The sequence below is a fragment of the Roseburia sp. AM23-20 genome, from assembly GCF_003470905.1.
Classification (GTDB): Bacteria; Bacillota; Clostridia; order Lachnospirales; family Lachnospiraceae; genus Roseburia; species Roseburia rectibacter.
Map to the genome: position 1 here is coordinate 1 of NZ_QRHS01000029.1, position 42,861 is coordinate 42,861.

The 42,861-nt window shown below is 44.8% G+C and carries 28 protein-coding genes and 3 pseudogenes; 1 reads left to right on the top strand and 30 read right to left on the bottom strand.

The window, feature by feature from the left end; translation table 11 throughout:
* Window positions 1-185 precede the first annotated feature (185 nt).
* Entirely contained in the window at window positions 186-368 is a 183-nt protein-coding gene (locus DW650_RS16815) for a hypothetical protein (protein ID WP_118210595.1), read from the top strand.
* 105 nt (window positions 369-473) lie between these two features.
* Here DW650_RS16815 and DW650_RS16820 read toward each other — a convergent pair whose 3' ends face one another.
* The 30 genes and pseudogenes from DW650_RS16820 to DW650_RS16990 form a co-directional block, all read right to left on the bottom strand.
* Window positions 474-3,830, bottom strand: coding sequence for an LPD16 domain-containing protein (locus DW650_RS16820; RefSeq protein WP_118210596.1), 3,357 nt, complete (start codon window positions 3,828-3,830; stop codon window positions 474-476).
* Window positions 3,831-3,896: 66 nt separating this feature from the next.
* Window positions 3,897-4,775 (bottom strand): DUF6674 family protein, encoded by an 879-nt coding sequence (locus DW650_RS16825; RefSeq protein WP_118210597.1) that lies wholly within the window; start codon window positions 4,773-4,775, stop codon window positions 3,897-3,899.
* 49 nt (window positions 4,776-4,824) lie between these two features.
* A pseudogene (locus DW650_RS20185) lies at window positions 4,825-12,294 on the bottom strand (DUF3849 domain-containing protein); the annotation flags it as partial.
* A gap of 877 nt (window positions 12,295-13,171) precedes the next feature.
* Complete coding sequence (locus DW650_RS16835) at window positions 13,172-14,848, bottom strand: DUF2971 domain-containing protein (protein ID WP_118210598.1); 1,677 nt, start codon at window positions 14,846-14,848, stop codon at window positions 13,172-13,174.
* 450 nt (window positions 14,849-15,298) lie between these two features.
* On the bottom strand, window positions 15,299-17,410 hold the full coding sequence (locus tag DW650_RS16845; RefSeq protein WP_118210599.1) for a type IA DNA topoisomerase: 2,112 nt from the start codon (window positions 17,408-17,410) through the stop codon (window positions 15,299-15,301).
* Window positions 17,411-19,075, bottom strand: coding sequence for a CD1107 family mobile element protein (locus DW650_RS16850; protein ID WP_118210600.1), 1,665 nt, complete (start codon window positions 19,073-19,075; stop codon window positions 17,411-17,413).
* On the bottom strand, window positions 19,053-19,316 hold the full coding sequence (locus tag DW650_RS16855; protein WP_118210610.1) for a DUF4315 family protein: 264 nt from the start codon (window positions 19,314-19,316) through the stop codon (window positions 19,053-19,055). Before DW650_RS16855 ends, DW650_RS16850 begins: the two co-directional genes overlap by 23 nt.
* A 96-nt stretch (window positions 19,317-19,412) precedes the next feature.
* Window positions 19,413-22,256: a CD1108 family mobile element protein gene (locus DW650_RS16865; protein WP_118210601.1), complete on the bottom strand. Its 2,844-nt coding sequence runs from the start codon at window positions 22,254-22,256 to the stop codon at window positions 19,413-19,415.
* Window positions 22,256-24,751, bottom strand: a complete 2,496-nt coding sequence (locus DW650_RS16870) for a VirB4-like conjugal transfer ATPase, CD1110 family (protein ID WP_118210602.1) — start codon at window positions 24,749-24,751, stop codon at window positions 22,256-22,258. The genes DW650_RS16865 and DW650_RS16870 overlap by 1 nt, the downstream gene beginning before the upstream one ends.
* Window positions 24,723-25,106 (bottom strand): PrgI family protein, encoded by a 384-nt coding sequence (locus DW650_RS16875; RefSeq protein ID WP_118210603.1) that lies wholly within the window; start codon window positions 25,104-25,106, stop codon window positions 24,723-24,725. The genes DW650_RS16870 and DW650_RS16875 overlap by 29 nt, the downstream gene beginning before the upstream one ends.
* A 47-nt stretch (window positions 25,107-25,153) precedes the next feature.
* Window positions 25,154-26,026, bottom strand: a complete 873-nt coding sequence (locus tag DW650_RS16880; RefSeq protein WP_118210604.1) for a VirB6/TrbL-like conjugal transfer protein, CD1112 family — start codon at window positions 26,024-26,026, stop codon at window positions 25,154-25,156.
* A 12-nt stretch (window positions 26,027-26,038) separates the two neighbouring features.
* Window positions 26,039-26,200, bottom strand: a complete 162-nt coding sequence (locus tag DW650_RS20790; protein ID WP_118210605.1) for a Maff2 family mobile element protein — start codon at window positions 26,198-26,200, stop codon at window positions 26,039-26,041.
* A 21-nt stretch (window positions 26,201-26,221) separates the two neighbouring features.
* Window positions 26,222-27,832, bottom strand: coding sequence for a recombinase family protein (locus tag DW650_RS16890; RefSeq protein ID WP_002605633.1), 1,611 nt, complete (start codon window positions 27,830-27,832; stop codon window positions 26,222-26,224).
* A gap of 100 nt (window positions 27,833-27,932) precedes the next feature.
* Window positions 27,933-28,115: a transposon-encoded TnpW family protein gene (locus DW650_RS16895; RefSeq protein ID WP_002605634.1), complete on the bottom strand. Its 183-nt coding sequence runs from the start codon at window positions 28,113-28,115 to the stop codon at window positions 27,933-27,935.
* Window positions 28,112-28,969, bottom strand: coding sequence for an ATP-binding protein (locus tag DW650_RS16900; protein WP_002605635.1), 858 nt, complete (start codon window positions 28,967-28,969; stop codon window positions 28,112-28,114). Before DW650_RS16900 ends, DW650_RS16895 begins: the two co-directional genes overlap by 4 nt.
* A complete protein-coding gene (locus DW650_RS16905; protein ID WP_002605636.1) occupies window positions 28,966-29,724 on the bottom strand; it encodes a phage replisome organizer N-terminal domain-containing protein in 759 nt (252 codons plus the stop codon). Before DW650_RS16905 ends, DW650_RS16900 begins: the two co-directional genes overlap by 4 nt.
* On the bottom strand, window positions 29,714-29,905 hold the full coding sequence (locus DW650_RS16910; RefSeq protein WP_006058351.1) for a hypothetical protein: 192 nt from the start codon (window positions 29,903-29,905) through the stop codon (window positions 29,714-29,716). Before DW650_RS16910 ends, DW650_RS16905 begins: the two co-directional genes overlap by 11 nt.
* A gap of 186 nt (window positions 29,906-30,091) precedes the next feature.
* Complete coding sequence (locus tag DW650_RS16920) at window positions 30,092-31,714, bottom strand: relaxase/mobilization nuclease domain-containing protein (protein WP_002602093.1); 1,623 nt, start codon at window positions 31,712-31,714, stop codon at window positions 30,092-30,094.
* Window positions 31,686-32,084: a plasmid mobilization protein gene (locus DW650_RS16925; protein ID WP_002602094.1), complete on the bottom strand. Its 399-nt coding sequence runs from the start codon at window positions 32,082-32,084 to the stop codon at window positions 31,686-31,688. Before DW650_RS16925 ends, DW650_RS16920 begins: the two co-directional genes overlap by 29 nt.
* Window positions 32,085-32,875: 791 nt before the next feature.
* Entirely contained in the window at window positions 32,876-33,079 is a 204-nt protein-coding gene (locus DW650_RS16935) for a helix-turn-helix domain-containing protein (RefSeq protein ID WP_002602095.1), read from the bottom strand.
* Window positions 33,069-33,515, bottom strand: coding sequence for an RNA polymerase sigma factor (locus tag DW650_RS16940; protein WP_002602096.1), 447 nt, complete (start codon window positions 33,513-33,515; stop codon window positions 33,069-33,071). The genes DW650_RS16935 and DW650_RS16940 overlap by 11 nt, the downstream gene beginning before the upstream one ends.
* A 204-nt stretch (window positions 33,516-33,719) precedes the next feature.
* Window positions 33,720-34,487, bottom strand: coding sequence for a class I SAM-dependent methyltransferase (locus DW650_RS16945; protein WP_002602097.1), 768 nt, complete (start codon window positions 34,485-34,487; stop codon window positions 33,720-33,722).
* A 213-nt stretch (window positions 34,488-34,700) separates the two neighbouring features.
* Window positions 34,701-35,155, bottom strand: a pseudogene (locus DW650_RS16950) (helix-turn-helix domain-containing protein).
* An 81-nt stretch (window positions 35,156-35,236) separates the two neighbouring features.
* Window positions 35,237-37,156 (bottom strand): tetracycline resistance ribosomal protection protein Tet(32), encoded by a 1,920-nt coding sequence (tet(32), locus tag DW650_RS16955; RefSeq protein ID WP_002602099.1) that lies wholly within the window; start codon window positions 37,154-37,156, stop codon window positions 35,237-35,239.
* An 847-nt stretch (window positions 37,157-38,003) separates the two neighbouring features.
* Window positions 38,004-38,132, bottom strand: a pseudogene (locus tag DW650_RS16965) (Maff2 family mobile element protein); the annotation flags it as partial.
* Window positions 38,133-38,244: 112 nt separating this feature from the next.
* Window positions 38,245-40,086 carry a VirD4-like conjugal transfer protein, CD1115 family gene (locus DW650_RS16970; protein WP_199654304.1) on the bottom strand — a complete coding sequence of 614 codons (1,842 nt, stop codon included), beginning with the start codon at window positions 40,084-40,086 and terminating at the stop codon, window positions 38,245-38,247.
* On the bottom strand, window positions 40,083-40,559 hold the full coding sequence (locus DW650_RS16975) for a PcfB family protein (RefSeq protein WP_118210607.1): 477 nt from the start codon (window positions 40,557-40,559) through the stop codon (window positions 40,083-40,085). Before DW650_RS16975 ends, DW650_RS16970 begins: the two co-directional genes overlap by 4 nt.
* A 177-nt stretch (window positions 40,560-40,736) precedes the next feature.
* Window positions 40,737-41,420 carry a hypothetical protein gene (locus tag DW650_RS16980; protein ID WP_147403019.1) on the bottom strand — a complete coding sequence of 228 codons (684 nt, stop codon included), beginning with the start codon at window positions 41,418-41,420 and terminating at the stop codon, window positions 40,737-40,739.
* A 37-nt stretch (window positions 41,421-41,457) separates the two neighbouring features.
* Window positions 41,458-42,222, bottom strand: a complete 765-nt coding sequence (locus DW650_RS16985; RefSeq protein ID WP_330414681.1) for a hypothetical protein — start codon at window positions 42,220-42,222, stop codon at window positions 41,458-41,460.
* Between the two features lie 154 nt (window positions 42,223-42,376).
* Window positions 42,377-42,736, bottom strand: a complete 360-nt coding sequence (locus tag DW650_RS16990) for a ParB N-terminal domain-containing protein (RefSeq protein ID WP_118210609.1) — start codon at window positions 42,734-42,736, stop codon at window positions 42,377-42,379.
* Window positions 42,737-42,861 lie beyond the last annotated feature (125 nt).

Sequence of the window (42,861 nt, forward strand, 5' to 3'; positions counted from 1 at the left end):
TGTTCTGCTATACACTTCCTCGTTGCCTAGGCGTGTTCGGGACTTTCACCCATTAGAGCACGCCCATGGCGCGCAAACCAAATATGGGCAGAATCCGGAAAATCGGCTCTGCCCATTTGTAACTATTCACAAATCTTATATCAGTTTTTAACGTTTACACAAAACTTGAAACGGTCTCGAATTTCATGGCGACACAAAGTATTTTTCACAATATCATTATTCAGGACTCTAAAACTGCCGAAGCATTTGTAACTGCTTTAGAAAATGCTGCCGATGCCGCTGATAAGATAACTCCTAAGAAAGTATCTTCCAGAGATTTGTCAAAAGAAGAAATCATAAATTTTTTTGGAGCAGTAACCAATGCTTAACTATGTGCAGACCTTATTTTAGAGACATACCTGCATATATTATTAGAGAGGATGCCTGTCAAAACATCCTCTCTTTTCTTATGTCTTGCAAAATGAATTATATTTTTATATCTCTCTGTGTGCCTTTTTCTCGGCATCCTTTTCTGGGCAGTTTTTCTCTGCTTTATCCCGCTTTTCTATGACCGCTTTTTTCTTCGCCAGCTTTTCCTTGACGGATACTCTGGTCTTTGCTTTTTCATCCTCTTTCTTTTCTGCGCCGTTATTTAAGACGTTATCTATCATGTTATAATTCTGTTCTTCCAGTTCCTCGATTTTTGCCAGCGGCTTATATTCTGCCAGCTTGTCAAGCAGCTCTTTCGCCTTTCTTGCAGTCTGCACCGCTTCACTGTCTGAAATGTCCGTTCCCTGCCCGAAAATGTCTGTAATGCCCTCCCGGACTTCTTCTGCGATGATCGCATTTAAAAAATCATTGAGGTATCCCACATTGCCGCTTCGTATATCCTCCGTGATATTGGCTACCTGTGCTTCCCTGTCCTCTACGGTGTCTTTATACTGGTTTGTATCATAGTCGTAGGAAAGCTGGTCGATCTCGGTAGCAAGAAAACCCGCCTGCCATTTTTCCAGTGACCCCCGCACCTCAATGTCCGGCAGCTTGTCGATCAATTCCTGTATCATGGCAACTGCTTTCGGATCGTCGGTTATATCCGGTACATATTCAAGCATTTCAAGGTCTGCCACCCCACCGGAAAAGACATCCATCTGCACATCCTCGTATTCTTCCGTTCCCTCTGTGTGCATCCGGATACCAATGCTCGGAATACCATGCATCCTCTCCGGCGGGATTTTATTGAAAAAGTCGATTGCCTGCTCCACCGTTTCAACATTTTCATGCAGTTCCCCCATATCGTGAAACTCCCCACATTCTGCAACCGTCCATGTAATCGTTTTTTCCGGTACTTTTTCTGTTTCAGCAACGGCGTTCTCCATTTCCACCCGTTTCTGCTCCAGATAACTTTCCATACCAGGAAGATAGGTTTCGAGTGTGCCTGTCTTTCCCTCTGTGATCGGGTTGATGTCCACCCTGACACCGCCAATTTTCAATTCATCTTCATTCAATACAGCAAACAGGGTATCTTCGTTCGCACTGCCCTTATATTCCACCACAATGTCTATGTCGGAACCCTCCTGCTCCAGACCTCTGCACCAGCTTCCGGATACCACGACATCTACGATCTGTGCGTCAAGGTCAAAATCATCCAGCTTTGACAGGATATGCGCCCTTGCCGTCATTTCCATATCTTCCGCATTCAGACCGCTGATCTCATGGAACATCTCATTTGTTTTTGCCCTGAAGTCCGAAACGATGCTCTTTGCCTGTATCTTTGCCTGTTCTGCCGCTTCTGTTTTTTCCATGAGTCCGTCATAGTCCACCGGAACAAGCTCTTTCTGATCCTTTACCCCAATATCTTCCAAAACTTCCTTTAATGCCGCATGAATGGATATTTCCGCATCATCATACATACCGCCGTCAAACAGTGTATAATCTGTGTTAAAAATGGAATAATCATACCCATCATCACAAACCTGTATGCTGACAAACTTATCCCCAGCCATAAATGCCATCTGTTCCAGTTCCTCCATCTGGAAATATGGATTGTCCCATTCTGTATATGGCACATCTTCCACAAGCTGCTGTTGGTTGGCTGTCGGCATAAGGTCATTCATTTTTCCCTGCTCATACAGCATATCAAATCTTGTCATGTAAAAGCTGTCATCCTCAATCCCACTTTGCTTTAACTGGTTCTGGAAACGCTGTTTTACAAACTCTTTCTTTTCCTCCGGTGTCATCGTCCTATGCACACGCACCTTATCTACCGGAAGTTCTGCACACAAGGTCTGCAAGGCTTCCATGAAGTGGCTGCTCTCCTGTGCTGTCTGGCTGTGTGTAAAATCAAGGGACAGGACATTATCACTTTTTATGGCATAGGCTACATCAAATTCTATGCCGTTTACGCTTGCTCCGATCGTCGTTTTCGCCCTGTCCTCACTCTCATCGGTGACATCTGCCCTGTACTTTCCAAACTGCTCCATTGCGTCCGAAAGACTGTCGTAACGCTCCAGTTTACTTCTGTTCTGGCTGTTATCCGCCCATGTGGGAATATTCTCTATCACATAATAAGATACCTGATCCAAATTCATGTTTTCCCCTTCCTTTCCTGCCGGATTTTGCTCTAATTCCTGCTCTATCGTATGTTTATCCGAAAATGTCTTTATTTCACTGGTATCCGTATTGTAGCGGACATCCAGATGGTAAACGCCAAACTCCTTTGTGTCCTCGTTTCCGATCTCCGCCGTCCATGCACCCTTGCTCTCCAGATATGCCGCAATACTCAGCTTATCATCTTCGCCCATCACGGAGAGTGCTTCCGCTATCTGCTCTACATCCATTCCACTGACACGCAAAAGACTGTATTTTGTGAGGTCGCTGTTTTCTATCAGAAGAAGATTTTCTTTGTCCTGTTCCTGTCCCCTGTCCCTTTTTAATTCCTGTAACCGCTCGGAAATGCCTGTAATCAATTCCGATGAAGTTTTTCTTATGGTATCAAGAGAAGATTTCAGTTCTTTCATGCCTTTCCCGCTGCTCCAGCCTGCGATATACCCAAATGAATAGTCTGAGGTATCTATCCCGAAGTGCTGACATACCGTATAGGCAACGCTCTCCGCTTCCACCTCTTTGGTATTACGGTCTTTTGGTATGCTTTCCTCTAAATCACTGTTTAATTCCCTGTCATGGAGTTTTGCATGAGCAACCTCATGGACAGCGGTTTTTACGGTCTGGCTCTGGCTCATGCCCTCCTGCAGGGCAATCCTGTGTTCCTCTGTATGGAAATATCCCTTTGCATCCCCGTCGATCTGCTCATATCCGATCGACACAGGCGAGATTTCCGTGAGTGCCTGCATAAAATCCTCATAATCTTCCACGCTTCCGGACAATTCACTTACGCCAATGTCTGGCAGCTCCTTTCCCTCTGTCTGCGACACATCAAAGACCGGGACAACACGAAAAGCGGAGAGCTTCACTTCCACTTCCTCGATCACCGGCATCCCGTTTTTATCCAGCACGATCTCCCCAGTCACCGGATCAGTCTTTTCCCGTTCTTCTTTTATCTTATACGGTGCGGGTGCAAGGATACGGATACCCTTTTCCCCACGCTTTACATGACGGTCAAAGTTTTTCTGCCATGCCTGATAGCCTGCAACAAGTGTGGCATCCGGCTTCTGCATGGCGATCAGCATGGTATTATTCAAACTGTAATGATGGAATTTTGACATGGTGGTAAGGTATTCCTTATATTTTTCGCTCTCAAATACATCTTTGATCCCCTGCTCCAGCTTTTGCGTGATCTCCTGTACTTTCTGCTTTTCTGTCTGTTTCCCTGTGTTCGTGTAATCATCTGCCATGATAAATTTCCTCCTTTTTTCCACAGAAAAAGCAGATAGATTTCTCTACCTGCTCTCTCCAAACTCTTATAAACATTCTTCTTTGCTTTTCGCTTTCGACGTTTCCGGTACTTTCTGCTGTTGCGATTTTGCTCTCATCTGCGATAATTTTTCCTTTACAGATACCCTCGTGCCTTTTTCTTCACCTTTTTCTGCATCTTTTTCTGCATCTTTTTCTATATTTTTTCCGGCACTGAGGGAAGATGAAATACCATCTATCTTCTCAATCGTCCGATCAATCCCATCCATCTGTTTTTTTAATTTTGCGATATGCTTCTTCACCGGTGCATTGATGGCTCTGGTTATGGCAATCCCCGGTTCTTCCCCGGAAATCTCTTTTGTCCCTTTCCCGGACAGGAGTCTGCCCACATTGGCGGCACTGTTTCCGATCTGCTTTAATTCGTCACCGATGCTGTCGATCTGGTTTGCAGTCTGCTCATAACTGGTCAGTGTGCCAAGCAGATGCTCCCGGTGTCCCAATAGTGCCTCTTTCACGCCGGAAAGTCCTTTCTGAAGGACTTTATTCATTTCTTCCCTGCCTTTTTCCTTAAAAGCAGACACCGCCTGCACAGCGGTGTCCACCAACTTATCTTTTATCTCTGATAAATGCGTGGCAAGATTTGTTACCTTCTCCTGCAGGTGGGATAATTTTTCCAACAGGGGATGCTTTTTTTCCTCCGGCTGGCTCTCCTGCATCTTCCCAAGCTGTTCTTTTACGCTTTGCAGCTCGTTTACCATTACATTAAGCTGCATCTGCATCCCTGCGACGTACTGCAACACTTCCATAAAGTTCTGTGACGGTGCTTTCTGCTGTTCCAAAAGCTCTAAGAGCAGTCTGACCGCATCATTCTCTGCGGTGTCCTGCCGGTTTATTGTCTGCTCCTCGACTGTCTGGTTTGTTTCCATAATGACCTCCTGAATGTATGATTTTATGATTTTCTGGTACGGAAAAGGGTTAGCGGCTTTCCTCCCTGCCCTTTTCCTTTGTGATTTCCGGTTTCTGCATGGATTTCTGTCCACACAGCTTCTGTTTCATTTCCGCAAGTTTTTCTTTCACGGAAATACGGTCATGCCTGCTGTCTGCGACACTCTGACCGCCTGTTCCTCCGCTTTCCGGCTCGTCCCCGCCTAAATCTGCCATGTTATCGCCCTTTTCATCCATATTTAACAGGGCATTTAATTCTGTTAAACGCTCCAGCTTCTCCGCAAGCTCCTGTTCCTGTGCAAACGGCTTTTTTACCTCGATTTTGGCAGTTTCAAGCTGATGTTCCACATTGGAAAGTTTCTGTTTTACATCTTCCATTCTCCCCGCCATGCCCTCTAAGGCATTGGAAAGTCTTTGCAGATTTCCAAGCGGATCAGCACCGATCTCCACATCATGGCTCAACTGCCCTTTGAGATTGATGGTAAATTTTGAGAAAAAAGTATCGTAGGACACTTTCATACGGAAACCCTGATATTCCCCGATGGTCACTGCCATGTTCGGCTGTTTTGCACTCCGGCACATATCAATCAGTGCTGCCCCGGCTTCTTTTTTGTCCGTATAAATGCGGTTTCCGATTTTCATGGAAAAACTGTCTTTGTCCACAGGCTTATGCTCCTGGTACGTCTGTATATCCGCACGATACCCCTCAAGCCGTTCTTTCATGGTTGCGATCTGCGTCGGATAATTTTTTGTGATATTATCTTCCAAACGGTAACGCTGGCTGGTATGGTTTGCCTTTAAAAGTTTGAGTTTTGACACCTGTATGTCGAGATCCATCTTTTCCTTTATGTAGGGATTGCCGGTTGCAAGTGCCTTTACCTCCGCATAGGAAAGTGCCGCTTCATCTATATCCTCACAGCTACGCACAGGGGATTTGCTTGTCATGATCTGACCGATAAATTTCTGCTTGTTCTCTATGAGCTGCCAAGAGTATGAATCGAAGGTATTTTCTGTCACATAGCGGAAAATCTTGACTTTCGGATTGAGATTACCCTGTCTTAAAATACGTCCTTCCTGCTGTTCAATATCAGAAGGACGCCACGGCACATCTATGTGGTGGAGTGCGATAAGCCTGTCCTGCACATTTGTCCCGGCTCCCATTTTTGCGGTTGATCCCAATAAAAAACGAACCTGTCCGCTTCTCACTTTTGCAAACAGCTCCGCTTTCTGGTTTTCTGTATTCGCCTGATGGATAAATGCAATTTCTTCCGGTGGCACTCCTTTTTCTATCAGCTTATCCCTTATATCCTCATAAACATTGAATGTCCCGTCCCCTTTTGGTGTGGACAGGTCGCAGAAGATAAGCTGTGTCGACCTCTGCTCTTTTGTTTCCTCCCATATCTCAAATGCCTTACTGACACAGGTTGAAGCCTTTGAATTTTCATCATCCGGCAGCATATCATTGATTAAACGCTGGTCAAGTGCCAGTTTTCTTCCATCGTTGGTCACCTTCAGCATATTATCGAAATATGGCTCAACTTCCCTGTTACGGATTCTTTCCGCACGATCTGCAAGGGACTGTACCATTTCTTTCTGGTATTCGCTCGGCTTTAAGACCACATTTTCGTACTCCGCTTCCGGTATAGGGAGTTTTAACATATCCGGTGTCTGAATGTCGGCACTCTCCTTAAAAAGACGGATCAGCTCCGGCAAATTGAAAAATTTTGCAAATCTCGTCTTTGCCCGGTAGCCGGTTCCCTCCGGTGCAAGTTCTATGGCGGTCTGCGTTTCCCCGAAAGTTGCCGCCCAACTGTCAAAATTGCCAAGTCCCAATTTCTGGAGCGTATCATACTGTAAATACCTCATGTTGGTGTAAAGCTCCGTCATACTGTTTGAGATCGGCGTTCCTGTTGCAAAAGTGATACCCTTTCCGCCTGTCAGTTCTTCCATGTACTGGCACTTTGCAAACATATCCGAGGACTTCTGTGCTTCCGTCTGCGCAATGCCCGCAACGTTCCTCATTTTTGTATAAAGGAACAAATTTTTGTACCAATGCGACTCGTCCACAAACAGCCTGTCCACGCCCAACTGCTCAAAGGTAACGACATTATCCTTGCGGGAACTGTCATTCAATTTTGCAAGCCTTGTACTCAAGGATTTTTTTGTTTTTTCCATCTGTTTGATGGTATAACGCTCCCCTTTTTCTGCCTTTGCTGCTTCTGTGGCAATCTCGATCTCTGCAATCTGTTTTTCTATGATCACAGTCTGCCGTTCAACAGAAAGCGGGATTTTTTCAAACTGACTGTGACCGATGATAACGGCATCATATTCCCCGGTTGCGATACGGGAACAGAACCTTTTCCGGTTGGCTGGCTCAAAGTCTTTTTTGGTGGCTGCAAGGATATTTGCACCCGGATAAAGCCTTAAAAAATCGCCTGCCCACTGCTCCGTCAGATGGTTCGGCACGACAAACAGGCTCTTTTGGCACAACCCAAGCCGTTTGCTCTCCATTGCCGCAGCAATCATTTCAAAGGTCTTTCCCGCACCCACACAATGGGCAAGCAGCGTATTATTTCCATACAACTGATGTGCCACTGCATTAAGCTGATGCGGGCGGAGTGCGATGTCCGGTGTCATGCCGGGGAATTTCAGATGCGAACCGTCATATTCCCTCGGTCTGGTGGAATTGAATATTTCATTATATTTTTTACAAAGCACCTGCCTGCGGTCAGGATCACGGAATACCCAGTCCTTAAAGGCTTCCCTTATTGCTTCCTGTTTCTGGCTGGCAAGCATGGTTTCCTTTTTATTTAAGACACGTTTTTCATATCCATCCTCATCAATCGTATCAAAAATGCGGGTATCACGCAGATTTAAGGAATCCTCCAAAATTTTATAGGCATTTGCCCTGCCGGTTCCATAGGTCATGTTGACAAGGGAATTGCCCCTGTCTGCATTTTTTCCCTTTACATTCCACTGTCCGGTCACATCGGAATACTGTATGCCCACAATGTTGCGGTCAAACAGATAGTCCGGTGTCTGAAAGGTTTCACGCATGAAATCCTCGATGTACTTTGTGTCAATCCATGTTGCCCCAATCCGCACCTCAATCTCACTTGCGTCCAGTTCTTTCGGCTGCACCCTCTCCAGCGCACTCACATTGATCGCATACTCCGGGCGGTTTTGGGCAAATACTTTTGCAGTAGCCAGCTTTTCCCTGACATTCCCGCTCAAATATTCGTCCGCGGTTTCCCATTTTTCCGTCACCGGATTTTGAAAAATGACTCCGGCAAGCTCCTTTGTCACTTCCTCCTCGCTTTTACCGGAAAGCTCCGACATATAGGCAAGGTCTACTCTTGCTTTTTCTCCCAGTGATACCGCCAGTGCTTCGCTTGCCGTGTCCACGCTCGTGACCACTTCCTGCTTTTTTATGGTACGCCTGGTAAACATATCCGCCTTGCCTTTAAAGTTGCCCCCATCGTCTAATTTTTCCAGTGAACTCAGCAGACTGTAACTTGCATCCTGATTAAAAGCCCTCTTGTTTGCAGTGGCATTGAGCAGACCATATTTTTTAGAGAATGCATCATAAAGCTGGTTCAATTCTGCCTACTTATCTTTTATCATGCTCTCCGGGTACTCATCAAGCTGAAAGTCGATCAATTCCTGTGTGCAGTTACGGATCTGCACCATGCCCTTGATACGCTGTTTTGTGGTTTCCGGTACGTCCACAGGCTTCATCATGGAATTTTCCCTGTAATACACACCGTCATCCACAACGGTATAACTGTAATTCTTCACGGACGGATCTGCAGGGATGCTCTCATTGTTCTGTTCCTCGGTCAGATCGTCCCATTCGATTTCATCTATGCTGCCCTCGATGTTTGCGACCGCTTCCTGCAACTGCTCCGATAACGGTCTGGACGTATCCGGCACACAGGTGCTTTCCATGCCATACGCCCCGGACACCATTTCCATTTTTCCCATGACCATTTCCGGGTGGTCTGCAAAATACTGGTTCATGACAATGCCATCGTCATTTTCCGTCAGATGCACCCAGTCCGGCTCAATATTCATTAACCTGTCACGTTTTTTTAAGAAAAGAATGTCCGATGTGACCTCTGTTCCAGCATTTTCCTGAAACGCTGTGTTCGGAAGCCGGATCGCACCCAAAAGCTCCGCCCTCTGTGCCAGGTATTTTCTGACTTCCGAATTTTTCTTATCCATTGTCCCCTTGCTTGTGACAAATGCGATCACGCCGCCCGGTCTGACCTTATCCAGTGTTTTTGTGAAAAAATAATCATGCACAAGGAAGTTATTTTTATCATACTGCCTGTCTGCAACTTTATACAGACCAAACGGCACGTTTCCCACCGCAGCATCAAAGAAATCGTTTGGATAGTCCGTCTTTTCAAAGCCTGCGATTTTAATGTCTGCTTTCGGGTAAAGCTGCTTTGCAATGCGTCCGGTCAGTCCGTCAAGCTCCACACCGTAAAGCCTGCTGTCCTGCATGGACTGCGGAAGCATCCCGAAGAAATTTCCGGTTCCCATTGCTGGCTCTAACAGGTTTCCTTTGGAATACCCCATTTTTTCAAGGGCATCATAGATTGCCTGTATGATAACCGGGCTTGTATAGTGGGCATTTAAGGTACTCTCCCTTGCCGAGTTGTATTCTTCCTCTGATAAAAGACCTTTTAATTCCTGATACTCTGCCGCCCAGTTTGCTTTGGTTTCATCAAAGGCATCTGACAGACCGCCCCAGCCGACATACTTTGCCAAAATTTCCTGTTCCTCCGGTGTAGCTAAGCGGTTTTCACTCTCAATCTTTTCCAGTGTACGGATCGCTTCGATATTCTGGCGGAACTTCTCTTTTGGTATAAATCCTTTTCCAACCGTTTCCTCCGGCTGTGGCGTGATATGGAAGTTGACTGCATGGCTCTTATCAATCTGCGGCTTTCTTTCTGCCTTTTCTCCCGCATTTTCCCTCTCATCTGCCGGTATTTCCTTTGCAGTATCTTCTTCTCCTGTGATAGAGTCCTCCGATGTTTCCGTTACCTCCAACTGTCCTAGCTGTGGTATCTCCGGCTCTGCATTGGCATTTTGTTCGGAATGATCTAACACATCTTCCTGCGGTTCTTCCTGCGCTACTTCTTCTTTTGGGATAGACTGCTCTACTGTATTTTCGTACCGTTTGACATATTCCCTTGCAACCTTCAGCAACGCATCCATATCCAACGCTTTTTGTGTTTCCCCGCCAAGCGTCTGCAACAACACATAATCTGCCGCCTGTGGCACGATCAGGTCATAAACTGCCTTGCCCTCTATGGTCTGTCCGTCAGAGGTAAGCGTGACTGCCTGTGCTGCTTCGTTCCAGCCGATCACTTTCTCCATGCCCAACGCACTGCAGATTTGTACCACAGTCCTCATTTCTTCCACCTGACTGTTGATGGCTTCCAAAGATGATGTATCCTGTTGTGATGTTTCTCTTGTGATTTCCTTTTCTCCACTTTCCGGTACAGGCTGTTTTTCCGGCTCTTTTTCAAGTTCCTGATAACGCCTTGCCTGATTGGTAAAGCCATCTAACACCGCAGGGTGTGAAGTCACGATCAAGTCCCTTGTTTCCCAATCCGCATCGGGTACAATCCCCTTTGCCCATTCCTTGTTGTTTACAGAAAAACGTCCGTCATAGGATAAATGCGTAATGGTATTTGCAAGAACATATTCCACCCTGTCCTTTCCATACTGCTCAATGACTGATTTTGCAGTCTCCCTCGGCAGGGTATAGCCGTCAAAATTATCTGCTATCGCTCTCTCAATGGCTTTTTTACACTCCATGCGGACACCATGCTCCAGCTTTTCCTGTTCCCTTCGCATGGCTCTCTCTGCCTGTTCCTGCTTATATGCTGCATAGGCTTCCTTTCCCTCTGCGGAAAGGTATTTATCCGCCTTTACAAGCTCTCTGATACGCTTTTCCACCACATTCCAGTTCAAAAGCACCTCTGCATACGGATTTCCGAAACTTCCTTTCCCAAGACGGATACCCTTTGCATCGTGATCCTCGTGTCCGCTGTCACTTCCCGGAAGTGCATGGGAACTTCCACCAGAACCATATTCATTTTTTAAGAAAGCAACATTATCCTTTGGCTCATGTCCCTCCATGAAATACTCATAGATACGGAATTTTCCATGTTCAATCCCGCTTCCGCCTGTCAGCCTGTAATCAATCTCATCCTGTGTGATAAAATCTTCTGTCCTGACTTCCACAGTATCCTGTACCGGAAATTCCCGTTTGGCGGTAAACATATCATCCAGATCATCAAGCTGTTCCAACAGATACTCCGGTGACTTTACATACCGCCATACAAGCTGTTTTTCCCCGCTTTCAAGCTGTGCTTTGGCTTTTTCTATCTCCCTGCCGATCAGCTCGATCCCTTTTTGATCGGACAAAAGCTCACACAGGCGGGAAATACTGTCCGGATAGTTTGCAGGCTTTAATTCCAGACTTTCCGGCATTTCCTGTATGCCGTCACGGAAAAAATAGTAAATATGGTCTGCAACCCTCTCACGCTCCACACCATCGACCAGAAATACCTCATTGGCACTCATATAGGTGCCTTGCTCTACCATAGAACGGATACGGCTCTCGACCTCCTGCCAGTCCATGTGTGCCACCGGATTTTCCTTTGCCGATGTTCCATACCCGACACGCATCCCTGTTTCATCAAACCACAGGGAAATCGGGTGGTTGTCAAATTCAAAGCCTTTTCCGGTTGTCTGGTATTCATTTTTCAGGAAATCCACCATTTCCTCTGCATTTTTACCCTGCTGGTACTTCGCATAGATACGCTTCCTGCTGTTATTCCTGCCGCCACCACTTCTAAGAATGGCTTCAAGCTGTTCCTGTGGCAAAGAAAAAGCAGCGGGCATAGTATATTGCATACTTGCTTCCGCTGCTGCGATTGTTCCGATCTGTTCCTCGAAACTGGGGAACAGGCTTAATTGTTGATAACCTTCCCCGGTATTTAGCTGTAAATCAGTTCCGTCAGCACGATCTCCTCCGCTGCCTGTCTGATGTTGTTCATTTTGGCTACCCAAAGCATCTGATCTTCCTCTTTGAGCTGTTCCGTCACTCCCTGGCTCTGTTTCATCTGCTCGGTCAGAAACTCCATTCTCTCCTCCGCCTGCTCCTGTATCATCAACAGATGTTCTTTCAGTTTCCCTTCCAGTGACAGTGCTGTGTGGACTCCCTTCCGGTGTTCCTTGAGGAATTTCTCCCTCATGTGACCGTACTTCGTCAGTGTTCCCTCCGGCTGTTTGTCCACCTGTAACATCGGTATCAGGTAATCCCCGTTCTGTTCGTAATCTAATTTCATCATTTTTGCCCCTTTCCCCGTCTTTTCCGGTCTGTTCGATAGATTGTTCGTCCTGCGCATCACTTTCACGCTTTAACGCATTATAGCGTGTTTCTGAATCATTTGCAAGTCCTTTCTGGTGGGAATTTTGTCTGTCATAATTTCTGACTGCCCTGCCTACTTCCAAAAGCATGGATTTTGACATTTCTGCCACGTTCTCACCAAGATGTGACAGCACTCCTATTGTGTTAAAATCATGAATGTATGGGAAACTGATTTCCTCGGCAATCTCCTTTTCATCCAAGCCGCAGCCTTTTAACACCATATAGGTGATGCTGTCCGCCAGTGTTTCCCTGATCCGAACCTCAAGGTTTAAGTCATCCAACTCCTCCAGAAAGCTGCCTTTGACACTGTACTGGATATTTGCGGCGATCTCACCGGCATAATCAGATGCCATTCTTCCGGCAATCTCACGGATACGCCCGATAAATCCGCTGTCCTTATCCGTTTCGCCGTAAATGCGCTCCAGACGCTTCATAACGGTATCTATATGCTCGTCACGCATTTTCCACTCATTCGGGAAACGTCCGATCCTTCTTGCCTTATGCACATCGGAAATGTCAAAGACATATTTCAATCCCGAATGTGTCCCCTCGTCGAGCAGTGCAATTCCCTTTGCCCCTTTGTTTACCCAGCAGTGCATCTTCTGGTTCCAGATTTCTATCGAAGCACAGGCAGTTGCATCCGGTCTTTGGGCATAGATCAGAAGCTGTTCCTTGAATGGGTACTTGTAAAATCTGGATGCTGTATTTAAGTATCTCATCCAGTTTTCTTCATTCCGCACGACTTCTTTTGATGTTTCCTCTGCCAGTGCGGACACCATTTTATACTTTCTCATGCAGTCCTCCATTTCTTAGTTTTCGTAATTTTATGCAATAAAAAAGGTGGCTATGGTTCGTTTATGATCCATTGCCACCAGTAATGATAAATCTTATTTAATTTTGATTTTTAATTCATATAAAGCATTATCATATTTTTACTGATTCATCTCCTTCTGAAAATACAGAATCATTACCTTCTGAATTCTCTAATGTTTTATTAAAACATAACGGATTCCACTCTATGGTTTCAAATTTTTCAGTCAGTTCCTGTATATCACATAATTGTTTTTGCATTATAATGTAATCATCGCTCCTAAGTATACCCGATAATGCTAACTTTAGAATGCTTTCTTTTGATGATACCGCCATTTCTTTTGCCCGAAAAACAAAATCATTTACCAACAGTATGTTTGATGATATTTCTTCTGGCATTCCTGATAATAAAAGTTCTTCTTTCTCATTATCACATATTCTGTTTAATGACATTTTTAAATAGTAAGAATTTGTTATCATATCAATAGTATCTGAAAACATTGGACTAACGTCAGAAAAATTCATGTTCTGAATTTTTTCATCAATATTTTCTCCCATCTTATTCAAGCGATCTGAAAATATTGAAATCTGCTTTATTAAAACATCAATATAAGAAATTTCCACATCCATATCATATGTAAAGTCACTATCCAAAAGTTTTCTTCTGCTTAACTCAAAATTTTCTGTGCTAACTTCTATTTCATAACATTCAATTTCTTTTTCTTTACATAAATCCCATAATAAATGTTTACATATTGGATCTATATTCATTCCAAAAGTAATTGACTTTACAAATGGCAAATCAATAAATAATGGTGTATTTTCTTCACCTACATTAATTATCCTCCACTCTTGTTCATAATTCCAGCATATATTTTTAGCTAACAAATATGACAGTATAGCTTCCATATTTGGTTCACATGATTTTATGCCTCCCTCTTTTTCCATACTAAAACCTATTATTCCTAAATCCTGCAACGATAATGTAGGTCTTTCCTTAGTATACTCAACTGGATATATAAAACCAATTGGTTCCTTAATTTGATTAAAATCATACTCTATACAAATTCCTGCATAAGAATTGGCATAATGTGACCACATTAATTGATTATCCCATCCGCTCACACTAAAACATGAAACTGTAAGTTTTGCCAAAAATTCTCTTAAACCTGGTATATATACACTATCCTTAATTTCTACTGCCTTTTCATACAATTCCTCCAATATCGTGTCTGCATTTAACATATCAGATATGTTTTTTTCTGTAATCTCAACCTTCTCCATTTGATTTACAACCACTAAAAATATTGAAAATATCTCCTTAGATAAAATATCTTTTAGTTTTTTGGGACATTTTTTATATAATACATTTAGATTATTCTTTATAAAAACTAAATTTGGTATGTTAGTCTGATGCATAGCATTCTTCCTTGAAAATAAATAATCCTTCAGTTCATTAAGCATACCTACAAATTCTGCCATTTTCCCTATTGCTTTATATTTCAGCAGCTGAGTAATAATAATTTTCGTAGCTTCATCTTGAATATTTAGCTGATCCACAAGCATTGAAATACAATTTTCATACATCTTGTCTGGCGAATAACCTATCATAGAATCAAACGGATCATTCATATTTAATGGCGTTTGTGCATATACAACCCCATGCTTTATATTTTCTATATCATATATTGTTGCAACATCTCTCCTGCATGGACGATACTGATAAAATAGTCCGCCTGCTTTACTTATTTCATTCTTCATATCTTCAAAATTCAATTTTATATTTTTCAAGTAAAAACCTCCTCACATCATTAAAATACACCTAAATATAATATATAAATATTATATCACTTTGGAGTTTTGTTTTCTATGCAAATAGGCAGTGAAATATTTCACTTGTCTCACTGCCTATAAACTCTATTTTGAGCCATTCCCATTTCTAAAGTCCCGACAATAAATTTTTCCAACTCCCCGCCATCCAATTCACTTACCACGATCAACTTTGCGAGTGTTTCCTTTTTGACTGCAAGTACTTAGATTTTCTCATCTGCACACAGTTCATGGACGCAGACACTAGACACATCTACAATTCTGCACATGATGTTCACTTCCAGCTCTCTGTTTCCTTCCATAATATCAAAAATACTATGTTGCGGCACACCAGAATGGGCGAAAAGCTCCGCCATGCTAATTTCTTCTTTTATCAAATGTAAGTCATTATAAACATCCTGTTTCCCTCCTCTATTTTCTGTTCCCGCCAGATTTCTTTTTTGGAAATTCCATTGTAAACTTATACTGCACACCGGATTTTACCTCTCCGTCTTTGGTGTAGCTGTATTCCTCTGTACCCTCCGGAATAATGTAGGCATCATATTTTTTCCCGGCTTTACTGGTAAGTCCTTTGAGCAGGGTTTTCTTTCCGGCAAGCAGACTTTCCACCTGCTCCTCTGTCAGTACCTTTCCCATGATCCTGTTTACATTCATGCCGCATTTTCCGGTGCAGTAAGCCCCATACTTTCCACTCACAACATCTTTTCCACAGTGCGGGCATTTTCCGAACACTCTCTGTTCCTGTGCAAACATTTTTTTCTGCTCGTCACTGACTTCATGGTAAGTATGGATCAGTTCGGATACCATCTGCTCAATCTCTGCCATAAAATCTTCCCTGTCCAGTTCTCCCTTTGCAACAAGCGTAAGGGCATTTTCCCAGTCAGCGGTCAGCTTCGGGGACTTTACCACATCCGGAAGCACTGTAATGAGCTTCATTCCGTCCTCTGTCGGTATCATTTGTTTTTTTTCACGCTTTACAAAACCGTCTTTTACCAGCTTCTCAATGATGTCTGCTCTGGTGGCAGGTGTGCCAAGTCCCTTACGCTCCACATCATCGCCCATATCCTCACTTCCGGCTCTCTCCATTGCGGATAAAAGGCTGTCCTCTGTAAAGTGTTTTGGCGGCTGTGTGGTATGCTCCGACACCTTTGTGTCCACACCCTCAAAAACCTGTCCTTCAGAAAGTTCCGGCAGTTTCTTTTCTTCACTTTCCTTGTTGTCCGCTGTTTTATAAGAACGCTTAAAGGCATCTTCAAAATCTTTCCAGCCGTTTCTTACTACCGATTTTCCCGATGCGGAAAATACATGACCATTACAGGTAAGTTCTGCTTTCACAGTTTCATACCGATGTGTTTCCCCGGTTGCACATAAAAGTCTGTTTGCAATCATGGAAAGTATCTTCATTTCTGTTTCCGGCAGTGCTGAGAGGTCAGTTTTTGTGATCTCCATTGTCGGGATAATGGCATGGTGGTCTGTCACTTTTTTGCTGTTTAATATCCTCTTTGTGTCAGGGTGAAACATGACATTTTCCTCAAACAAGATAGAGGAAAACACTGCTTTTATGACATTTTCCGCTGTCTGCTCCATATCATCGGATAAATACTGGCTGTCAGTTCTCGGATAGGTCGCAAGTTTCTTCTCATATAAACTCTGTGTATATTCCAATGTCTGTTTTGCGGTAAAACCAAAGATACGGTTGGCATCCCTCTGGAGTGTGGTAAGGTCATACAATTTTGGCGGTGCTATGGTCTTTTCTTCTTTTGCCACAGATGTGACAAGAGCCTGTCCGTTCCGACAAGCTCCTGCAACTTTCTCCGCTTCTGTTTTTTCTTTTATCTTTCCCATAGCTGCATCCATGCCGCCGCAAAGGATATGTGCCATAAAATAGGGTTCTTTCTTAAACTGCATAATCTTTGCTTCACGCTCCACAAGCATTGCAAGCGTCGGTGTCTGCACTCGCCCAACCTTTAACACCTTTCCGCCATACAGCACCGTAAAAAGCCTTGTACCGTTGATACCAACAAGCCAGTCCGCTTCCTGTCTGCACAATGCAGAGTCATAAAGGTTATCATAATCACTTCCCGGCTGTAAATTTGCAAATCCGTCCCGGATCGCACTTTCTTCCATTGAAGAAATCCATAAGCGTTTCATCGGCTTATGGCAGTCTGCCATGTCATAGACAAGGCGGAAGATCAGTTCTCCCTCACGCCCTGCATCCGTCGCACATATGACCTCGTTTACCCTGCCATCATGCAACAGATCATATAAAATGTCATACTGTTCTTTCGTGTCCAGTTTAATCTCATATTTCCACTCCACAGGATTTACCGGAAGGCTCTCATAATTCCACTTTTTCCACTGTTCCCCGTAGCTTTCCGGCTGTGCCAGCTCAATGAGATGTCCGACACACCAGCTCACCAGATACCCGTTTCCCTCAAAATATCCGTTCTGTCTGTCCTCTGCCCCCAATACTTCTGCAATACTTTTCGCCACACTCGGCTTTTCTGCGATTACTAACTGCATTTACTCGTCCTCCTCACTGTCATCTTCTGCAAAGAAATCATCTTCGCTGTCATTTTCGTCCTCATCATCTTCAAAAACTTCTTCTTCCTCATCCTCCTCGTCATCTTCATCTAAAAACTGCTCTTTCTTTTTCCTTACCACCTTGAAATAATATCCGGCTCCGATTGCCACAACTGCAAAACCGCCAAACACAAGATAGGTCATTGTGGAATTTTCTTTTTTCACAGGCTTTTCTTCCGGTTCTTTGGTTTCTTCGGTGTTTTCTGTTTCCTCCTCTGTCTGATCTTCCTGATTGTCCGTCTGTTCTCCTGTATTGTTATTGGATAATGCTGCATCTGTCACCGGGATAGCAGACTCCAGTGCAGCGGAATTTTTCGGAAGTGTTTCGCTTGTGTCCGATGTGATGTTAAGCAGGTCATTTTCGCTCACTTCGGTAAGGAAATACACTTTTTCTTCCTCCCCGTCCCTGTCGATGATAAGGTAAAACACTTTCTCACTTGCTGTCTGAATGGTGTAAAATTCCTTTCCCTGCCCACTCTTTTTGCTGTCTGTATCACTGCTCTGTGATTTTTGTTCAGATACCGCCTGTGCCATTGCCTGTTTCTTGGCATCTGCGGCACTTGTCTGTGATGTGGTATTTCCATCACTGTCTGTCTTGGTATGCTCTGTGACCTGTGCCGTCGCAGAACTCGGCTTTGTAGCCTGTGCATCGGACGGAAGCTGTTCTGCCGGGTTCTTCTCATTGCTGTCTGTATTTTCCGGATCGGTGTAATACGGATTGGCTGTCTTATAAACCTCCGACATATTTCCGGCATTGTCCATTGCCTGAATGGTAAAATACTGATACCCCGCATCAAACTGTTGCAGGCGGATATTTAACACCCCATTGGTCAGATCCTTAAATTCATAACCATTTACATATACCGCCTTGATACCGGACTCTGTGTCCTGTGCCTGCACACTCAAAAGTCCGTCACTGACTGCCGCATTTAAAGTCGGCTTATTAAAGTCAAAGCACTGTATATAACGGTTTCTCTCATACGTTTTCCCTTTCTGGTCTGTGACCTGCACATAAATGGTGCTGTTCTCGGAAATCTCTACATACATATCCTCGGTAATATCCATCCAGCTCCCATTCTGTGCGATTTTTGCCTGTACTTTCTGAATGGCAAAGTTCCCGGACTTCCGGGTATCTTCCACCTTGACGGAAACTTTTGTGGTATCCTTGTGCCAGCCGGAAGGTGTACGGACCGTGATCTTTATGCTCGGTGTCACATAGGCACATTCCCTGTAATCATTTTTGCATACTTCACAGTCCTTATCGTATTCATACTGGGTGCATTTATCTTCACAGGTACATTCCGGCTTGGTGCTTTCCTCTGTGTTTTTTTCTGTGCTGCCAGTGCTTTCCTCCGTACTGTTGCTGCTTTCTTCTGTGCTACTGGTACTCTCCTGTGTTTCTGTACTGTTAGGATTTTCCGTTTTTTTGCCCTCACTATCTGATGCAGTGGTTTCCCCTGCACTTCCAACCGTTTCCGCCATGTCCTGTGCATGGACATCCACTACATTTCCCTGATTTGCCACAAATGCCCCGATCGGCATGGTAAACAATACTGCCGATAGCACAAGGGACAGGACAACCTTAATGGATAATTTTTTCTTCATGTCTGCTCTGCTCCTTTTCCTTTTCTTTTTCTAACAATAACTGTCGCAGTTCATCTTCACTAGGCTGGATCAGTAATTGAAGCTGCTCCGATGAAATCTTATGCTTTTCTATCATCTGCATTTTTTCGGCGGTTTCCGCCATCTTTCTTTGTTCTTCCAAATCTTTGAGCTTTGCCTGCATAGCCGCAATCTGCTCTTTCGTTTTGGAAATCTCTTTCTCAATTCGTTCCCGTTTCGTCATAAATTTCTCCATTCCTGCCCGCTTTTCAGGGCATCTCAAGTTTGTGCATAAGCACAAATCTTGTGTGTGAAAAATGAAATTTTTCACGCTACCTCCCTAGTTCAATCTTCCAAAGCTATAAAAGTGACTCTGCCAGTACGGTGTATTGATGCTTGCATAAGCGATTGGATCTCCGCAATGGATCATTACCCCATTTCCACAGTAGATCCCGACATGGCTGACTGCACTTGCCGAATTATAAGTACCCGTAAAAAAGATAATGTCCCCCGGCTTGGCTTCGGATGCCGATACAGGCGTACACTGGTCATAAATGCCCTGTGCCGTTGTTCTTGGAAGATTATGCACTCCACTGTGGGTAAACACATAGCAGACAAAACCGGAACAATCAAAACTTGTGGATGGTGAAGAACCACCCCACACATAAGGAAATCCCAGATATTTCTCTGCCTCTGCCATAAGTGCCTGCACCGCTTCATCATCGTATGACTCCGGCGGTGTGACATTTCCCGGTCTGTTACCTGCTCCGCCACCTCCCGGTGTTTCCCCGTAAAGCGTTCCCTCACCCACATCAAAATAAAATAACGGGTTATAATACTCCCCGTTATACAAACATTCGATATGTAAATGGCTTCCGATACTGCTTCCCGTATTTCCGGTTGTGCCTATCGCATCTCCCTTTTTTACCTGTTGTCCGCTTCTGACCTGAAGGCTGTTTAAGTGTGCATATTTTGTGGTATATCCGTCTTTCTCGATTACCACATAGTTTCCGTAATAACTGTCATACGCTGCGGTAGTCACCGCACCGTCATGTGCCGCATAGACCGTTGTGCCTGTTGGCACTGCTATATCCACACCCCTGTGCAGCTCCTCATTTCCGGTACTTGGATTTTTCCGGTAGCCATAATAGCTTGATACATAGTTGTACCAGTACAGATCAAGTGGAGAGCCAAACTGCTGTAACAAACCGCCTGTTTCCATATACAACTCATACGTTTCTTTCTGCTCCGTATCCATTTTTGCGGCAACAATGCTCTCCAAAGGCTTTACCGTAAGCACTACCCTTAAAATCTTAACTTCATATTCTTCCTGTACGGTCTGCCCCTGTGCGTTTGTAACCGATCTTGTCCTCGTTTCTGTTACAGGTGTTGCGGTAAGTTCATACATCGCATCAAAGAGTGCCTGCACTTCATCTGCCACCTCACTTGCCGTAAACTGTGTGTAAACAGCAGACAGGTAACTGATGAGCGTAAACGGATTGTGTCCGATCTCCCCAAGATTATAATCATATTCATCATATCCCGGATAATCGGTTTCAATGTTGTCAATTTTCTTCTGCAAGTCAAGCTCCAGACGGGTAAACTGCAAGTCTGCCGCATCTATTTCTTTTGGTTCACTTAAATAACTGGACGCAAGGATCGTGGACTGTGTACCCGCAAACATCGCACCACAGGATACCATAGAAGTCATAATCATAAGCAAAAGCAATGCCATGATGCCCACCATGATAAAAACGCCGATATTCCGTCGGGCAATCTCCTGTAATTTCCTTGCTATTGCAGTGGTGGTATTGGCACTTTTGAAAACCGCTTCCTGTGCTGTCTTTGTGGCAGCTTTCCTTTGTCTTGCTTTGAGGTATTCCCGCTTGATACGCTGCTTTTGCAGTCTTTTTTGTAATGCCTTTTTCTTTATCTGTGGATTTTCCTCAATAAATTTCTGGTACTGGAAATTTACTTCCTTTTTGAATTGTTTTTTCTCCAGTCCTGCGATCTTCTTCCTCTGCCTGTATTCCTTTCCCTTGTACTGCCTGCGGATAAATGCAAACAAATCCTCCCCACGCTGTTCCGTCTTATGAAAACCCTCCACCGCAGCATTTTCCTTTTCATTCTCGGCAATCTTGCCATGAACGAAATTCCTGCCCTCGATCTGCACCCTCTGCATGGCTTTTTTCGTAATCCCATCCGGTTTATAAGGTTTTTCCATCTCCAAAGGCACAACCACATATTTTCCTTTTCCGGTTTCCTCGTCGAAAACTCTCTGTAAGGTATATTCCCTTTTCTTCGGAAGTTTTTTCCTTGCCTTTCTGACTTTTTCGGCTGCTTTTTCTGCCTGTTTCTGTTTTCTTTTTAGCTTATTACTCCCGATAAACTCAGACTGGGTGTCCCCGGTAAAGGTATCTGTGGTACTCTTGGTAAAATCGCTTCCGCTATTATCTGTAAAGGTACTTTCTTTCTGTTCCCGACTGCCCTGCTCTTTCTGCACCCGTTTCTTAGAACTGTCACGTTTTTTCTGTGACTGCCTGTAAGTGTCCCTGCGGTGATAATCTGCTTTCTGTTCCTCCCCTGACTTCTGGACAAATTGTCCAAAAGCTGGCTGTTCCTTTTTTTCGGTCTGTGACTTCTGGACTTTTTGTCCAAAGGTTTCATTTTTTGATTTCTGGAACTCTTTCTGCTCTCCGGCAAATGTTTTTTCCTCACGAAAAACATCACTTCCCGTCTGCTCCTTGTTTTCCGTTTCCAACTTCTGGACTTTTTGTCCAAAAGTTTTCCGGTAACGCTTTTGTGTGTATTTCCTTGTCACAGCCTTTTTCTGCGAAGGTCTGTAAGTGTCCCTGCGGTCATAACCTTCCTCCTGCTCCGGCTCTGTTTCCTTTCCTGACTTCTGGACAAATTGTCCAAAAGTTTGCCGCTGGGATTGAAAGTCATCCTGTCCGCTATTCTCGCTCTCCGACTTTTGGACTTTTTGTCCAAAGGTTGATTGTTGCGATTTGTGTGTTTCCGTTTTCGACTTCTGGACTTTTTGTCCAAAAGTTTGCCGCTGGGATTGAAAGTCATTCTGTCCGCTATTCTCGCTCTCCGACTTCTGGACAAATTGTCCAAAAGTATCAAGATTGCCATCTCTGGGTTTGAAATCCGACTGTTTCCTCTTTTTCTTTCCTGCCATCAGCTTACCTCATCTTTCTTGACGGACTCCTCCGGTTTGGTGTTCATAATGGCATAGGTCTTTGTATTTGTCGGATATTTGTCTACGAATGGAATAACTACATTATCAAAGAGGATCAGCCCACTTCCCGGCTCGGAATTGGTCACATGGGCTAACTGCTTATCCGAAAGCCCCAGCTTATCCGCCAAGATGTGCTGGTCTTTGGCATTCTGATTTAACAGATACACGAAATCACTGTTACCCAAAATTCCCTCAATTTCCTCGGAACGCAGGAAATCGCCCACGTTCTGCGTCAAACCTGTCGGGATGCCGCCCCACTTTCTAAATCGTTTCCATATCTCTACGGAATAAATGGCTGTCTGCCTTTCTTTCAAGAGCAGATGGAACTCGTCACAGTAATAACGGGTTGCAACCTTTCGCTCCCTGTTCTGTGATACCCTGTTCCATACCGCATCCTGTACGATCAGCATCCCAAGCTCTTTAAGCTGCTTTCCCAAGTCCCTGATGTCAAAACAAATGATACGGTTCTGTGAGTCCACATTAGTGCGGTGATTAAAATAATTCTGTGAACCGCTGACATACAGCACAAGGCTGTTTGCAATACGCACCGCTTTTGCCTTTGCTTCTTTTGCCAGTTCCTTTTCCACATTTTTCGGTTCATACTTTAAGAGGGCATTGTATAAGTCCCCCAAAATCGGCATATTCTCCGGCACAGGATTTTCAAAATAGGCATCGTAGATATGACCGATACAGTCATCAATGATACCTTTCTCGTCATTTTCCAAACCGTCCTTACCTCCGGCGATCAGATCACACAGGGTAATCAGGAAATCGCTTTTTAATTTCAATGCTTCCTTGTCCCCTTTATGGGATAGCTGAATATCCATCGGGTTTAAGAAATCTTTAGAGTCTGTCGCAAGCCTTACCACCTGTCCCTTTAATGCCTGCACCAATGGAAAATACTCTCCCTCTGGATCGCAGACGATTATGTCATCCCTTGTAATTAGGAAACAGGATAAAATCTCCCTCTTTGCACTGAACGATTTTCCACTTCCCGGCGTTCCGAGTATCACCCCGTTTGGTGTACGAAGTCTTTTGCGGTCTGCCATAATCATGTTGTTGGAAAGGGCATTTAAGCCGTAATAAATGGCGGGTGCTGGCATAAACAATTCCTGTGTGCAGAACGGCACTAAGATTGCAGTGCTTTTTGTTGTAAGGTCACGAGAAATTCCCGTATCATTGCAGCCGATCGGTGCAGATGCCATAAGTCCCTGTTCCTGTAAATATTGCAAGCAACGCAGGTTACAGTTCGCCTGCTGGATAATTCCTGATACCCTCTGTGTGATACTTTCCAGTTCCCTTTTCGTCCTGCCGTAACAGGTAATAAGAAATGTCATTTTGATAAGTTTCTGGTTGCTTGTGTTCAAATCGTCCAAAAGCTCTAAGGTATCTTTTTCATAGGTGATAATGTCCGTCGGAAGAATATCCATATCGTAACCGCTTCGGACAGCTTTTTTCTGTTCCTCGATCTTCATTTTCTGGATATTGCTCAATGCAGCTTTTAACTGCTTGATCGCCTTGACCGGATCAATCGTCTGCATATGCATGGTAATGGTCAGGTTATCATCAATATCCAGCAGTTTTTTCAATATATCATCCGTAAATCTCGGTGAGATAATATCCAGATACGATACACTCCCGTAGATGTTCCCGGACTTAAACCTTGTCGGATAGCGGAAGTCAAACCCCGGTGGTGCAATGTAATCTTTCACTGATTTCCCCGACTCCGCCATTTCCTGAAATGAAAAACGGAAAGGCTCCATCGTTCCCTGATTGAAATACTCATGCAGGATACGAAGTCTTTCCTTTCCGTCTAAAGAACGGGCATTTGTGCCGATATTGTTTAAATTACGCAGCACATCTTTTTCGATGTTCCCTAACTTGCTTTTTGCTTCCTTATATCCGGTGCTTTCCACACCAAAAATAATATATTTTGATTTGATGATGCCATTATTGCCCTTTGCCGACTGGTGTTTGAGCATCTGCGTGTATTCCTCACGAATATCATCAAACTCATCGTCCTGCAAAGGAATGTCAAACTGTTCTGCAAGTGCCTGTTCATTGACCTGCCTGTTGAACAGAAATAACTCAAATTTAATGGACGGATCAAAATAGTTGATAAACTTACTGTACTCCTCTAAAATGTCCCCCTGTTCTTCCACCTCCAGCAATTCATAGTTAATGTCATAAAATTCCACCATTTTTGTATAAAACCTGTGCGTGACCTGACAGATCCCGTCACGAAACATCTTCTTAAAAGTGATGGTTTTCTGTGCCGTATCCGGCTTTTTCTGCTCTTTTCCATTCCCGGCAAGAATACGTTTTAACTCCACAAGCCTTCTCTTTTCCCTAAAGGAAAGTCCCGCTTTTGTCTGCTTTTTCTTCTGCGGTTTCTTTCCCGGTTGTTTAGACTTTTCCGGAAGCCTTTTCTTCAAGATAACGCACCTCCCTCCTGATCTTTTCCTGTTCCTCCAGTTGTTCATATAAATTTTCTGATTTATAAGGACGGATACCCGGTGTGAGAATTTTCTGCCGGATCATAAAATACACAATCTTCTCTGCCGGAAAACCGTCCTTTTCATACATTGCCAAAAAGAAAAACGGCAGCATTACCCCGACCATGAGAAACGCTGCCCCCTGTGTCCCAAAAATCCCTCTGGTAAGGAAATACAGCGGAACACCTGTCATGGCAGCCCCCGAAAAACAGATGAGCTGTCTTTTGGTAAGGTTCAATGCCACTTTCGTCTTGATACCGCTTAAATCTTTCGGCACTGGTACGGATATTGCCATTGTCTGCTCCTTTCTTATGGATCGCCCATTTGGGGATAAACATCCCGCTAATGGGCATGAAAAATTGATTTTGATAACGAACCTGTCTTAAATAAGCTAAAGCACAGGATAATGGTATAAGCTGCCACAGACCACAAAGCACTGTGAAGATTTCCGGCAACCGCCACACCTGCCACAAGCACTGCGTAAATTGCCACACATACCATAATGAAAAATCCCTGAAATGCCAAAGCGATAAGTCCCTTCAGGTAATTTGTACCGACACTTCCCCATTCCTTGTTGGTAACGGTTGCCGCCGGAATTGGTGCTACTGACACATAAAGATATATTTCAATCATGCGTCCATATAAAATGACGGTGATAAGGACAGACATAATCTTCATACAAAGGCTGATAATCATGGTTTCCATGCCAAGAGCGATCAGCTCCCCGATCCCCATGCTGTCAATCTGGTTGTTAAACATCGTGGTAAGCGTTTCCTCCACATCCAGTCTTGTCGAACCGGATATGACAGATGCCGCCTGCAATACCACATGGTTTCCTACATCAAACACAGCCATCACAATGTCAAATGTTTTGGAAAGCAGGCTGACCGCAATACAAGCCTTCAGTAAAAAACGGAAAAACAGGCTTGTATCGAAGTCGTGCATATTGTTTTTGTCAATCACCATCGTAATCAGCTCATAGATCAACACGAAGCTGATGACCATTCCCGCTATGGGGATGACCACATTTTCCGATAAGGTCTTGACCATGCTGAAAATGCCAGCGTTCCATGTGCTGGGTGTCTTGCTGACCTCCCCGGCAATCGTGCCTACCTTGTCATTGACATCGGTAAACATATTTTCCAGATTGGACAGCACCCACCCCTGTAACATTTCCTTTATGAACTCAGTAATTTTTTCTATAATTCCGCCCATTTAGGCTTTCTCTTATGAAAAAAGGCTGGAAAGCTGTGGGATCACCGTCTGAGCCACAATGATAATACCGCCACCGGACATAAGCTGCTTGATACCCTGTGATTTTGCTGATGTGTGATAAAGAAGTAGTAGAAGTGTAAAAAATTTTGCCGTTCCTATCCGGCGTTTGCGCATTGCGCCGGATAGGTCGGGCGGTCATTCGGGCAGGTCTACCTTGCCAACGAAAGAGTAATAAATATCAATGTCCTGTCTGCGTGTGCCGTTCTCGTCATAGCTGCACTCATGCACAACGATTTTCTCCACAAACTCACGCAAAAGGGTAGGGGTAAGTTCTTCAAAGCTGGTGTACTTGCGGACAACATTCATAAACTTTTCTGCGTTTACCGTGGCTTCCTGCGCTTTGGAAAGCTCTGCCCGGATAGCGGCGGCTCTCTCTTTCAGTTCTTTCTGCTCGGCTTCATAGTCTGCCGACAGCTCCGTGAAACGCTCGTCTGAAATGCGCCCGGTCACGCTGTCCTCATACAGCCGCTTGAAGATAGCGGATAACTCGCTGATACGCTTCTCGGCGGCTTCCAGCTCCTTTTTCCTTGCGGCGTTCCTGCGCTTGCCCCCGTCCTCGTTCTGCTCGATCAGCAGCTTCATAAACCGGGCTTCGTGCTTCGCTGCATAGCTGGTGACTTTCCGCAGATTGTCGGTCACTCCGGCGGTCAACAGGTCGGTGCGGATAAAGTGCGCCGTACAGTCACGGGTACGCTTCTTGTAGCTCCCGCAGATATAACAATCCTGCTTGCGGGTGGCGTTCTGGTAACGCTGCTGGTAAAGGACGCTGCCGCAGTCGGCACAAAAGAGTATGCCGGAGAATAAGCCCACTTCATCATAGCGGTTCGGGCGTTTGCGCTGCTTGCGTAACTCCTGCACACGCTCCCACATCTGGGTGTCAATGATAGGCTCATGGTGGTTCTCGAAAATCGCCTGTTTCTCAATGGGGTTCTCTACGCTGTGCTTGGTCTTGTAGGACGGCTTCTCCGTCTTGAAGTTTACCAGACAGCCCGTGTACTCCCTGTTTTCAAGGATATGTACCACGGTATTGGTCGCCCACTTGCACTCATAGCCGGGGTGGTAGCGGCGGGTGCTTCCCGTCCGACGGTATTCCAGCGTTCCCGGCGTGGGGATCTCCTGCTCTGTGAGCATACGGGCTATCTTGGTCGGCCCGTTCCCGGCAAGGCACAAGCTGTAAATCTGCCGCACAACAGGGGCGGCTTCCCCGTCAATGATAAAATTTTCGTCCTCGTCCATAAAGTAGCCGTATACGGGTTTGCTCGTGACGGGCTTCCCGCTCATACCCTTAGACCGTTTTACTGCTTTGATTTTCTTGCTCGTATCTCTCACCAGCCATTCGTTAAAAATGTTCCGCAGAGGGGCAAAATCATTGTCGCCCTGTGCGCTGTCCACTCCGTCATTGATAGCGATAAAGCGGACGCCTTTCTGTGGGAAAATCATTTCCGTATACATTCCCACTTGCAGATAGTTTCGCCCTAACCGTGACATATCCTTGACGATAACGGTGCCGACTTTTCCGGCTTCAATGTCCGCAAGCATGGCTTGAAAACCGGGTCTTTGGAAGTTCGCCCCAGAATAACCGTCATCTGTGTACCATTGCAGATTGGAAAAGCCGTTCTGCTTCGCATAGGTTTCAAGAATACGCTTCTGGTTTGAAATAGAATTGCTCTCACCTTGCAGCTCGTCCTCGTGGGATAATCTCGGATAAAGGGCGGTAATAAGGTTTCGGGTGGTCTGTCTTAACATAGTGTCCTCCATTTCCGACAGCCAGCCCCACTATTCCGTATGACTATCATACCACACGCCGGGGCTGGCTGTACAGTCCTTTCTGCTTCTTTACGTCCCGTCAAATTGCCGATTTTTGTGTAGCAGCTTCCGCTTCCAGCACTTTCAGCATTTTATCGGCGGCGGTGGCGGTGGTGTCCTGCTTGAAATAGCCGGAAACGACAAGGACAGAATTACCTATGCGGATTTCCGTCACGCAATCCGGGCGGCGGGTGCTGCGGTCATTCTTTGGGGTGTTGGTCATAGGCGGCTCTCCTTTCTGTTCATCAGCTTTTTCAGTTGTCCCATTTTCTCCTGCGCCGTGGCTTTTCGGAAGTTGCTCCCGGTAAAGCGGACAGGAGAACACATTTCAATCAGACGGTCATAAATGCGGGCGTGGGCGGTGTCCTCCGGGTGCTGCAAGTCCTCCAGCGTGAGATTAGTCGTGACGATCAGCGGCCTGCCGCTGCGGTAACGGCTGTCAATCACGTTGTAGACCTGCTCTAAGCCGTATTCCGTTCCCCGTTCCATTCCAAAATCGTCAAGGATAAGCAGCGGGAAGCTGCAAAGTCGGGAGATATATTCATTCCTGCCCTCAAAGCTGGCGGCAAGGTCACCCAATATCAATGCAAAGTTTGTCATGCACACGGGGATTTCACGCTCCATAAGGGCATTTGCGATACAGCCCGCAAAATAGCTCTTGCCTGTGCCAACGCCGCCCCATAGCAGATAGCCAATGTTGCGCTCTTTCATGGTTTCCCAGTTCTCCACATAGAAATGGGCGTGTTCCATTTGCGGGCACTTGCCGTTGTCGTTCTCAAACGTCCAGCCCTGCATAGCCGGGTCTGTAAAGCCCCGCCGCTTCAACCGCTCGACAGTTTCAAGGTGACTGCGCTGTTTCTCTGCGGCTTCCCGTTCCTCACGCTCTGCCCGCTGGCAGTCACATTCTGCCGGGTGGCGGTCACGCCCCAGCCATGCGGCGGTTTCTTTGGGGAAATAGCCCTCTTTGGGCTTGTGGCACTTCCCGCAGTATAAAAGCCCGTCCTCGCCGGTGTAGTCCTCCGGCTCCGGCGTGGTGTCGGTCATATTCAAAATCATTTCATCAAATCCATTCGTCATAAGCTCTCGCCCTCCTTACAGGTATAATCGGGTATGCCCTTTTTCGGGGCTTTCTTGGCTGCGTCCTCCTGCGCCCACTTGAAAATCGTGGCTGCATGGCTCTTGTATTTCCTCCCGCTGGAAGCGATATGGCAGGATAGGCGGTCAATGTAATACTCCCACTTGCCGGGAAGCTCTGTTTTCAGCCCGTCAAGCTCCGTATCGGAAAGAATGACATTGTGGTATCTGCCATAGGCGGCGGGGGCGGGGTGTCCCGTTTCTAACTCTCTCTCTTTTTCTATTTCTATATCTATCTCTTTCTCTATCTCTATCTCTGGTGGACAAATGTCCGCTCGATATGGTGGACATTTGTCCGCCCCTGTCTGCGGCAGGGCTTTTTGTTCCTGCAAAGCCAGCCGCGCCCTGCGCTTGCGCTCCCCCTCGGTAGAGGACTGGCCGATTAAAAGCTCAATGTTGCTCATGTAGAGTGCGCCGCTTGGCAAAGGCTCCACAAGCCCCAGCTTCATAAAGATTTTCAAAGCTCTCTCTACGGTACCTACCTGCTGGCGGGTAATGGTCGCAATCATCTGGGCGGTGTAGGGGATATTCTCGTCAAGCTGCAATTTCCCGCCGTTTTTCAGCGATTTCAAGTACAGCTTCAAGAGAATGTTGGAATAGATAACGCCGTCCTGCATACTTTCCAGCAGAACGATTGCATCATCGTCAAAATAGCTCTCTTTCAGCTTGAGGTAGTAATATTTGCGGTTATCTGCCATAGGCTGCGTCCTCCTTTTTCCAGCGTTTGGAATAATAGCGAGGGCATAGTATGATAACCGCCCGGAAGCTCTGTTTGCAGTCACGGGTGCAGCCCCGGCATAGGTCGTTGTAAGTGATACGGTTGCGGTGGTTGAGGAAGAAAGACCATTCCAGCCGCCGCTTCTTGCTCATTCTCGGCAATGGTAAGCTCCTTTCTGCCGTTCCTATCGGTGTAGCGGGATAGGGGGCATTTTCTGTATGTTCTCGGTATCATTTTCGGGCTTTTTCTGCCCTGTAAGCCCCGTTTGGAAGTCGGGGAGTATTGCGGTAAGGGTTCATATCATACCTGTATTTTTGTAGGGTTTCGGTATCATTTCGGGGCGGTCTTTAACGCTCCTGTTCACGCTTTTTCTGCTGGCTCGGTGCGCCCCTTAAAATCTGGTCGATATTGCGTCTGACTGTCTGAAGCTCCTGCGCCCGCTGGCGTTTCTCCCGGTAGTCGTTATATCCGGCGTTCTTCTGGACGGTAAGCTGCTCAATCTCCCTTTGCAGGGCTTTGCTGGCTGGCAGCTTGGTTATTCCATGCTCCCGGAAATAACGGGCGGCTGTGTCCGCTATGATAAAATCGCTTTCGTGCTGTTCCCGGTAGGCTCTCCGGGCTTTCTCCGATTTCTGCGCTTTCAGACCGTCACGGGCGGGCTTCGTGCCGATATAGCCCAAAAGGTTGCGCTGCAATTCCTTTTTCTCCCGGATAGCGGCTTCCAGCCCTTTCAGTCCGGCAAGGCTCTCCTGCGTGGCGGTGTTGGCTGCGGAAATGGCAGCGTCCAGCTCGTCCGGGGAAGAAAAGCCATACTGCTGGTAGAGCATGAGGGTAGCCGACATCTGTTTGAGGTTGTGCATGGTCGCCCACTTCTCATAGCCCCGTCCTTTCCCCTCGGCTCGCTTGGCGGCTATGTCTACCATGCGCTGTACAGCGTCATTGTTCGGGGCGTTTTTCGCTTCTTTTTTCGTCCGTAAGCGGTCTTTGATACTGCCGGGGTATTCCGCTATGGCTGCGGGTTTTTCGGCGGCTCTGGCGGCGTTCTGCTCCAAAACGGAGAGGACAGCAGCCCGGTCAAAATCGTCCCCCAGCTTCCGGGCGGTAATTGGCTTCGTCCTGTCCGGCGTGAGGTAACTTAGCCGCCCCCGGCTCTCCTTGACGGTCACACCATGCCGGAGAAGCAGGGCGGCAAACTCATCAAAGCCGGAAGCAGCGGCAAGGGCTTCCCGGATAGTCCGGCGCAGCTTCGCCTTATCCGTTTCAAACTTGGTCTGCCGGGGCGCGATACCGTCCGCAGCAATAGGGGCGTTGGCTCTGTCAAGGGCAGCCTGTCCTTTCTTCTGCGCCCAATACTCACGCTCGGTAATGCGTTCTTTGCTGCCGTTCAAAAGGTCTATCTGGTAAAGCCCCTCGCTGTGGCACATCTCCATGACTTCGGCTTTCAGATAGTTCATAGCTGCGTCCGTACAGCGGTGCTTGCAGCCTGCTTTCCTGTCCGCTGGCCTGTCCATGTGGGGCAGCATGGGAACCTCCGCAATCCGCAGACTGTTAATGACGATATGCACATGGATATTTTCGGTGTGGCTGTGTCCGTCCGGGTGGGTGCAGACAAGGGCCTGGTGTCCGGGGAAATGCTCGGCGCAGAACTTCTCGCCCAGCTCCTGCGCCCGATCAACGGTCAAGCCGTTGTCCGGGCCGTCCCGTGGGTCAAAGCTGATGATGTAGTGGTGGCTCTTTACGTCCTCCCGTTTCTGGTTCTTGCCGTAGCGGAGATTGGAGCGCATACAGGCAACGGCAAAATCCTCCCCGCCACAATTCAGAGAGGATATGCGGTAGTCTACCCTCGGTATGAGCCGCCCGTCTGCGTCAAGGGTGGGCTTCATGGTAAACTCGTCATGCTCGAATGTGAGGTATTTTTCAGCGTCCCCGTAGTTGGCATTTTTAGAGCTGATATGTTTGAGTATCGCCAACGGCTTCACCTACTTTCTGCAAGACTTCAAACTTCAAGGCGGCAAGGTCGGCGGCGGCTCCCCGCACTTCCTTTTCCAGCCCCCGGTAGGGGCTTCCGTATTCGTTCAGGCTCCGGGCAATCTGGTTTAAGTTGCCGCCGATTTTCCCGTACTCTGCCGTGAGCTTGGAGAGGGCGGCAAGCAGCCCGTCATTGACCGGGGAAACGGTGACAATGGGGCGTATGGTCGCTTTCCGTATGGCTTGCCGGATAAACTCGGACTGGCTGATTTCATAAGCCGCCAGCCGCCCGGTGAAGTCGGCGTATTCTTCATCGGTCATGCGGGTCTTTACCACATGACGGCGGTGGGGCGTATTGTATTTCTTTCGCATGGTCTGTGACCTCCTTTCTCGCCCGACAGGGCGCATAGCAGGGTTTGGGGAAGGCACTCCCCAACAAGATTCCCGCAGGGGCAAAAATAAGCGGAGAGCGAATTTTGGCACCTCGGTAGAATCTTGCTCTGAAAAACTCCGGCGTTCTCGCCCGACAGGGCGCATAGCAGGGTTTGGGGAAGGCACTCCCCAACAAGATTCCCGCAGGGGCAAAAATAAGCGGAGAGCGAATTTTGGCACCTCGGTAGAATCTTGCTCTGAAAAACTCCGGCGTTCTCGCCCGACAGGGCGCATAGCAGGGTTTGGGGAAGGCACTCCCCAACAAGATTCCCGCAGGGGCAAAAATAAGCGGAGAGCGAATTTTGGCACCTCGGTAGAATCTTGCTCTGAAAAACTCCGGCGTTCCCCGGCTCCCGTCCTTTCCGCTAACAAAACGTTTCAAAAGGGCTTTGCTACCCGCTATTCCGGCTTATCTTGAAAATTTTCCTTTCACTACCTACAACACCACGCAAAGCAAAATGGACGGAGATTTTTAGAATTTCCCCTCTATTCCCTACAACACCACGCAAGCCGGAATAGGCGGACAATGGCAGTATTTTTTTCTTTGATACCCTCTACGGATAAGTAAGGGATTTTGCCAACTGCGGCGGCTATTTTCCCTTTTGTTTTTTCATACTGGGGATTTTCAAAAATGCCAAACAGGAACGAAAAAAAGCAGCAAATCTGTTGAATAGATTTACTGCTTTCTGGTTGCCGGCGAAGCGGCGGTTATTCAGTTGTAGGCGGTAGGGCTATCTCCCAAAGCGGAACTTGAAAATAGCTGTGAGAAGCGTCTGGGTGATGTAGTCCTCTGTATCTTGGTCTACCCGTCCATTCACACGGGCGGCACATTGTATGCGGCGGCGGTAATACTGCAATACAGTTCCCACCGCTTCCGGCTCCCCGCTGGCGGCTTGGACGATTGTTTCATAGGGGAGAAGCCTATTATTTCTCATATGCCATTCCCTCCATTTCCGCTTGGAGCTGCCGTAGGGCTTTTCGGATATGGTAGCCCGCTGTGCTGCGGCTGCGCCCGTACTGTCTGCCAATTTCGTGCTGTGGAATACGCTTGAAAAAGGACAGGTAAATCATTTCCCGCTCCCGTTCGTCCAGCCGTGACAGGGCTTCCGCAAGTAAACCGCTGCTGAAAATGACCGTATCGCCGCAAAGGGTAAGTATGTATTCCTCGTCCGGCTCCGGGGCTTGGAAATATTCATCTGTCGTGCCTAAAGGGTAGTGCTTTTCGTCTGTGAGGTATTCAAGGGATATTTCTCTTTTGTGCTTCCTGCTCCGTGTCCTCGCTGCGTTGATCGTTGCATTTCGGATAACGACTTTGCAAAAGGCATGGAAAGTGTACTCGATATGTTCCCGATATTCTTCTGTACAGGTCATGGAAAATCCCCCTTTCCTCCCAAAAGGGCTGTGGCTGGTTAGTAGTTGCTTTTTATGATAGTAAGGGGCGGCAGCACTTTAGGCTGTCGCTCCTTGACTGCCTAACTGCAAAACCGGGCGGGGCTGTCAACGGCGGGCGAAGCCCGTTCATCTTGACCGTTGACTGGCTCGGCCGGGTTTGCTATTTATCCGGCAAACTTGAATTTATTTTAAGCTATCACGTTTTACCTTTTTAAGCCTTACTATCATTACCATAGGAATTTCTTTATTGTTTTTGAAACATTCTTCATAAAATCCATCAATGACAAATCCAGCTCTGAAACAAAGGTTAAAAATATCTTGTATGGAACGATGATAATAAATCTGCTCCTCCGGCTGCCCTTCGATCGCTATATCATAGTAACTGTGCGGTGTCATATATTTTTCAGTCAATGTGATAAAACAAGGGTGCTGCGTTGCAAAGACAAAAATCCCGTTTTCCTCCAATAGTTCATAAACAGCCATAAAAAGCGGTTCAATATCCGTAATATCCATAATTGCCATATTAGAAACTGCTTTCGTAAAGGCTCGATTTCTTTTTAATCCTAATAAGCTTTCTCTATTGGTCGCATCCGCTACGCAAAACTCAATTTGTTTTGCATATTGTGATCGCCGTCTTTTAGCCAATTCTATCATTTTTTTGCTGTAATCAAAAGCGACGACCGAAGCGCCTCTCTGTGCAAGATACGAAGAATAATTTCCATTGCCGCACGCAATATCCAAAATGTAATCCGAAGGATCAGGAGAGAGAAGTTCCGTTACTTTGGGACGTACTACCTCTCTGTGAAATTCATTGGATTCGTCACCCATTGCATCATCCCAAAATTGTGCGTTTTTCTCCCAGATCTTTTTGCTTTCCTCTGTTCCCATGTTCTCTCCCACTCCCAAAATTTGCCTTTTTGCTTCCATTAAATCTTCCTTACTATATTCCATTGTTACCCTCCATAACTTCTGATTGTTGCCGTCTTGACTATTATGTATCTTTTCTTTCCAAAATGGTATAGGCTTTTATTTTTATAATGCTGCAAAACTTTTCTTCTGTAAGGTATTCAAAGGATATTTCCCTTTGCCGCCGCTATTGGAAAGCCAAAAGCAGCGGCTTTTTTACGCGATATGACCGAAAAGACTAGAAAGCAGGATATGTCATCATTTGTCATTTCTTCTCAATGTAATAACTGCATGGCATATCAAGCCAAATACAAGAGAAAAACAGCCACCGCCAAATAGTGATGCTCCCCACCCTGCACCCGACATTGTCATAAAACCGCCAACAAAGAAAATACCAATGCCAAGAAATATCCCGACACCATAAAAAAGTCCAATTGCCATATCATACTTATTAAATTGTCGTTTCTCTTTTTTTCACATGTTTCCATTTTTGTTATTACCTCCTTCGCAAAATCGTCCATGTGGACTCCAAAAAGAAAACAAATTTTTTTCAACGTATTTAAATCGGGTTCATTAACATCTCTCTCCCAATTCGATAGCGCCTGCCGGGTAACATTCAATTTCCCAGCCAGTTCTTCCTGTGTCATTCCCGATTGTGTTCGCAGATGACGTATTTGCTTTCCTGTTGTAATATCCGTCTGTTTCTGGTTCAAAATGGTTCCTCCTCTCTGATGCTGATTTTATCAATGATATTTCGCAATAGCCAGCAATGAACGTTTGCATTGCGCAAGATGTTACATTATCTTCTGAAACATATGCCGGATCTTGTCTAAACGGCTGTTCGGGCGGCGTGGCTGAAACACAGGCTCGCCGGAAGTTTCCTGATACCCTTTTAATTCTGTAATGCAGACACTTCTTCCATTTGTATAAAAATTCAAATCATTTCTATATTCACCAATACAACGGGCAGGGATTTCCCCCTTAAAAATAACTTCATCTTTTTCAAGTCTGGTTGATTCAATGATTGCGCAATACTTTGGTGCGTCATTATAAGCCCGTGAAAGATATTCCTGCGGTGCAAAAAGGGTAAAGGAAAGGTATGGTTCCAACAGTTGTGTTCCTGCTTTTTTCAATGCCTGCTCCAACACGACAGGCGCAAGAAAACGAAAATCAGCGGGGGTGCTGACCGGGCTGTAATAAACTCCATAATCAAAACAAATTTGGCAGTCTGTCACTCCCCAGCCATATAAGCCCTGCTCCATTCCATAACGCACACCCTCCATGACGGCATTTTGAAAACTTTGGTTTAAATAGCCGAGAGATACCTCGCTTTTATATTGTGTTCCGCTTCCAACAGGAAGCGGTGTTACAGTCAAACCAATAGATGCCCAAAACGGATTCGGCGGCACTTCAATATGAATCGTGTAGCTCGCTTTTTTTTGCGGTCTTTCCAGATAAATAACCGAAGGCTCTTTCATAGCCACGCCCACATGATATTTTTCTTCTAATAGCGAACAAATAACTTCTAACTGTACTTTTCCCAAAAAAGATAATATAATCTCATGTGTAACAGTATCAATGTCAAAATGCAAAAGAGGGTCTGTATCAGCAATCTCTGTGAGGGCATTTAACAGGGCTTCCCTTTGCTCCGGCTTTTGCGGCTCTACCGTTGTCCGAAGTAATGGCATGGGATTATCAATCCGTGTTTTGTGAGGCAGGAGTTTTTCATTTCCCAGAATGTCGTTCAGTTTCAAAGTATCATCAGCTAAAATAACAATTTCTCCCGGACAGGCATGGTCAACCGGGACGATTTCACCATTTGACGGAATACACATTTCTGTAATCTTTATTTTTTCCTTTTTTGACAGCAGCAGGGTATCCCGTAAATGGAGCGTCCCATGATACAGGCGTAAATAAGAAAGCCGTTTTTTCCGCTCTGTATACTCAACCTTAAAAACATATCCACATAATTCAGACTGAATATCGTCTGTTTCTGTAATGAAAGTTTCTGTAATCGCTTCAATCAGTTTTTCTGTTCCTAAATTGTCTTTTGCACTCCCATGATAAACAGGAAACAAAGAGCAGCATCTGGTTCTTTTGCACTTTTCATATTGTAATTCCTGTATATCCAAAGAATCCTCTGCAACATATCGTTCTAATAGTTCATCGCTTCCGGAAATAATCATATCCCATTTGTCCAAATCAGAAATATCGGTCATGGTTATCTTTGGCGACAGGGAAACCTCCTGCATGACAATCATATCACTGGTAAGTTTATCTTTAATGCTTTGGTAAACACGCCGCAGGTCGATCCCATTTTGGTCTATCTTATTTATAAAGATAATTGTCGGAATGTCCATTTTCTGAAGCGCATGGAATAATATACGGGTTTGTGCCTGTACGCCGTCTTTTGCCGAAATGACTAAAACAGCTCCGTCAAGGACAGATAAAGAGCGGTATGCTTCGGTTAAAAAATCCATATGACCGGGAGTGTCCACGATATTGATTTTATAATCATTCCAGCAAAAAGAAGTAACCGCTGTCTGAATGGTAATTCCGCGCTGCCGTTCCAAAATCATAGTGTCTGTTCTTGTAGTTCCTTTATCCACGTTTCCTTGTTCCGCAATCGCTCCACTGGTGTACAGCAGGCTTTCCGTCAATGTTGTTTTTCCTGCGTCTACATGGGCGAGAATTCCAATATTGATTATTTTCATGTGATTGTCCTCCTTTTACAGCCCCAAAAGGGCATAAAAATCCCCAGCAGTAAAATACTTTTACCACTGGGGATTATAATTTGCGGACATACACATATACAGCATACACCTGTTTGTGATTGCTGTTTTTCGGATATGTCAAAATTGATAAGGCAAAAGTATTCTTAAATTGGGTACAAAAAACCAAGCCCCCACAAAAGGGACTATCATAATCCTTTGTTCCCACTATTTGATTATAGTTTTATTTAAGAATACCTTGCCGCATATTTTTTACTCCTTTTTTGGAATGATGCTATTATATCACATTAGTTTTAGGAAAGAAAGTACCTAAAAGAAATTTTTCTTCCCCTTATATGTAACAATCATACCGACTTTCTGGCGTTCAGAATGGTTTCTGCTGTCTGCTGTGGTGTTTGGTTGGAATTGTCCAGCCAAAAGCCGATCCGTGGTGTTGTCTGCATAAATGTATCGTATAAGGTTTCAACCGTAAAGCCGGAATAGCCTGTTTTCTCCCTGTATCGTTCCCTTCCTTTTATTGTTTCCACATCTGGACAAAGAACGACAACCTCAACAGGGTATTTATGCGGCACAAAAAATATGTACATGTAACTAATTCAACACATTTATAATTTGAATAGGGACATTATAGCATTTACTAAATACAAATTCAATGTATACGGAAATAAAGATATAAGGAGTGGGAAGGATTCCGCCGTAGTCGGCATTGTAGGAAAATCCAAAAGTTTAGATTTTCCCACAATGCTTATCTTTTGGTCTTTGGTTCGGAATAGTGTAGTGCTGGCGGTCTATCTCTTGTTTTCGGTTGCTTGCTTCCTTACCGTACATGAGCATTTGCGCCCGGATTGTCATTCCCGTAACCTTCTAAAAGGTTGATAACGCCCCATACGCCGACACCTGCTCCGATAGCTGTCACTACTGTTTTTAATCCTGTTACTGCGCTTGTAAAAAATGCCATAATATTTTCCCTCTTTCTTTTTTATTTGTACTTTTGGACTTTTTGTCCAAAGGTTGGTTTGATTGTTCCGTATTCAGTTGTCTTTCAACTTTTGGACTTTTTGTCCAGAAGTTTATGCAGTGATCTCCCCGACATCTTCCACCTCATCAACGGTGTCATTGTTCCTGATCCTTGCATGGTTCAGGTTTTTCACATATTTTTCGATGTCAAAGGTATTTTTCTCGTCATAGTCAGAAAGTAAGTGGTACTGCTTGTGTTTGGTTATATCAAACTTATCTGAAAAGAATGGTCTGACACCACGAAGCTGCATGATACACTTGCCTCCGTCCATGACTGCAATCTCATCCTGACTCATCAATTCTTTTCCGGTCTTTTGGTAATTCAGACCATAGGACTGCGATGTACCCCTTGTATCAGAGGTGTTATAAAGGTCAATCGTTTCCTTACCCAAAACTTCCGCCAGCTCTTTGAGCGTGGTCTTTTCTTTTTCTCCGAGGAATAACGTGGTGTCACAATTCCCTTCAATCGTATCGGCGTTGTCCTTATAAATTGCCTTGAGCTGCGACTTTGACTGCAAAATAATAGAAGCTGATATTTCCCTGCTACGGATAGTAGCGATCAGCTTCTCAAACTTTGGTATCTGCCCGATGTTCGCAAATTCATCCAACAAGCACCTTACATGAATTGGCAGTCTGCCATTATATACATCATCTGCCCTGTCACAGAGCAGGTTAAAAAGCTGCGTATACATGATGGATACGATGAAATTGAATGTATCGTCAGTGTCAGAGATAATGACAAACAAGGCTGTCTTTTTATCCCCTAACATATCAAGTTCCAACTCATCATAACTTGTCAGGTCACGAAGCTCTTTAATATCAAACGGTGCTAACCTCGCACCACAGCTAATCAGAATGGATTTTGCTGTCTTTCCCGCAGCCAGCTTGTATTTTTTATACTGCTTGACCGCAAAGTGGTCTGGTTCTCTCTCCTCCAGCTCATCGAACATCAAATCGACAGGATTTTTAAATTCTTCATCGTCCTCCCTCGCTTCACTTGCATTTATCATGTCAAGCAGCGTCGTGAAGTTCTGTTCTTCCTCCACGCACTCATACCAGATGTAGCCGATCAGTGCCGTATAGTAGAGTTTTTCGGCTTTTACCCAAAAATCTTCCGTTGCCTGCTGTCCCTCCCCTTTGGTGTTTAAGATAATCGTGTTTACAAGTTTCAAAATATCCTTTTCACTGCGTATGTAGGCGAAAGGATTATAGCGCATGGATTTTTTAAAGTTAATGGTATTCAGGACTTTTATCCTGTATTTGTTTTTTGCAAGCATTTTTCCACACTCAACAAGCACTGTCCCCTTCGGGTCGGTGACAACATACGATGAGTGCATCTGCATCAAATTTGGTTTGACAAAAAATCTTGTCTTACCACTTCCTGAACCACCGATTACAAGAATGTTTTTATTTCTTGCATACTTCGGGTGCTTCGGTCTGCCGGACATCATCAGCCGTTCCGTTTCTGTGAGAATGATATTATTCTCAAACACCGGATCAACATAAGGTTCAATGTCCTTTGCAGTTCCCCACCTTGCTGAACCATACTCCACTCCCTGCCGGAATTTCTTGGCATTTTTGGCTTTCAGGTACACCATAAGACGGAGTGCTGCACCCCCGGCAATCCCAATCAGCAGATCTCTCGGAAAAACACTCGGCAATGGATTGGCAAACAGGTCATCCATGCCCTCCATAGCTGCCATCATCTTTGCAGAAGCGTCCTGCCCCGGTGATACTCTCCACAGCCATGCGAGCTTGTCACAGAAATAACCTGCCAGAACATAGGGCATACTCATAAGGACAAGTTTCTTTTTATCTACACTCTTGGTTTTCTCCTGAACGGTTTTCGGAATGGATTTCAGGTCTTTTATAATTCCATCTATGACTTTACTCATAATGACTGCCCTCTGTCCTTCTGGTGTTCCCTTGCCCTCTCCCTGTTCTTGTCTTTCCCTAATATCTGCCTGAACTCTGCCAGCTTCTCCCTGACAGAAATTCTTCCACGCTTCTTCTCATTAACTTTCACAAATTCCTTGAATGCCTGTGTGATCACATCGGCATCCTTGCCCTTGAAAAATACCATGTACTTCGGAGGTTCTGTTGTCTTATCTTTTTTCACAGCAAAGTCAACATTATATTTCTTTGCCACTCTCTCAAAAGACTTGATGTTATTGTCTGTAACCTCAATACTCGAAGCACCTATACCCTGACCGACCAGCTCTTTTACTGACATTTTCCCATGCGTTGCCTGTTTCCCGGCTTTCCGGTGTTCCAGATACATCTGCATGGCTTTTTTCAGTACATCCGCAGTCAGTCTGGAGGACTTAAAAACAAGGGCAATCGTTTTCTGTGTCACTTCCTCCTGCATGGTTTTCCTCCTTGATTTTTTATTGCTGCATTTCCGCTATGGTGGAACATACAGCCTGTGCAGTAAATATTTCATCATGCTCCTTTCCACTTCTGGACAATTTGTCCAAAAGTTTTTTAACGCAAAAAAGGGCAGCTACAAACCTTTACGGTCTATAACTGCCCTTACGCTGTATAGCTAATGCTTTTTTCTTCTTTTTTTATTTTCTCGTATTCTTATCTTTGCTTCCAATTTCTTATTTTTTTTCACAAGTTCATCATAATCTTCAATCTTTTTTCTCATTTTTATCATTTCATTTTCTTTCTCTTTATGTTCTCTTTCTAAATGGTCTTCCAACTCTTTTTGTCTGCGTTTTTCTAAGCAGCATCTCTTGTAATAAAAATATCCTCTTATTAATGAAATAATACTTGTACAGATTAGAGCACAAATTATCTCAAGTTTTATTACAAACAACAGAAATCCCAAAACTAGTAAATATAAGACTACTAATCTATCCGTATACCTTCCATGAAATTCTTTTGATTTTCTAATAAAAAATACAAATAAATATGCTAATATCTGATACAACACCTGTGCTAAAACCAATTTAAATATTTTTATACCACTAATATCCCCAACCAAATACAACTCTAAAATATTTGTACCAATTAGAATTACTCCACTTTTTATTATCTCTTTTGTAACCTCTTTATAGCTATCTTTATAAAAAAGACAACCAAAGAATACAAACATCCAGACAACCAAACGATAAGTATCATCAATAGTGTTCATATTTAATTGAAAATATACCAACAGCCACACACTTATTGACCAGCCAATATACGAAATTATATCTATTAAATCATTATACTTTTCTTTCACATTCTTCACCATCACTAGAACCTAATATTTTCATAACTCACAATATGTAAACTGTACAAAGTTCCGCATATATCTTTCCATCTTCCAACTTCACATCATCAAGTAACAATGCCTGAAATACCACCTCCCTGACACTCTCCAATTTTACCATAGAAACCTCTGTGTTTGATAGTCCCTCCGACTCATTATTTTCCAGTGCCAACGCTTTTCTTGCAGACAGGCAATGGGCATACAGCCCCATGATATATTTTTCTGACATCGGAAAAGCATAAGTATCTCTGCCCTGATAATTATATCGGAATTTTTCCAGTTCTTCCTCAGACATTGTAAAAAAGCATCTGACCGTTTCTAAATACACTTTTCCCTCATAATCCGGCTTATATTTTTTTGCCAGACGCTTGATCGTGGCAAAAATGTTCTTTCTCTCATAGGACAGTCTGGCTCTTTTAAAAATTGCCTGTTTTCCCCTCATATCCATGTAAACATTATTTCCTATCGTTTTTCCGGCAAATGCTTCATACTCCCCAATCCTCAACAGGTAGGAAAGCACCTGTATCAGCTTTTCTTGTGAAGCGATCACATGATAGCTGTCACCGCTAAACTTTATGTTCTCAAACTGCAACGGTGTACTACCTTTTTTTATTTCCCGTTGCATTACTCTGTCAATATCTCGTAAAGACTCCATTGTCCTCCCCTTCCAAATATCCTGCATCTTTGTGTCTGAACGGTCTGCCGCAACTATCATTCCATAAAACGGAAGCCAGCAGACACACCACAGCAATACCGCAATCCATAACTCCATTTGCACCTCCAGCACTAAGAAGAACAGCCTTGTACCGACTGCCCCGACCTTTGGACAAATTGTCCAGAAATTTTTAACACCAAAACAGGCAGTTACAAACCTTTCTATAGATTTATAACTGCCTTGCGCTGTTCAAATAAAATATCTTTTAGTTTTAATTCATTATATATTTTTCCATTTCTGTCTCATTCAAAATATGTGCCTTAATATATAATTTTCCTTCTTGTGCTGCTCTAAATAATCTATGATTTCCATCCAAAACCTCATAAATTCCATCATCAAATCGGACAATTATAATCGGCTTACTAATATCTGTTGTCATAGCATATCTTGAATTAACCCCATCATTTGGCTTGTATATATTATTAACACATACCTTTTCGGCTTGCTTTTCTTTATAATCAGCTATCAATAAATCAACATTACAATGTAATTTTTTCCCATTATGCTCCAAAATACATAATTGATCTGGTGGAAATGTAAATACACCATTTGCTTTAATCACCAAACTCATATTTTCCTCCTAAAAATTTTATTCCAGAAGATGAATGCTACATAGCTCCACATACCGATTTTCATTTTCTAGTATACTGTATCATTGAAATTTAGTATATCTGCCACTTTAATTAAAAAGTGACA

Coding starts and splice junctions, on each gene's coding strand:
- DW650_RS16815 (WP_118210595.1), top strand. CDS start 186: ATGGCGACACAAAGTATTTTTCACAATATCATTATTCAGGACTCTAAA.
- DW650_RS16820 (WP_118210596.1), bottom strand. CDS start 3,830: ATGGCAGATGATTACACGAACACAGGGAAACAGACAGAAAAGCAGAAA.
- DW650_RS16825 (WP_118210597.1), bottom strand. CDS start 4,775: ATGGAAACAAACCAGACAGTCGAGGAGCAGACAATAAACCGGCAGGAC.
- DW650_RS16845 (WP_118210599.1), bottom strand. CDS start 17,410: ATGCAGTTAGTAATCGCAGAAAAGCCGAGTGTGGCGAAAAGTATTGCA.
- DW650_RS16850 (WP_118210600.1), bottom strand. CDS start 19,075: ATGAAGAAAAAATTATCCATTAAGGTTGTCCTGTCCCTTGTGCTATCG.
- DW650_RS16855 (WP_118210610.1), bottom strand. CDS start 19,316: ATGACGAAACGGGAACGAATTGAGAAAGAGATTTCCAAAACGAAAGAG.
- DW650_RS16865 (WP_118210601.1), bottom strand. CDS start 22,256: ATGGCAGGAAAGAAAAAGAGGAAACAGTCGGATTTCAAACCCAGAGAT.
- DW650_RS16875 (WP_118210603.1), bottom strand. CDS start 25,106: ATGGCAATATCCGTACCAGTGCCGAAAGATTTAAGCGGTATCAAGACG.
- DW650_RS16880 (WP_118210604.1), bottom strand. CDS start 26,026: ATGGGCGGAATTATAGAAAAAATTACTGAGTTCATAAAGGAAATGTTA.
- DW650_RS20790 (WP_118210605.1), bottom strand. CDS start 26,200: ATGCGCAAACGCCGGATAGGAACGGCAAAATTTTTTACACTTCTACTA.
- DW650_RS16890 (WP_002605633.1), bottom strand. CDS start 27,832: ATGTTAAGACAGACCACCCGAAACCTTATTACCGCCCTTTATCCGAGA.
- DW650_RS16895 (WP_002605634.1), bottom strand. CDS start 28,115: ATGACCAACACCCCAAAGAATGACCGCAGCACCCGCCGCCCGGATTGC.
- DW650_RS16900 (WP_002605635.1), bottom strand. CDS start 28,969: ATGACGAATGGATTTGATGAAATGATTTTGAATATGACCGACACCACG.
- DW650_RS16905 (WP_002605636.1), bottom strand. CDS start 29,724: ATGGCAGATAACCGCAAATATTACTACCTCAAGCTGAAAGAGAGCTAT.
- DW650_RS16925 (WP_002602094.1), bottom strand. CDS start 32,084: ATGCGAAAGAAATACAATACGCCCCACCGCCGTCATGTGGTAAAGACC.
- DW650_RS16935 (WP_002602095.1), bottom strand. CDS start 33,079: ATGAGAAATAATAGGCTTCTCCCCTATGAAACAATCGTCCAAGCCGCC.
- DW650_RS16940 (WP_002602096.1), bottom strand. CDS start 33,515: ATGACCTGTACAGAAGAATATCGGGAACATATCGAGTACACTTTCCAT.
- DW650_RS16945 (WP_002602097.1), bottom strand. CDS start 34,487: ATGGAATATAGTAAGGAAGATTTAATGGAAGCAAAAAGGCAAATTTTG.
- DW650_RS16970 (WP_199654304.1), bottom strand. CDS start 40,086: ATGAGTAAAGTCATAGATGGAATTATAAAAGACCTGAAATCCATTCCG.
- DW650_RS16975 (WP_118210607.1), bottom strand. CDS start 40,559: ATGCAGGAGGAAGTGACACAGAAAACGATTGCCCTTGTTTTTAAGTCC.
- DW650_RS16985 (WP_330414681.1), bottom strand. CDS start 42,222: ATGGAGTTATGGATTGCGGTATTGCTGTGGTGTGTCTGCTGGCTTCCG.
- DW650_RS16990 (WP_118210609.1), bottom strand. CDS start 42,736: ATGAGTTTGGTGATTAAAGCAAATGGTGTATTTACATTTCCACCAGAT.